The organism is Allobosea sp. 2KB_26 (assembly GCF_052115715.1).
Classification (GTDB): Bacteria; Pseudomonadota; Alphaproteobacteria; order Rhizobiales; family Beijerinckiaceae; genus Allobosea.
Genome location: NZ_JBFRHE010000009.1, coordinates 1 through 57,671, shown reverse-complemented (window position 1 = coordinate 57,671; position 57,671 = coordinate 1). Strand labels below are relative to the sequence as shown.

Annotated in this window: 45 protein-coding genes, 1 tRNA gene and 1 pseudogene; 22 read left to right on the top strand and 25 right to left on the bottom strand. The window is 64.7% G+C overall.

The genetic code is table 11. The features are described 5' to 3' along the window. The first annotated feature begins 106 nt into the window (after window positions 1–106). The 6 genes from AB4099_RS22210 to AB4099_RS22185 are packed head-to-tail and all read left to right on the top strand — an operon-like array spanning window position 107 to window position 7,490. Window positions 107–1,975, top strand: coding sequence for an extracellular solute-binding protein (locus AB4099_RS22210; RefSeq protein ID WP_441479650.1), 1,869 nt, complete (start codon window positions 107–109; stop codon window positions 1,973–1,975). Between the two features lie 2 nt (window positions 1,976–1,977). Continuing rightward, window positions 1,978–2,379 carry a DUF4260 domain-containing protein gene (locus tag AB4099_RS22205; RefSeq protein WP_113515097.1) on the top strand — a complete coding sequence of 134 codons (402 nt, stop codon included), beginning with the start codon at window positions 1,978–1,980 and terminating at the stop codon, window positions 2,377–2,379. Between the two features lie 4 nt (window positions 2,380–2,383). Further along, on the top strand, window positions 2,384–3,475 hold the full coding sequence (locus AB4099_RS22200) for a microcin C ABC transporter permease YejB (protein WP_113515095.1): 1,092 nt from the start codon (window positions 2,384–2,386) through the stop codon (window positions 3,473–3,475). A gap of 49 nt (window positions 3,476–3,524) precedes the next feature. Further along, the gene (locus AB4099_RS22195) at window positions 3,525–4,646 is read left to right on the top strand and encodes an ABC transporter permease (RefSeq protein ID WP_441479767.1); all 1,122 of its coding nucleotides are present in this window, start codon (window positions 3,525–3,527) and stop codon (window positions 4,644–4,646) included. After that, the gene (locus AB4099_RS22190; RefSeq protein ID WP_441479649.1) at window positions 4,643–6,271 is read left to right on the top strand and encodes an ABC transporter ATP-binding protein; all 1,629 of its coding nucleotides are present in this window, start codon (window positions 4,643–4,645) and stop codon (window positions 6,269–6,271) included. Before AB4099_RS22195 ends, AB4099_RS22190 begins: the two co-directional genes overlap by 4 nt. A gap of 1 nt (window position 6,272) precedes the next feature. Beyond that, the gene (locus AB4099_RS22185; protein ID WP_441479648.1) at window positions 6,273–7,490 is read left to right on the top strand and encodes a phosphopentomutase; all 1,218 of its coding nucleotides are present in this window, start codon (window positions 6,273–6,275) and stop codon (window positions 7,488–7,490) included. A 14-nt stretch (window positions 7,491–7,504) separates the two neighbouring features. Here the strand turns inward: AB4099_RS22185 and AB4099_RS22180 are convergent, their stop codons facing one another. The 7 genes from AB4099_RS22180 to murA all read right to left on the bottom strand — a co-directional run bounded on the left by AB4099_RS22180 (window position 7,505) and on the right by murA (window position 13,508). Then, a complete protein-coding gene (locus tag AB4099_RS22180) occupies window positions 7,505–8,962 on the bottom strand; it encodes a methyl-accepting chemotaxis protein (RefSeq protein WP_441479647.1) in 1,458 nt (485 codons plus the stop codon). Next, a complete protein-coding gene (locus AB4099_RS22175) occupies window positions 8,959–9,339 on the bottom strand; it encodes a hypothetical protein (protein WP_113515085.1) in 381 nt (126 codons plus the stop codon). The genes AB4099_RS22180 and AB4099_RS22175 overlap by 4 nt, the downstream gene beginning before the upstream one ends. Window positions 9,340–9,465: 126 nt before the next feature. Further along, window positions 9,466–9,870: an arsenate reductase/protein-tyrosine-phosphatase family protein gene (locus tag AB4099_RS22170; protein WP_084652153.1), complete on the bottom strand. Its 405-nt coding sequence runs from the start codon at window positions 9,868–9,870 to the stop codon at window positions 9,466–9,468. Between the two features lie 47 nt (window positions 9,871–9,917). Continuing rightward, window positions 9,918–10,391 (bottom strand): UPF0262 family protein, encoded by a 474-nt coding sequence (locus AB4099_RS22165; RefSeq protein ID WP_113515083.1) that lies wholly within the window; start codon window positions 10,389–10,391, stop codon window positions 9,918–9,920. A 29-nt stretch (window positions 10,392–10,420) separates the two neighbouring features. After that, window positions 10,421–11,713, bottom strand: coding sequence for a histidinol dehydrogenase (hisD, locus tag AB4099_RS22160; protein WP_441479646.1), 1,293 nt, complete (start codon window positions 11,711–11,713; stop codon window positions 10,421–10,423). A gap of 27 nt (window positions 11,714–11,740) precedes the next feature. Then, a complete protein-coding gene (locus AB4099_RS22155) occupies window positions 11,741–12,187 on the bottom strand; it encodes a DUF2948 family protein (RefSeq protein WP_069877660.1) in 447 nt (148 codons plus the stop codon). A gap of 31 nt (window positions 12,188–12,218) precedes the next feature. Continuing rightward, window positions 12,219–13,508: a UDP-N-acetylglucosamine 1-carboxyvinyltransferase gene (gene murA / locus AB4099_RS22150; protein ID WP_441479645.1), complete on the bottom strand. Its 1,290-nt coding sequence runs from the start codon at window positions 13,506–13,508 to the stop codon at window positions 12,219–12,221. Window positions 13,509–14,246: 738 nt separating this feature from the next. Here murA and AB4099_RS22145 point away from each other — a divergent pair. The 4 genes from AB4099_RS22145 to AB4099_RS22130 all read left to right on the top strand — a co-directional run bounded on the left by AB4099_RS22145 (window position 14,247) and on the right by AB4099_RS22130 (window position 20,766). Further along, window positions 14,247–15,209, top strand: coding sequence for an enoyl-CoA hydratase-related protein (locus AB4099_RS22145; protein ID WP_069877662.1), 963 nt, complete (start codon window positions 14,247–14,249; stop codon window positions 15,207–15,209). Window positions 15,210–15,358: 149 nt separating this feature from the next. After that, window positions 15,359–17,686 (top strand): putative bifunctional diguanylate cyclase/phosphodiesterase, encoded by a 2,328-nt coding sequence (locus AB4099_RS22140; protein ID WP_113515077.1) that lies wholly within the window; start codon window positions 15,359–15,361, stop codon window positions 17,684–17,686. Between the two features lie 158 nt (window positions 17,687–17,844). Further along, window positions 17,845–19,305: a dihydrolipoyl dehydrogenase family protein gene (locus tag AB4099_RS22135; RefSeq protein WP_441479644.1), complete on the top strand. Its 1,461-nt coding sequence runs from the start codon at window positions 17,845–17,847 to the stop codon at window positions 19,303–19,305. 9 nt (window positions 19,306–19,314) lie between these two features. Continuing rightward, window positions 19,315–20,766: a sensor histidine kinase gene (locus tag AB4099_RS22130; RefSeq protein WP_113515073.1), complete on the top strand. Its 1,452-nt coding sequence runs from the start codon at window positions 19,315–19,317 to the stop codon at window positions 20,764–20,766. 5 nt (window positions 20,767–20,771) lie between these two features. On the opposite strand, the gene AB4099_RS22125 is transcribed toward AB4099_RS22130, so the two are convergent. After that, window positions 20,772–21,401: a S24 family peptidase gene (locus AB4099_RS22125; RefSeq protein ID WP_441479643.1), complete on the bottom strand. Its 630-nt coding sequence runs from the start codon at window positions 21,399–21,401 to the stop codon at window positions 20,772–20,774. Window positions 21,402–21,556: 155 nt separating this feature from the next. On the opposite strand from AB4099_RS22125, the gene AB4099_RS22120 reads away from it, so the two are divergent. After that, the gene (locus AB4099_RS22120; protein WP_441479642.1) at window positions 21,557–21,913 is read left to right on the top strand and encodes a DUF952 domain-containing protein; all 357 of its coding nucleotides are present in this window, start codon (window positions 21,557–21,559) and stop codon (window positions 21,911–21,913) included. Then, window positions 21,910–23,001, top strand: a complete 1,092-nt coding sequence (locus tag AB4099_RS22115; protein WP_441479641.1) for a quinone-dependent dihydroorotate dehydrogenase — start codon at window positions 21,910–21,912, stop codon at window positions 22,999–23,001. Before AB4099_RS22120 ends, AB4099_RS22115 begins: the two co-directional genes overlap by 4 nt. A gap of 125 nt (window positions 23,002–23,126) precedes the next feature. On the opposite strand, the gene AB4099_RS22110 is transcribed toward AB4099_RS22115, so the two are convergent. From AB4099_RS22110 to AB4099_RS22100, 3 genes are all read right to left on the bottom strand, one after another. Beyond that, entirely contained in the window at window positions 23,127–23,396 is a 270-nt protein-coding gene (locus AB4099_RS22110; protein ID WP_113515065.1) for a DUF6460 domain-containing protein, read from the bottom strand. Window positions 23,397–23,481: 85 nt separating this feature from the next. Continuing rightward, on the bottom strand, window positions 23,482–24,162 hold the full coding sequence (locus tag AB4099_RS22105) for a response regulator (RefSeq protein ID WP_069877668.1): 681 nt from the start codon (window positions 24,160–24,162) through the stop codon (window positions 23,482–23,484). A gap of 174 nt (window positions 24,163–24,336) precedes the next feature. After that, a complete protein-coding gene (locus AB4099_RS22100; protein ID WP_441479640.1) occupies window positions 24,337–25,971 on the bottom strand; it encodes a cisplatin damage response ATP-dependent DNA ligase in 1,635 nt (544 codons plus the stop codon). A gap of 154 nt (window positions 25,972–26,125) precedes the next feature. Between AB4099_RS22100 and AB4099_RS22095 the strand changes: the two genes are divergently transcribed. After that, window positions 26,126–26,908 carry an SGNH/GDSL hydrolase family protein gene (locus AB4099_RS22095; protein ID WP_113515060.1) on the top strand — a complete coding sequence of 261 codons (783 nt, stop codon included), beginning with the start codon at window positions 26,126–26,128 and terminating at the stop codon, window positions 26,906–26,908. A 16-nt stretch (window positions 26,909–26,924) separates the two neighbouring features. Here the strand turns inward: AB4099_RS22095 and AB4099_RS22090 are convergent, their stop codons facing one another. Beyond that, window positions 26,925–27,968, bottom strand: coding sequence for a ligase-associated DNA damage response exonuclease (locus AB4099_RS22090; protein ID WP_113515058.1), 1,044 nt, complete (start codon window positions 27,966–27,968; stop codon window positions 26,925–26,927). A 42-nt stretch (window positions 27,969–28,010) separates the two neighbouring features. Here AB4099_RS22090 and AB4099_RS22085 point away from each other — a divergent pair, with 42 nt between their 5' ends. From AB4099_RS22085 to AB4099_RS22065, 5 genes are all read left to right on the top strand, one after another. Next, on the top strand, window positions 28,011–28,967 hold the full coding sequence (locus tag AB4099_RS22085; RefSeq protein ID WP_113515056.1) for a class I SAM-dependent DNA methyltransferase: 957 nt from the start codon (window positions 28,011–28,013) through the stop codon (window positions 28,965–28,967). A 78-nt stretch (window positions 28,968–29,045) separates the two neighbouring features. Next, window positions 29,046–31,535, top strand: coding sequence for a ligase-associated DNA damage response DEXH box helicase (locus AB4099_RS22080; protein WP_441479639.1), 2,490 nt, complete (start codon window positions 29,046–29,048; stop codon window positions 31,533–31,535). A 47-nt stretch (window positions 31,536–31,582) separates the two neighbouring features. Beyond that, complete coding sequence (gene pdeM, locus AB4099_RS22075) at window positions 31,583–32,245, top strand: ligase-associated DNA damage response endonuclease PdeM (RefSeq protein WP_441479766.1); 663 nt, start codon at window positions 31,583–31,585, stop codon at window positions 32,243–32,245. Window positions 32,246–32,496: 251 nt separating this feature from the next. Beyond that, window positions 32,497–32,571: transfer RNA gene (locus AB4099_RS22070), tRNA-Thr, on the top strand. 359 nt (window positions 32,572–32,930) lie between these two features. After that, a complete protein-coding gene (locus AB4099_RS22065) occupies window positions 32,931–33,662 on the top strand; it encodes a hypothetical protein (protein ID WP_441479638.1) in 732 nt (243 codons plus the stop codon). A gap of 1,117 nt (window positions 33,663–34,779) precedes the next feature. Here the strand turns inward: AB4099_RS22065 and AB4099_RS22060 are convergent. The 10 genes from AB4099_RS22060 to AB4099_RS22015 form a co-directional block, all read right to left on the bottom strand. Then, window positions 34,780–35,259: a hypothetical protein gene (locus AB4099_RS22060; RefSeq protein WP_441479637.1), complete on the bottom strand. Its 480-nt coding sequence runs from the start codon at window positions 35,257–35,259 to the stop codon at window positions 34,780–34,782. Window positions 35,260–35,423: 164 nt separating this feature from the next. Beyond that, entirely contained in the window at window positions 35,424–36,005 is a 582-nt protein-coding gene (locus AB4099_RS22055) for a hypothetical protein (protein ID WP_441479636.1), read from the bottom strand. A gap of 382 nt (window positions 36,006–36,387) precedes the next feature. After that, the gene (locus tag AB4099_RS22050; protein WP_441479635.1) at window positions 36,388–38,412 is read right to left on the bottom strand and encodes a CHASE2 domain-containing protein; all 2,025 of its coding nucleotides are present in this window, start codon (window positions 38,410–38,412) and stop codon (window positions 36,388–36,390) included. Next, complete coding sequence (locus AB4099_RS22045; protein ID WP_441479634.1) at window positions 38,412–42,020, bottom strand: FecR domain-containing protein; 3,609 nt, start codon at window positions 42,018–42,020, stop codon at window positions 38,412–38,414. Before AB4099_RS22045 ends, AB4099_RS22050 begins: the two co-directional genes overlap by 1 nt. Before the next feature lie 266 nt (window positions 42,021–42,286). Then, on the bottom strand, window positions 42,287–42,772 hold the full coding sequence (locus AB4099_RS22040) for a Pycsar system effector family protein (protein ID WP_113515048.1): 486 nt from the start codon (window positions 42,770–42,772) through the stop codon (window positions 42,287–42,289). Window positions 42,773–42,929: 157 nt separating this feature from the next. After that, window positions 42,930–43,568, bottom strand: coding sequence for a CGNR zinc finger domain-containing protein (locus AB4099_RS22035; RefSeq protein WP_113515046.1), 639 nt, complete (start codon window positions 43,566–43,568; stop codon window positions 42,930–42,932). Between the two features lie 171 nt (window positions 43,569–43,739). Beyond that, on the bottom strand, window positions 43,740–44,993 hold the full coding sequence (locus AB4099_RS22030) for an aminotransferase class III-fold pyridoxal phosphate-dependent enzyme (RefSeq protein ID WP_441479633.1): 1,254 nt from the start codon (window positions 44,991–44,993) through the stop codon (window positions 43,740–43,742). Then, window positions 44,990–47,113: an ABC transporter permease gene (locus AB4099_RS22025; RefSeq protein WP_113515044.1), complete on the bottom strand. Its 2,124-nt coding sequence runs from the start codon at window positions 47,111–47,113 to the stop codon at window positions 44,990–44,992. Before AB4099_RS22025 ends, AB4099_RS22030 begins: the two co-directional genes overlap by 4 nt. Beyond that, complete coding sequence (locus AB4099_RS22020) at window positions 47,110–48,237, bottom strand: ABC transporter ATP-binding protein (protein WP_441479632.1); 1,128 nt, start codon at window positions 48,235–48,237, stop codon at window positions 47,110–47,112. The genes AB4099_RS22025 and AB4099_RS22020 overlap by 4 nt, the downstream gene beginning before the upstream one ends. A gap of 13 nt (window positions 48,238–48,250) precedes the next feature. Further along, a complete protein-coding gene (locus AB4099_RS22015) occupies window positions 48,251–49,222 on the bottom strand; it encodes an extracellular solute-binding protein (protein ID WP_441479631.1) in 972 nt (323 codons plus the stop codon). A 98-nt stretch (window positions 49,223–49,320) separates the two neighbouring features. Between AB4099_RS22015 and AB4099_RS22010 the strand changes: the two genes are divergently transcribed. After that, the gene (locus AB4099_RS22010) at window positions 49,321–50,211 is read left to right on the top strand and encodes a LysR substrate-binding domain-containing protein (protein WP_441479630.1); all 891 of its coding nucleotides are present in this window, start codon (window positions 49,321–49,323) and stop codon (window positions 50,209–50,211) included. Window positions 50,212–50,316: 105 nt separating this feature from the next. On the opposite strand, the gene AB4099_RS22005 is transcribed toward AB4099_RS22010, so the two are convergent. After that, the gene (locus tag AB4099_RS22005; RefSeq protein WP_113515038.1) at window positions 50,317–51,651 is read right to left on the bottom strand and encodes a dicarboxylate/amino acid:cation symporter; all 1,335 of its coding nucleotides are present in this window, start codon (window positions 51,649–51,651) and stop codon (window positions 50,317–50,319) included. 213 nt (window positions 51,652–51,864) lie between these two features. Here AB4099_RS22005 and AB4099_RS22000 point away from each other — a divergent pair, with 213 nt between their 5' ends. Both AB4099_RS22000 and AB4099_RS21995 read left to right on the top strand, forming a co-directional pair. Next, window positions 51,865–53,685: a sensor histidine kinase gene (locus AB4099_RS22000; protein WP_441479629.1), complete on the top strand. Its 1,821-nt coding sequence runs from the start codon at window positions 51,865–51,867 to the stop codon at window positions 53,683–53,685. Further along, on the top strand, window positions 53,682–55,049 hold the full coding sequence (locus tag AB4099_RS21995; RefSeq protein WP_441479628.1) for a sigma-54-dependent transcriptional regulator: 1,368 nt from the start codon (window positions 53,682–53,684) through the stop codon (window positions 55,047–55,049). The genes AB4099_RS22000 and AB4099_RS21995 overlap by 4 nt, the downstream gene beginning before the upstream one ends. Before the next feature lie 96 nt (window positions 55,050–55,145). Here AB4099_RS21995 and AB4099_RS21990 read toward each other — a convergent pair whose 3' ends face one another. Together AB4099_RS21990 and AB4099_RS21985 are read right to left on the bottom strand one after the other, a co-directional pair. Next, window positions 55,146–55,808: a MarC family protein gene (locus AB4099_RS21990; RefSeq protein WP_441479627.1), complete on the bottom strand. Its 663-nt coding sequence runs from the start codon at window positions 55,806–55,808 to the stop codon at window positions 55,146–55,148. Between the two features lie 129 nt (window positions 55,809–55,937). Then, on the bottom strand, window positions 55,938–56,831 hold the full coding sequence (locus AB4099_RS21985; RefSeq protein WP_441479626.1) for a hypothetical protein: 894 nt from the start codon (window positions 56,829–56,831) through the stop codon (window positions 55,938–55,940). A 476-nt stretch (window positions 56,832–57,307) separates the two neighbouring features. On the opposite strand from AB4099_RS21985, the pseudogene AB4099_RS21980 reads away from it, so the two are divergent. Further along, window positions 57,308–57,671 (top strand): annotated as a pseudogene (locus tag AB4099_RS21980) (transporter); the annotation flags it as partial.

Genomic DNA, 57,671 nt, shown 5'->3' with positions numbered 1-57,671 from the left:
CATGCTCTTGCCCTCACGATGGCGAGGAATCTCCTCTCCACGCTGGTATCGACCTCACGGGTCGACATAATCGGCCAGCGAATCAGTTGCAGGAGGAGGAGGCACCATGGCGATGCGCATCACACGCCGCAGGCTGCTCGAAACCGGCGGAGCCGCGCTGGCAAGTGCGAGCCTGCCTGCCCTGCCCGGCCGGGCCCTGGCCGAGACCGGCGAGGTTCATGGCCTCTCGACCTTCGGCGAGCTGGCGCTACCCATCGATTTTCCGCATTTCGCCTATGTGAACCCGAAGGCTCCAAAGGGCGGCACGATCACGCTGCAGATCAAGCGGGCCGGCGGCAACCAGAACTTCGACACTTTCAACACGCTGAACACCTTCGTTCTCCAGGGCGATGGCGCTGCAGGTATGGATGCCTGCTTCGACAGCCTGATGTCCGGCTCCGGCGACGAGCCCGGCGCTCTCTACGGCTTGCTGGCGAAGAGCGTCGCAATCTCCGGGGACAGGCTGACCTACCGTTTTCGGCTCAGGCCCGAGGCGCGTTTCCATGACGGAAGCCGGGTGACAGCTTCCGATGTCGCCTTCTCCATGGATATCCTGAAGAGCAAGGGACATCCGTCCTACCGCCTGATCCTGAACGAGCTCGTCTCGTCGGTCGCCGAAGGCGACGATATCGTGGTCGTCACGCTTTCGCCGAAGCGTGGCCGCGACCTGCACCTCGTCGTCGCGGGCCTGCCGGTCTTCTCCGCGAAATTCTGGTCGACGCGGAATTTCGAAGCCTCGACGCTGGAACCACCGCTTGGGTCCGGCCCCTACAAGGTGGGGCGGTTCGAGCAAGGCCGCTTCATCGAATTCGAGCGGGTTCCCGACTACTGGGGCAAGGATCTGCCGGTGAATGTCGGCGTCAATAATTTCGACCGCACGCGCTGGGAGTATTTCCGCGACCGGCAGGTCGCCTTCGAGGCCTTCAAGAGCGGCATCGTTACCTTCCAGGAGGAATTCACCTCCCGGATCTGGGCGACCGGCTATGACTTCCCGGCGATCAAGGACGGCAAGGTCAAGAAGGAATCCCTGCCCAATACCGAGCCGACCGGCTCACAGGGCTGGTATTTCAACCTGCGCCGCGATGCCTTCAAGGACCCGCGCATCCGCGAGGCGATCGGGCTCTGCTTCGATTTCGAATGGACCAACAAGAACATCATGTTCGGCTCCTTTGCCCGCATGACCTCGTTCTTCGAAAATTCTGATTCTAAGGCCGTCGGCACGCCCTCGCCCGAAGAGCTGGCTCTGCTCGAACCCTTCCGGGGCAAGGTGCCGGACGAGGTCTTCGGCGAGGCCTATCTCCCGCCGGCCAGCGACGGCTCAGGCAGCGATCGCGCCCTGCTGCGCAAGGCGGACGATATGTTCCGCGCTGCCGGCTGCAAGCGGGACGGCAATGTGCTGAAACTGCCCGACGGCAAGCCGTTCGAGATCGAGTTCCTCGATTTCCAGGCCTCGCTGCAGCCGCATACCCAACCGTTCCAGGCCAATCTCAAGCGCCTTGGCATCAACGCGACCTCGCGCATCGTGGATGCAGCGCAATATCAGCGACGGCTCGACGAATTCGATTTCGACGTCGTCAGCCGTGCGTTGACGGGCAGCGCGATTCCCAGCGATTCCATGCGCATCGTCTACGGTTCCGAAGCCGCGAAGACGCGCGGCTCGCGCAACGTTGCCGGCATCAGCGATCCGGCCATCGACGCGATGATCGATCGGATCGGCCAGGCCGATAGCTACAAGGACGTCGTCGTGGCGGCCAAGGCGCTGGACCGGCTGCTGCGCGCCGGCCGCTATTGGGTGCCGATGTGGTGGAATCCCAATGAATGGCTGGCCTATTGGGACATGTTCGATCGGCCGGCGACCAAGCCGAAATACACCTCCGGCGCTCCCGCCATCTGGTGGTTCGATGCCGAGAAAGCCAAGCGGATCGGGAAGGCGTGAGGATGGTAGCGGCAGCCCGAGGACAGGTCAGCGGAACTCCCAGGGTTCTCCTGCGCCTCGAAGGACTTGTGCTCGGCGTGCTGTGCATCTGGCTCTTTGCCGGCACCGGCGCGTCGTGGTGGCTCTTTGCTGCACTGATCCTGGCCCCGGATCTCGGCATGCTCGGCTATCTCGCCAATCCGAGACTGGGCGCCACGATCTACAACGCCGCTCACTCGCTGATCGGTCCGGCCGTGCTGGCCATTGCGAGCCTTTCGCTGGCCCTGCCGACGGCCCTTGCGATTGCGCTGATCTGGGCCGGGCATATCGAGTTCGACCGGGCGCTGGGCTATGGCCTGAAATACCCCTCGCTCTTTGCCGACACCCATCTCGGTGTGCTTGGTCCTTCCCGAAAGGCCGGGTGAACGGATGCTCTCCTATATCGCCCGCCGCCTCGCGCTGATGGTGCCGACATTGTTCGGCATCCTGCTGATCTCCTTCGTGCTCGTGCAGTTCGCGCCGGGCGGCCCGGTGGAGCGCGTGATCGCACAATTGCAGGGCCAGGGCGGCAACGCCTCCGACCGTGTCGGCGGCAGTGCCGGCGGCGATGCCGGAGCACAGCACGGCGATGCAAGCTCATCCTATCGTGGCGCGCAGGGGCTCGATCCGGCCTTCATCAAGGAGCTGGAGAAGCAATTCGGCTTCGACAAGCCGGCACATGAGCGCTTCGGCAAGATGCTCTGGGACTATATCCGCTTCGATTTCGGCCGGTCCTATTTCCGCGACGCGCCGGTGCTGCAGCTGATCAAGGAGAAGCTGCCGGTCTCGATCTCGCTCGGCCTGTGGATGACGCTGCTCTCCTATGCGATCTCGATCCCGCTTGGGATCCGCAAGGCGGTGAAAGACGGCTCGCGCTTCGACACCTGGACCAGCGCCGTGGTCATTGTCGGCTACGCCATTCCGGGCTTCCTGTTCGCGATCCTCCTGATCGTGCTCTTCGCCGGAGGCTCGTTCTGGCAGATCTTTCCGCTGCGCGGCCTCCATTCCGAGAATTGGGAAGAACTCAGCCTGATCGGCAAGGCCACCGACTATCTCTGGCACATTGCCCTGCCGGTCACGGCGATGGCGCTGGGCGCCTTCGCGACCTCGACGCTGCTGACTAAGAATTCCTTCCTCGACGAGATCCGCAAGCAATATGTCCTGACGGCGCGGATGAAGGGGCTCAGCGAACGCGGCGTGCTCTACGGCCACGTCTTCCGCAACGCCATGCTGATCGTGATCGCCGGCTTTCCCGGCGCATTCGTGCATGCGCTCTTCGCCGGATCGCTGCTGATCGAGACGATTTTCTCGCTCGACGGCCTCGGGCTCCTCTCCTTCGAGGCCATCGTCAACCGCGACTATCCGGTTGTCTTCGCCAATCTCTACATCTTCTCGCTGATCGGCCTTGTCGTGCATCTCATCACCGACCTGACCTACACATGGGTCGACCCCCGGATCGATTTCGAAACGCGGGAGGCCTGAGGTGAGCGAGACGCTGATCGACCTGCCGCCGAGCACCCGCAGCGCGGCGCTGGCATCGCCCGAGGCGGGCCAGGGCTGGCTCAAGCTCTCGCCGATCAACCGGCGGCGGCTCAACAACTTCAAGGCGAATCGCCGGGGCTGGTGGTCGCTCTGGATCTTCCTGGCGCTGTTCGTGCTCTCGCTTTTCGCGGAGTTCATCGCCAATGATCGGCCGCTCGTCGTGCGCTATAAGGGCGAGTTCCTGTTCCCGATCGTGGTGAACTATCCCGAGGAGAAATTCGGCGGGTTCCTCGCCACCACCGACTATCGCGATCCGGTCATCGCCAAGGAGATCGATGCCAATGGCTATGCCATTTGGCCGCCGATCCGCTACTCCTACCGCACGCATAATCTCGACCTGCCGGTTCCCGCTCCTGCCCCACCGACCTGGATGCTGAAGGACGAGCAGTGCCGGCCGATCGCAGAGCGAACCGGCGGCATGACCTGCCGCGAGCTCGAATGGAACTGGCTCGGCACGGACGACCAGGGCCGCGACGTCGTTGCGCGCCTGATCTACGGGTTCCGCATCTCGATCCTGTTCGGCCTGATCCTCTCCACGATCTCGTCGGTGATCGGCATCGCCGCGGGCGCTGTGCAGGGCTATTTCGGCGGTTGGACCGACCTGATCTTCCAACGCTTCATCGAGATCTGGACCTCGATCCCGGCGCTCTATCTCCTGATCATCGTCGCTGCCGTGATCACGCCGGGCTTCTTCGTGCTGCTCGGCATCCTGCTGCTATTCTCCTGGGTGGCGCTGGTCGGCGTGGTCCGGGCCGAGTTCCTGCGGGCCCGCAATTTCGAATATGTCCGGGCGGCGCGTGCGCTCGGCCTGTCCAACGCCAAGATCATGGTCAAGCACTTGCTGCCGAACGCCATGGTCGCGACGCTGACCTTCCTGCCCTTCATCATGAACGGCTCGATCACGACGCTCACCTCGCTCGATTTCCTCGGCTTCGGCCTGCCGCCCGGCTCGCCCTCGCTCGGTGAGTTGCTGGCGCAGGGCAAGGCCAATCTGCAGGCGCCCTGGCTTGGGCTGTCCGGCTTCTTCGTGATCGCCCTGATGCTGTCGCTGCTGATCTTCATCGGCGAGGCGGTGCGCGACGCCTTCGATCCAAGGAAGACCTTCGCGTGAGCGCTCCCCTTCTCTCTGTCGAGGATCTTTCCGTCGCCTTCCGCCAGGGCGGCAGGGAGACGCTCGCCGTCGACCACATTTCCTTTCATGTCGCCAAGGGCGAAACCCTGGCGATCGTCGGTGAATCCGGCTCGGGCAAATCGGTCTCCGCGCTCTCGATCCTGAAGCTGCTGAACTATCCGGCCGCGCATCACCCGTCCGGCAAGGTGCTGTTCAACGGACAGGACCTGATCGCGGCCGATGAGAACGCGATGCGCAAGGTGCGCGGCAACGACATCACCATGGTGTTCCAGGAGCCGATGACCTCGCTGAACCCGCTGCACACCATTGCGCGGCAGATCGGCGAGATTCTCGAGCTGCACAAGGGCTTGCGCGGCGCGGCGGCTCGCGCCCGCACGTTGGAGCTCCTGGCCCTGGTCGGCATCCGCGATGCCGAGAGCCGGCTCGACGCGTATCCTCACCAGCTTTCCGGCGGTCAGCGCCAGCGCGTGATGATCGCCATGGCGCTCGCCAACGAGCCGGACCTGCTGATTGCCGATGAGCCGACGACGGCGCTCGACGTCACCGTGCAGGCGCAGATCCTGTCCCTGCTGAAGGATCTGCAGAATCGCCTCGGCATGGCGATCCTGTTCATCACCCATGATCTGGGCATCGTGCGCCGCATCGCCGACCGGGTCTGCGTGATGCTCAAGGGCCGGATCGTCGAGCAGGGGCCTGTCGCCGAGATTTTCGACAAGCCACAGCACAGCTATACCCAGCGCCTGCTCGCAGCCGAGCCCAAGGGGCGCCCTGCCCCGGTCGCCGAGGGCGCAGCGACGTTGCTCGAGGCCGGGCCGATGAAGATCTGGTTTCCGATCAAGTCCGGCTTCCTGCGGCGGACCACCGGCCATGTGAAGGCCGTCGATGGCATCTCGATCAAGGTGCGGGAAGGCGAGACGCTCGGGGTCGTCGGCGAGTCCGGCTCAGGCAAGACGACGCTCGGCCTCGCGATCCTGCGGCTGATCTCCTCGGAGGGGCCTGTCGTCTTCCTCGGCGATCGGATCGACGGGCTGACCAGCGCCGCCGTCCGCCCGAAGCGCAAGGATCTCCAGGTCGTCTTCCAGGATCCCTATGGCTCGCTGTCGCCGCGCCTCTCGGTCGCCGGCATCGTCGAGGAAGGGCTGACCGTCCAGGACAAGGGACTGAGCTACGAAGCCCGTCGCGAGATCGTCGCCAGGGCGCTCAGCGATGTCGGCCTCGACCCGGCGGCCATGGATCGCTATCCGCATGAATTCTCCGGCGGGCAGCGGCAGCGTATCGCAATCGCGCGCGCCATGGCGCTCGACCCGAAATTCGTGGTGCTGGACGAGCCGACCTCGGCGCTCGACATGTCGGTGCAGGCGCAGATCGTCGAGCTCCTGCGGGAACTGCAGAGCCGCCGTAAGCTCGGCTATCTCTTCATCAGCCATGACCTCAAGGTTGTGCGGGCGCTGTCGCACCGGGTTGTGGTGATGCAGAACGGCAAGGTCGTCGAGGAAGGACCGGCCGAGGAGATTTTTGCGCATCCGCGCGAGGCCTATACCCAGGCACTGCTCGCCGCCGCGCTTAACCTCGAGCCCGTCGGCAGCGCTGCGGTGAAGGATTGAGATGACCCGCGCCATCCTTATCGTGCTCGACTCCGTCGGCTGCGGCGGCGCGGAGGACGCACATCTCTATGGCGACGCCGGTGCCGACACGCTGGGCCATATCGCGGAGAGCTGCGCGGCAGGCAAGGGCGACCGCGAAGGCCTGCGGCACGGCGCATTGCAGTTGCCGAACCTCGCCCGGCTGGGCCTGGCCCATGCCTGCGAGGCCTCCACCGGAAGGCCGCTCGCGGGCGTCAGCAAGCCGATCGCGCCACAGGGGCAGTACGGCTACGGCATCGAGACGAGCCAGGGCAAGGACACTCCCTCCGGTCATTGGGAGATCGCGGGCTGTCCCGTTCCGTTCAAATGGGGTTATTTCACCGAGCTGGAGAACTCCTTTCCGCCGGACCTGATCGCGGCGATCATTCGCGACGGCAGGCTGCCGGGCATTCTCGGCAACAAGCACGCCTCCGGGACCGCCATCATCGACGAGCTCGCCGGGGAGCATATCCGGACGGGCAAGCCGATCTGCTACACCTCTGTCGATTCCGTGCTGCAGATTGCGGCGCATGAGGAGCATTTCGGGTTGGAGCGGCTCTACGAGCTCTGCCGCACCGTACGCGTCCTGGTCGATCCGCTCAGGATCGGGCGCGTCATCGCCCGCCCCTTTGTCGGCACAGCAACGACCGGCTTCACCCGGACGGCGAACCGGAAGGACTTCGCCATTCCACCGCCCAACGCCACGATCCTCGACCGGCTCGCGGCCCTCGGCCGGAGCGTCGTTACCGTTGGCAAGATCGGCGACATCTTTGCCCATCGCGCCACCGGAGAAGAGATCAAGCCGTTCGGCAATGCGGCGATGTTCGAGGCAGCCCTCGCCGCGCTCGACCGGCTGCCGGATGGCGGCTTCTGTTTCACCAATCTCGTCGATTTCGATACCGAATACGGCCATCGCCGCGACGTGCCGGGCTATGCGGCCGCATTGGAAGCCTTCGATGCGATGCTGCCGCAGCTAGAGGCGAAGCTACGTCCTGGCGATATTGCCATCATCACGGCTGACCATGGCAACGATCCGACCTGGAAGGGCACGGACCACACGCGCGAGCATGTGCCGATCCTCGCCTTCGGGCCAGGTGTAGCGGCGCAGGCGATCGGGGGGCGTCGGAGTTTTTCGGATATTGCTGCGACGCTCGGCCAATGGCTCGAGATCGGCGCGGTCGGCCCCGGCCGGGCCTGGTAACGGAGCCTCGCCGATCAGGCCGCCGCGACGCGACCGCAGAACGCCGCGACCTCCTGACGGATGCTGTGCGCCTGCTTCGCCAACGCATCGGCAGCATCCTGCAACTGCGCGGCGGCATCATGGGTGCGAACGGTCATCGTCTCGAAATTGCCGACCGCGCCGGCGCTGCGCCTTGCTCCCTCGAAGGAGAGCTGGACCTGCCGGGCGATCTCCATGGTCGCCCGATCCTGCTCGTGGACGGAGACGGCGATCGCCTCTGCCACACGTTCGACCTCGGACATCGCCGTCACGATATCGCGGATCGCCTTCAACGAGCGCTGCGACGCGACCTGCATCGCATTGATCTGACCGGAGACCTCGTCCGTTGCACGCGCCGTCTGCGCCGAGAGCGTCTTCACCTCGCTCGCGACGACGGCGAAGCCACGCCCCATCTCCCCGGCGCGGGCAGCCTCGATGGTGGCATTGAGCGCCAGCATGCTAGTTTGGGCTGCGATACCTCGAATGATCTCGACGACGGCACCGACATTCTCGCTGCTGCGGGCGAGATCCTCGATTTCCGCGCTGGCGCGCCGGGCAAGCTCGGCAGCGCTCTTGGAGCCATCGGCCGAGTGCGACACGTTCTGGCCGATTTCGCCGATCGATGCTGCGAGTTGCCCACTGGCAACCGCCAGCTGGTCGATGCTGCGCGTCGTGGCCTCGGCAGCCTCGGAGACATGCCCCATCTGGTGACGCGCCTGATCGGAGGTGCCGGTCAAGGCCCGTGACTCGCCCTGCATGGCCTCGGCCGAACGGTCGAGAACCGCCATGGCCTGCTCCATCTGCTGGCGGAAATTCAGGACGGTTTCGCGCAGGGTCTCGCTGCGGCGGCCGAGCTCGTCGGCGAGGCGCCTCTCCCGCTCTCCAGCCGCGCGCTCGCGCTCGGCGATCTCATTGGCATGACGCAGGCTGTCGCGGTTCATCGCGAACATCCGCCCAAGGATCATGGCAAGCGCCGCCAGGAACGCAGTCTCGATCAGCACGATCACGGCATGCAGGAGCACGCGCCAGATATTGCCGCCCTGGTAGAACACGGCTGAAGGAAGCAGGTACTGCAACGCCAGATGGTGAAGCGCGGTCAGACCGGCCCCCATCACGATCGGGCGCCAATCGCAAAACCCCGCCAACAGTGCGAGGACCGCGAAATAGTACATGTGCGTGTCAGGCTGCCAAGGATGGCCGGCGAAGCTGTAGACCAGCATCGAAACCTGGCCGATCAGCACAATCGCAATCACCAGCTGCGTGACGATGGCCACGCCGAAACGGGCATAGAGCAGCAGGGCACCGGCGGCGAGAACGAAGGCGAAGGAGGCAGCGAGCACCACCTCGCCACCATGAAACCAGACGCTCAGCGCCAACAGCGGAACATGAAGGAAGGCGAGCCCGAGCAGGAAGCGGGCCACGACGATGCGAACGCCGGTCAGGGTCCAGATCATGACGACGCATCCGCCGGCGAACGGGCGTCAAGACATCCAGCCAGGCCCGAGAGCGCCAGCATCAGCAACGCCCCCTCCGGCTTCACCTGCTCGATGCCCGGATCTGCGGAAGGCGCCGTAATGACGATGAAGCGCGCAATCCCGCTGCGCAGCACGCGATGTCCCGCCGCCAGGGTCATCGCAAGCGCGTCCCGCTCAGAGGTCCATGGCGAAAAGACAATCGCGCGCGACGGCGCCGCATCATCCGCGCCCCGGGGCAGGCTGAGCGCTGCCGCAACGCTGACGGCCACGAGCGCAATGGCAACGATGAGCGCGTCCCGCAGCATCACGCCCCGGCCCTGATCAACCGGAATCTCATTGGGGAATCCGGACGTCATGGGAACTCGGTTTCTCCGCGCTATCCGGCAGGCCATATCGGGCCGGACGAACTCGCTCACCACCGGTAAAGTTTCACTTAAGAGTGCGGGTGGTGCAGATGGGGACGTGCGTATCCAGGCGCAGCGTCAGGCCCGCAGGCGCTGCTTGATCCGCCGCATCAGGCCGTCCCGTACGTCGCGATAGGCGTCGAGCACCTGCTCGCGCGAACCCTGGACGATGGTCGGATCCGGGGTCGGCCAGTACTCGACATCGGCGGCGAGCGTTCTGGTCAGCTCAAGGGCCTTGTGATGGGCCTCCGGCGAGAGGGAGATGATGAGGTCGAAGTTCAGCCCTTCCCACTCCTCGAGTTCCTCAATCGATTTTGGCTTGTGGCGATGAGCGTCGATGCCGATCTCGTCGAGCACGGCAAGCGCGAACTTATCGACGTCGCCCTTCCTCGCTCCGGCCGACTGGACATAGATCGATTTGCCGAAAAAGTGCTTCGCCATGGCTTCCGCCATCGGGGAGCGCACCGCGTTATACGCGCACATGAAGAGCACGCTGTGGATCTTGCGCGGCGGCGCTCCCTCCACCGAGCCTAGCCCTTCCAATGCAGGGCATAGATCAGGGTGAACAGGCGACGCGCCGTGTCGTGGTCGATCTCGACCTTGCTCGCCAGGCGCTCGACCAGCATGTGGGCCGCCTCGTCATGCAGGCCGCGCCGGCCCATGTCGATCGCCTCGATCTGCGCAGGCGTCGCCGCCCGGATGGCGGCATAATAGCTCTCGCAGACCAGCCCATAGTCCTTGATGATACGTCGCAGCGGCGTCAGCGAGAGGTGATGCGTGACGACCGGCGCCCCATCGGCTCCCTTGATCTCGAATACGAGGCGTCGCTCGACCAGCGCGAGATGGGCGAGATAGGGTCCGCCATCATGCCCAGGCAGCGCGAAATGGTTGCGCTCGACGAGGTCATAGACCGCAACCGCTCGCTCATGTTCCTGGTCCGGACTGCCACGCCCCAGCGAGGCTTCGTCAAAAGTCACACCGACCAGGCATTGGCTTTCCGACATGCAGCCTCCGGACACAGGGCGCGCGGGACTCAGAGATTGAGCCTGATCGTCACGGATCGGCCATGGGCCTGCAAGCCCTCGGCTTCGGCCAGTTGCGTCGCGGCCGGCGCCAAGGCGCGAAGCCCGTCGACGCCGCATTTCAGCAACGAGGTTCGCTTCATGAAATCGGCGACACCGAGCCCCGAGGAGAAACGGGCGGAGCGGGCGGTCGGCAGAACATGGTTGGGCCCGCCGACATAATCCCCGATCGCCTCCGGTGTATGGCCGCCCAGGAAGATCGCGCCGGCATTGCGAACCTTGCGCGCCAGGCTATCGGGATCCGTGGTGACGATCTCGAGATGCTCGGGCGCCAGCCGGTCGACCAACGGGAGCGCGCGCTCCAGGTCCTCGACCAGCAGGATGGCGCCGAAATCCTGCCAGCTCTTGCCGGCGATCGCAGCGCGCGGGAGCGATGCCAGTTGGGCGATCACCGCCTTCTCGACCTCGGCTGCAAGCCTCGCGTCATCGGTGAGCAGGATCGACTGGGCGGACTCGTCATGCTCGGCCTGCGCCAGCAGATCGGCTGCGACCCAATCTGGATTTGCACTTGAATCCGCGATCACCAGAACCTCCGAGGGACCGGCGATCATGTCGATACCGACCTGTCCGAAGACGCGGCGCTTGGCGGCTGCCACATAGGCGTTGCCCGGTCCGACGATCTTGGCCACCGGCGCGATCGACTGCGTTCCATAGGCCAATGCGGCTACCGCCTGGGCACCGCCAATCCGGTAGACCTCGTGGACGCCGGCAAGCCGCGCTGCCGCCAGGACCAGCGGGTTCGTCTCCCCGCGCGGGGTCGGCGCCACCATGACAATGCGCTCCACGCCGGCAACCCTGGCCGGCACCGCGTTCATCAGCACGGACGAGGGATAGCTCGCGGTTCCGCCGGGAACGTAGAGCCCGACCGTCTCGATCGCGCTCCAGCGCCACCCGCTCTCGACGCCGAGTGCATCGCGCGTCCAGGAATCCTGTGGCTTCAGCCGGAGGTGATAGGCCTCGATGCGCGCCCGCGCGGTTTCCAGCGCGGCCAGCAGATCGGCGGAGCAGGCCGCGACGGCCGCATCGATCTCGGCTTCACTGACCCGAAGGGTCGAAGGGGTCAGATCGAGCTTGTCGAAACGGGAGGTGCAGGCGATGACGGCCTCGTCCCCCTTGGCGCGAACATCGGCAATGATGTCGGCGGCAACGCGGTCGACGTCCTCGGACACCTCGCGCTTGGTCGTCAGCAGCGCGGCAAAGGCCTGCTCGAAGCCTGCGTCTCGTTGATCGAGCCTGATCGGCATCGCAAATCCTGAAGCTGAAAGAAGAGGTCAGGCGCCGTTCGGATGATCGGGCTTGGCGACTGCCTCCCAGACCGGGCCAAGGTCCTTCATCTGGGCCTCGATGCACTCGACGCCCAGGCGGATAGCGGCGCCATCCGAGAAATGCAGCGTGACCTCTCCCGCCGGCGCCTCGGACTCGGTGAAGGTGATGGCGAGGAGATTGAGAACGGCCCCTGTCGCCGTCGGGTCAACCTTCGTGCTCTTGGCGTGAACGACGCGTTCGAAATGCAGGGCGGCAAGGCGCCTGCGCTTCTGGCCATGCGGCACGCCTTCCCAGTCGAAGCGCCGCGCGGCCAGCGCGAAACGCTTCTGCGCTGGCAGATAGGCGACATCGCCGACGCGCAGGACAGCATCCTGCAAATGTGCGGAGATGATCGCGAGATCCTCCGCGTCGAGCGCGATCAGCTTCAGTGGGTCTGCGGTATCGTCCGACATCGACCTGTTCTGGCGAGCGGACGGTTCGGCGTCAACCGCTGATCCGCTCGACCTGTGCGCCACAGCGCGTCAGCTTCGCTTCCAGCGCCTCGAAACCGCGATCGAGATGGTAGACCCGGTTGATCATGGTGTCGCCCTCGGCCGCGAGGCCACCAATGACGAGCGAGACCGATGCACGCAGATCCGTTGCCATGACCGGCGCACCGGTGAGCTTGCCGACCCCCTCGACATAGGCGACGTCACCGTCCAGCCGGATCTTCGCGCCGAGGCGGACGAGTTCCTGGACGTGCATGAAGCGGTTCTCGAAGATCGTCTCGCGAATGCGCGAGGTGCCCTTGGCCCGCGTCATCAGCGCCATGAACTGCGCCTGCAGATCGGTCGGGAAGCCCGGGAACGGATCGGTGTCCACATCGACGGCCTCCAGTGCCGCGCCGTTGCGGCGCACGCGGATGCCTTCATTGGTCTCGCTGATATCGACGCCGGCCTTGACCAGGATATCGAGCGCCGATTGCAGCAGATCGGCCCGCGCTCCTTCGAGCAGCACGTCGCCTCCGGTCATTGCGACGGCCATCGCATATGTGCCGGTCTCGATCCGGTCCGGCAGGACAGCATGGTGCGCGCCCCCGAGCCGCGAGACCCCCTTGACCACGATCTGCGAGGTGCCGGCGCCCTCGATCTTGGCGCCCATCTTGATAAGGCACGCGGCGAGGTCCGTGACCTCGGGCTCACGCGCCGCGTTCTCGATCACTGTCGTGCCGTCTGCAAGAACCGCAGCCATCAGGGCGGTATGGGTGCCGCCGACCGTCACCTTCGGGAAGACGATCTCGGCACCCTTCAGGCCCTTCGGCGCGCGCGCCAGCGCATAACCATTCTCGATGCTGATGTCCGCGCCGAGCCGTTCCAGCGCCATCAGCAGGAGGTCGACCGGCCGCGTACCGATCGCACAGCCGCCGGGCAGGGAGACCTTCGCTTCGCCCATCCGGGCCAGGATCGGAGCAATGACCCAGAAGCTCGCGCGCATGGTCGAGACCAGTTCATACGGCGCGCAGGTGTCGACGATCTGGCGTGCGGTGAGCGCGATGGTCTGGCCCGTCTCCGCCGACTGACCGATGCGCTTGCCAGCGATGGAACGGTCGACGCCGTGGTTCGAGAGAATACGCGACAGCGCTGTCACGTCCGACAGTCTGGGAACATTGACCAGAGTCAGCGTCTCGTCCGTGAGGAGGCTCGCGATCATCAGCGGCAACGCGGCATTCTTCGCGCCCGAGATCGGGATCGTGCCATTGAGGCGCTGGCCACCGGTAATGCGGATACGGTCCATCTGGATGTCCTGCTGGAGATCGCGGCTATCGGCCGCGCGGCGCGATTGAGGGCGGGATCAGGACCGGGGAGTCTCGGCCTGGGCAGGCAAGGCTTCGTCTTCCCGTTCCGCTTCATCCGCCCGACGAGCGCGCGCCTGCGCCTTGCGGCGCTTCAGGTTCTCGCGCAGGGCTGCGGCAAGGCGCGCCCTCTTTTCGTCATCTGCGGTTGGTTGGCGACTCAAGGGTTCAAACTCGGCTTACGCGGTTCAACGCTGGGATCGCGGCGAAATCGCGGCGCATGGTTAGCTCTGCAACGCCCGTTGGACAAGTTTCCAACGCGGCGGCACGTCAATCAGCGGTCCCTCGCTCACCAAGCTGAGACGAAACTGTGCCGCAGCGAGGCGCCGCCCCTCCGGGGCTCGCGTTTGCAGCTTGCCCTCCGGGCCTCCAGCCGCCGCGGCCGCCGCTCGGCTGCACGCTGAAACCGCCTGCATTTTCCGTCTCTTGCGGTCGGCTGGCATTGGCGTGCGCCCCGTGTTTCGAGCACTCTTCCCTAGCGGCACACGGCTTGCCTTGCCGGCTCGGCGCGCCACCGCAAAAGCCCGCAACATCGCATTGAGACAGGCGCTCCAGCAGCACAACTTAGACGACAAAGTTTAATGAAATTAACCATTTCTGCCGGTTATCGTTTACAGTTCATTAACTTCTTCTACCCTGCGGAGGCGTTCCAAATTGTCTGACCTGACGGGATTTGCGGCATGTTCCAGGCCTTCGCTTCACAGACCCATTCGGTGCCCGCCGTCGCTCTGGAATGTTGCGAGGTCATCGACGCGTTGCGGCACAAGGCGGGCTTCCTGCCCGAGGTGCAGCTGGCCTATGAGGCCGAAATCAAGACGCTGTGGGTGACGATCAAGCCGGAGCTGAAGCCGGTCTTCACGCTCCAGCTGCTTGACAGCCTCGGCAAGATCCAGAAGGCGATCTATGCTCTCTGGGGAGCGCCGGATCAGTATCACGGAGCACCAGTGCGCTTCCTCGCCTTCCGCGGGACCGGCCCCTTCTTCACCCTCGGCGGCGATCTCGATTTCTATCTCGACTGCCTCGCCAAGAATGACCGCGCCGCCCTGGCGGAATATGCGCGCCTCTCGATCGAGGGCGCGGTCTGGAACGCCAGCGGTCTCAACGGCCTGGTGATCACGCTCTCGACCATTCACGCCAAGGCGATCGGCGGCGGGATCGACGCCCCGCGCTCCTGCAATGTCATGATCGCCGAGGAGCAGGCCTCGTTCGTCTACCCCGAAATCAAGTTCAACCACTTCCCGATCACGGCGGTCGCGGTGTTGTCACGCCGCATGGGCTCGCGTGCAGCGGAGCGCCTGCTGCTCTCCGGCGAAGAGATGAGCGCCGCCGAATTCATGGCGGCCGGTGCACTGGAAGCGGTGGTGCCGACCGGCACCGGCGAAGACTGGATCCGCAAATATGCCAGCGACTCCCTGCCCGTGCACGCAGCCAAGACCGCGCTGTTCTCTGCGTTCAATCGCCGGGCCGGCGACCTGCGCGAGGAACTGGAACATCTTGGCGATATCTGGACGGATTGCATGCTTCGCCTCAACCCGAGCGCCATCTCGAAGCTGCAGCGCATCGCGCAGACGCAGGACCGTATGCTGACCCGCGTCTACCAGCGACCGGCGAGCCCGGTCCTGTCCAGCGCGGCGGCACTCTGATCCTGCAAAGCGCCTTCGCGAAGGCGCAAGACGGTTGCAGCCCCCCTCACGAAACATTTACCTGTTCCGCTTAAAGGGTTTATCCGGCGCGAACTCGGGCTCGTGAAAAGCTCGTGTCGCGCGCCTGAGGCCTTGCAAGGCGGGACTGGATGGCGGGTGGATTCAAAGGGCTTCTCAGCGACAGACCGGGCGACGTCCGCGAGGATTTCGACCTGCCGGACTATCGTCTGCTGGTCAGCTCGCTATTTTCCTCGCCCGGCTCGATCATTCCGGGCGGCATCGCTGGTATCCTGACTCCCTATCTGTGCTGGCTCTCGACGGGCGCCAGCATTTTCATGACCCTGACTGCGCTGGTGACTCTGGTCGTCGCGCTCCGGATCATGACCGTCATCAGCTATCGCAGGCGCGATCATTCCGATGACAGTTTTGCCGAGACACGGCGCTGGGATCGCGAGTACTTCCTCGGCGCAACGGTTTTCAGCGCAGTCCTTGGCTACAGCTGCTACATCGCCCTGACTCAGACCGAAGACGCAGCCGCCCATATCACATCGGTCGCCTCGACCATCGCGCTGGCCTCCGGTTACGTCTCGCGCAACGCCGGCCGGCCGAAATTCGTCGCCGTGCAGCTCCTGACCTTCTGCGTGCCGATGGCCATCGGCCTCGTCCAGGCCTCCAACGATTACTATCACTATATCGGCTATTTCGCGTTCCTGTACGTAGCGGCCAACATTGCCATCACCAATTCCCTGCACCGGAACCTCCTCGCGCTCAGCGAGGCGACCAAGCAGTCACGCGGGTTGGCATCAGCCCTGCACTCGCAGAACCTGACGCTCGACGCCGCCCTCAACACGATGATCCATGGGCTCGCCATGTATGATCGCAGCCTGAAGCTCGCGATCTGCAACGCACCGCATCGCACGCTCTTCGGCATACCCGAGACGCTCGCCCTCCCCGGCACGCCTTTGACGGCGATCGCCCGCTTCCTGATCGAGCGCCAGGTCATCAGCGCTGACCAGGTTCGCGACATCAGAAGCGCACTCAGTGAGGTTCAGCAGTCGCAACAGGCAGTCACCCGCGAGTTGCAAACCCGCGGCGGCCGACTGCTGGTCGTCACCATCGCGCCTGCGGCCGAAGGCGGCGTGCTGATGCTGACCGAAGATGCGACCGAGAGGAAGGCCACGGAGGCGAGGATCGAGCGGATGGCCCGCTTCGACGAGCTGACCGGCCTCGCCAACCGCTTCGAATTCAACAACGAACTGTCCGAGTCCTTTCGCAAGCTGGAGCGAACGGGCGAAGCCTTCGCGCTGCTCTATGTCGATCTCGACGGGTTCAAGCAGGTCAATGACAGCCTTGGCCACGACATCGGCGATCGCGTCCTCTCCGAAACGGCTATGCGCCTTCGCGGCGTCATTCGCGGGGGCGACCTGTTGGCCCGCTTCGGCGGCGACGAGTTCGTTCTGATCCTGCCGTCAGCCAGTCTCACCATCGTCACCACGATCGCCCAACGCATGATCGACGCGATGGCCAAGGCGTTCCTGCTCGAAACCAAGACCGTCTACGTGACCGCCAGCGTCGGGATCGCGATGGCGCCGCTTGATGCCGCGACGCCGGCCGACCTGCTGCGCCACGCTGACACCGCCCTCTACAAGGCCAAGGCCGCGGGTCGCAACACGCTGACCTTCTTCAACCCGGCAATGGCCGAGGAGATGCTCGATCGGCACGAGATCGAAGTGGATCTGCGCAGGGCCTGCGAGAACAAGTCGCTCGAACTGTACTATCAGGCCATCATCGACCTGAAGACGCAGGATGTGGTCAACCGCGAGGCGTTGATGCGCTGGCGCCACCCAACCCGCGGAATGATCCCGCCCGGCATCTTCATCCCGATTGCCGAAAGCTCCGGCCTGATCGCCGCCATGGGCGACTGGGCGATCAGGCAGGCTTGCATGGACGCGGCGGCCTGGCCGAAAGAGATCGGCGTTTCCGTCAACATCTCCCCGCTACAGTTCCGCGAACCACGCCGGATCGTCGAGACGGTCAAGGAGGCGCTCATCACCTCCGGGCTCAGCTCCCACCGCCTGACGCTCGAGGTGACGGAATCCCTGCTGATCGAGGATAACAAGGGCACGCTCGCCGCCATTCACGAGTTGCGCGCGCTCGGCGTGAAGTTCGCACTCGATGATTTCGGCACCGGCTACTCCTCGCTTGCCTATCTCTCGACCTACCCCTTCGCCCAGGTGAAGATCGATCAGAGCTTCAGCCGCGACGTGCATGCCAATGAGGCGTCGAAAGCCATCATCGAGGCCGTCTGCCAGCTTGCTCGACGCCTTTCGATGAATGTCGTCGTCGAAGGCATCGAAACCGAGCAGCAGCGTATCGCTGTGCAGTTGCTGGGCGCCCACCGGGCACAGGGCTATCTCTTCGGCAGGCCCGAGCCGATATCCGCCTTCTCCCCTGACAGGGGACGTCACGTCGCCTGAGGCGATATCGCTGAGACTTCGCACGCGCGGTACCAATCCCATCGTGATAATTCCTGTCCAACGACGTGCCGCTCCAGTACTTCCGGAGTGCCGGCCTTGATTCCTGCACTCTGACAACGCATCAGCAGGGATCGGAACGCAGATCAGGGAGAGGCGATGTGACCGGCAGTCCGGCAACGGCATCCAGTATGACGCCGCTGACCCCCGACATCTGCGTTATCGGAGGCGGTGGCGCCGGACTTTCCCTTGCGACAGCAGCGGCGCTGTTTGGTGTTTCGGTCGTGCTGGTGGAGCGCGACCGCCTCGGAGGCGGCAAGAACGCTGTCATCTCAAGCGCACTGATCGCCGCCAGCATACGGGCGAGACTGCTCCACGACGCCGGCCATTTCGGCATCGCCGCCGGTGAGCTGGACGTGGATTTCGCCAAGATCCAGGCGCATATCGCCGGCGTTGTCGCGGCGCTGGCTCCGAACGAAACGGCCGAGCGCCTGGCGGCGTTGGGCGTCAACGTGATCACGGGCGAGGCTCGGTTTCGCGACCGCAACACCGTGCAGGTCGGCGATCGGGAGATCAGGGCACGACGTTTCGTCATCGCAACGGGTTCGCGCCCGGCACCTCCGCCAATTCCTGGCATCGACAAGGCCTCTGTCCTGACGATGGCATCCGTTCTCACCCTGAGCCGCCGCCCGGAGCGTCTGATCGTGCTCGGATGCGGTTCGGAAGGGGTCGAAGTCGCGCAGGCAATGCGCCGCCTCGGCAGCAGCGTCACGATCGTTGGAGCCGAGGACCTGCTTGCCGACGAGGACCCGGAGGCGGTGGCGCTGATCCGTCGCGCGCTGCTGCGGGACGGGATCGCGCTGCACGAACGGGCCGAGATCCTGCGTGTCGAAACCCCGCGCAATCGCGTGCGCCTCGTTCTGGCGGGGACAAAGAGCGAAGCGGAGCTGGCCCTGGATGGCACGCACCTTCTGGTGGCGAGCGAAGGGCAGCCGGCGATCGCGGCGCTCGATCTCGAGCTTGCAGGCATTGCCGGCGATACCGGCGGTATTGTCGTCAACAACGGCCTGCGGACGGCCAACCGGCGAGTCTTCGCCATCGGCGGCTGCGCCAGCGCCATTCCGCATCGCTCTCACCTTGGGCATGCGGCCAGCCACCAGGCGAGCCTGGTTCTCCGCAATATCCTGTTCCGCCTGCCGGTGAAGGCGAGCGCGACGGCGCTGCCAAGAGTGACCTCCTGCGAACCCGAGCTTGCCAGCATCGGCCTGTCGGAGGAACAGGCCCGCAAGGCAGCGCGTGACATCCGGATCCTGCGCTGGCCCTACGCCGACAACGACAGGGCTCAGGCCGAACGGCAGACGGAGGGCTTCGTCAAACTTATCACCGACGGCAGAGGCCGTATTCTTGGCACCACCATCATTGGTGCCAAGGCCGGCGAGCTGATCGCGCTCTGGTGCCTGGCGATCGAGAAGGGGCTGAACGTCAGGGATGTCGCCGGACTGGTCCTCCCCTCCTCGAGCCTCTCGGAGCTCTCGAAGCGGACTGCCCTCTCCGTCTACTCTCCGCTTGCGTCCCGGCCGGGCATTCGCCGGCTTATCGGCTTCCTGCGCCGCTTCGGATAAGCTCGCCGCATGGAGTCGCCACGCCTCGACAAGCAGTCGCTATCCGTCAGCGTACCACGCAGCCTGACGCGGCTCGGCCTTTCCGCAAAGCTGCTGCTGCTGACCGTGCTTTTCGTGATGCTGGCGGAAGTGCTGATCTACTTGCCGTCTGTCGCGAACTTTCGGCGCAACTGGCTGAATGACCGCCTCGCAGCCGCGCAGATCGCCGTGCTGGTTCTCGAGGGCGCTCCGCCGGAGGGCCTGCCCGAAGGCAGCGAGAGCCGCCTGTTGATGGGCGTCGGCGCACGCGCCATCGCCGCCCGCGTCGGCGGTGCGCGGCGCCTTCTCAGCCTCGATTCCATGCCGCCCGAGGTGGCGCGAACCGTGGATCTGCGCCAGATGGGCTGGTTCACCTCCATCATCGAGTCTCTCGACACTCTGATTATGCCCGCCCATGACACGCCGATCCGGGTCATCGGTGAGGCGGTGGGCGGCGCCGATTTCGTCGAACTGATCATCGACGAGGCGCCGCTGCGCCGCGCCATGCTGGTGTTCTCAGGCAATATTCTGCTGCTGTCGCTGCTGATCTCGGGGCTGACGGCGGGGCTGGTCTATCTTGCCCTGAACTGGCTCATCGTCGGCCCGATCCGTCAGGTCGCGGCCAATGTGATGGAATTCGAGGCCGACCCGGAGAACCCGCACCGGATCATCACGCCGAGCCAGCGCGCGGACGAGATCGGCGAGGCCGAACGGGCGCTCGCACGCATGCAAATGACGCTGGCAGACGAGCTGCGCACAAAGAAGCACCTCGCCGAGCTCGGTCTGGCGGTCAGCAAGGTCAACCACGACCTGCGCAACATGCTGGCTGCAGCCCAGTTGATGTCGGACCGGCTGACCGAAACGCGTGACCCGAAGATCCGGCGCTTCGCGCCGCGCCTGATTGCCACGCTCGACCGCGCCATCGCCTTCTGCCAGGCGACACTCGCCTATGGCCGCGCCGCCGAGGCGACGCCTACTCTGCGCGAAGTCGCGCTTCGGCAGCTTGTAGCCGATGCGGGCGAACTGCTCGGCCTTGCGGAAAGCCCGACCGTGAGCTTCGCCAACGAAGTTCCGGCGGAACTCATCCTGCCCTGCGACCCCGACCAGATGGCGCGCGTGCTGCTCAATCTGATGCGCAACGCCGTCGAGGCCCTGACCCGTGCAGGCGCCGAACCCGGCCGCCAGCCGACCCTGACGATCAGTGCGGCGCGCGAGCTTCATGAGGTCGTTCTGCGCGTCTGCGACAACGGCCCCGGCGTTCCGGAACGGGCGAAGGCCAATCTGTTCCAGGCCTTTCGAGGTTCGGTCAATCCCGGCGGCACAGGGCTGGGCCTCGCCATCGCGGCGGAACTCGTCCGCCTGCACGGCGGCTCGATCGCGCTCGAACCCTCGAGGATCGGGGCCGTCTTCAAGGTGGCGCTGCCGATCAGAGGGGTGAACTGAGGGCTCTACTGGCTCGCCCAGATCACCCGCGCCATGAAGGCGATCTCGGATAATGCGAGAACCCGATCGGGCTGCTCGGGATTGAGCGAGGCGAGTTCGACGGTCCTGGCGGTCTCGCGCTTGAGCTGCCTCGCCAGGACCTCGCCTTCCGTGGTCATGACCACGACCCGGTCGCCCCGCCTCACGGCAGCCGCAGGAGAAACGATGATGATGTCGCCATCGCGATAGATCGGCAGCATAGAATCGCCGGCGATCTCAAGCGCATAGGCCTTCTCGTCGGACAGACCGGGAGAAGCCACCTCTTCCCAGCCGGAGCCAGCAGGCAGGCCGCTGCCGTCGAAGAAACCGCCCAACCCCGCCTGTGCGAAGCCGAGCAGGGGAATGGTGGGCGCCGGCGCGGCGCCGCGGTGCGTCACCACGCTCATGAACTCGTCGAGCGAAGCGCCGGTAGCCCCCAGGATCTTGGCGATCGACTCGGTCGAAGGCCAGCGCTCGCGGCCATCCGGGCCGATGCGCTTGGACCGGTTGAAGGTCGTGGCGTCGAGCCCTGCCCTGCGCGCCAGACCCGACGGCGTAAAACCGTAGCGCTGGGCCAGCGCATCGATCGCGCTCCAGATCTGGTGGTGGGACAGCATCGGACGGGCCTCGGATCCTGATGTGCCGGGAGAACAGGACGAGGATAGGAAATATCCCCTACTCGATGAGACCTCAATCTGATTTCCGTGGGTGGGCCCGAGATGATTTGCCCGGAACCGACTGCACCCGCTATGGCGTGTACAACGCCGAACCAATGAGACGTCCCGTGCCCCTCATCTACAAGATCTGCCCCGAACAGCTGTGGCGTGACGCCGAGCTCGCCGGGTCATTCAACGGCGCTGCCATCGATCTCGCCGACGGCTACATCCATTTCTCCACAGGCGGACAGCTTCGCGAGACGGCAGCGAAGCATTTCGCCGGTCAGAGCGGCCTCGTGCTGATCGCGGTGGATGATACGGCACTCGGCTCGGCGCTGCGCTACGAGCCTTCGCGCGGCGGCGCGCTCTTCCCGCATCTCTATTCGGCCCTCGACCCCAAGACCGCGCGCTGGATTGCGCCGCTCGCCACGGGGACGAATGGCAGCCCCGTCATTCCGGAGGACATTTCGTGATCGGTAGCCTCTTCTCCCTCGCCCGGCCCCTGATCCACAGGCTGGATGCCGAGATGGCGCATCGCCTGACGGTTGCCGCACTGGCGGCCGCACCAGCGTTGAAGCCGGCTGCCGACGATCCGATCCTGGCGACCGAGGCCTTTGGGCTCTCCTTCCCGAACCCGGTCGGCCTGGCCGCCGGTTTCGATAAACATGCGGAAGCGATCGACGGCGCGTTGGGCCTCGGCTTCGGCTTTGTCGAGGTCGGCGGCGTGACGCCGCTGCCGCAACCCGGCAATCCGCGCCCTCGCGTCTTCCGGTTGCCCGAAGACGAAGCCGTCATCAATCGATATGGGTTGAACAGCGAGGGCATGGAAGCCGTCGCGGCCAGGCTCGCGGCTCGCCGCAAGCGCGGCGGCATCGTTGGGGTCAATCTCGGCGCCAACAAGGACTCCGCCGACCGCGCCGCCGACTACGCCATCCTGGCCAGGCGGCTGGCGCCGCTTGCCGATTTCCTGACGGTCAACGTCTCCTCGCCCAACACGCCGGGCCTGCGGGATCTGCAGGCGGAATCGGCGCTGGACGACCTGATCGCGCGAGCGCTCGCCGCCCGCGACGAGGCCGGACAGGCCACCGGCCACCGCACGCCGGTTCTGCTCAAGATCGCTCCTGACCTGACGCTGCCCGAGCTCGACGGTATCGTGGCCGTGGCCCGCAGGCGCGCGATCGACGGCATGATCGTCTCCAACACCACTGTGGCACGGCCGGACAGCTTGCGGGGAGCTTCTCGCGGCGAAACCGGCGGCCTCTCAGGCCGACCGCTCTTTACGTCTTCGACCCGCATCCTGGCCGAGACCTATCGGCGCGTCGAGGCGCAATTCCCGCTGGTCGGTGTCGGCGGTGTCGACTCCGCCTCCACCGCCTTCGCCAAGATCAGGGCCGGCGCCAGCCTGGTGCAGTTCTATTCGGCGATGGTCTTCAAGGGCCCCGCCCTCGTGAGCGAGGTCAAGACGGGGCTGGTGCGTGAGGCCCGCCGTGCCGGGGCGAGCCGGATTGCGGACCTCGTCGGCCGCGATACCGAGGCGATCGCGCGGGGAGAGGGCCTGTAAGGCGCAGCCGGCGCCTCAGACTTGGCGCTCATGCCATGGCCAGCTTGCGCCGCATCGGACGTCTAGACCATCTGTGATTGCATCGGCTTTCCCGAAAACCGCAATCCACTTTTCGGGCAGATGCTTTAGCGCCGCGAGGCGAACAGGCGGGACAGCAGCCAGATCGGGACCACGACCAGCGCGCCCGCGAGCACCCATTGGCCGACCTCGCGCACGGCGCCAAAGCCCAGATCCCCAAGCGACCGCAGGAAGCGCGCCACGGCGTCGAAAAGGCCGCGTGGCGTCAGCCCGAGAAAGGCCATGGCAGCGCCGACCAGCAGTGAAATGAAGACCAGCCGGACCAGAACGCTGAGAAACGAGCCGCCCAGGAAGTGATCGAGATTGCCATTGGCCATTGCCGTAATTCCTATCGATAGACGAGACGGGCCATAGATCGGTTGAATCGCGCCTGAATGGCGAAGAGCCGCGTCATCGGAACGCTCAGATCGTCGCCGAAGCACCCGCCGTCGCCCATGCCGTTCCCGCGATCTTCGAGGCGGCTATCACGGCCTGCGTGCGGCTGTCGACATTGAGCTTGGTCAAGATGGCCGAAACATGGGCCTTCACCGTCGCCTCGGAGACACCCAGCTCATAGGCGATCTGCTTGTTCAAGAGCCCTTCCGACAGCATCATCAGGACCCGGACCTGCTGTGGCGTCAGCGTCGACAGCCGACGCACCATGTCGGCGATCTCGGCATCGACCGGCGCTGAAAGATCGACTCCCGGCGGAGTCCAGACGCTGCCCTCGAGCACCGCACGAATGGCCTCGCCCATCTGCTCGACCTCGGCCGTCTTCGGCAGGAAGCCAAGCGCTCCGAACTCGATGCAACGGCGGATCACAGCCGGGTCGTCATTAGCCGAGACGACGATGACCGGGATCTCCGGATGGTCGGCCCGTAGGAACAGCAGGCCGGAAAATCCCTGGACGCCGGGCATCGTCAGATCAAGCATGACGAGATCTGCGTCCCCGTCCTCTGCCAGCGCCTTCGTCAAAGCCTCGAGCGAACCAACCTCGCTCACTTCCGCCCCTTCCAGCGCATGCGATACGGCCTGACGCAAGGCGCCGCGAAAGAGCGGGTGGTCATCTGCGATGACGATATGCGTCGGTGTTTGCCGGTTCATGCTGTCATCCCCTCCACAGGCCTGGTTATTCTGCCCCATAGGCGGGCGCAGGCTCAAGCATTTCAAGCCGATAAGACGGTATGAGCGCTGCAAACCGGCACGGAAGCCTGTGAACCAGAATGGCGCTTGCGGCAACGCAACAGAATATTCGCCTTTAGACTCCGGACCGACGCTTCAGCCCGGCCCCGGCAGGAGCGTCTCCAGCGCCTCGATACGGTCCGCCTCACGCGGCGGCTTGTCCCAGCGAATGCGGCTGATCCGGGGAAAGCGCATGGCGAGCCCGGACTTATGCCGGGTCGAACGCTGCAGCCCCTCGAAGGCGACTTCCAGCACCAGCCCCTTGTCGGCCTCATGCGTGACCTCTCGCACCGGGCCGAAGCGGTTCAGCGTGTTGCGGCGCACGAAGCGGTCGAGCTCCAGCAACTCCTCGTCGGTGAAACCGAAATAGGCCTTGCCGACCGGCACGAGTTCCTCGCCTTCCTCCGTCGTTCGCCAGACACCGAAGGTGAAATCCGAATAGAAGGACGAGCGCTTGCCGTGACCACGCTGGGCATACATCAGCACGCAATCGACGAGCCGCGCATCCCGCTTCCACTTGTACCAGTATCCTTTCGGCCGGCCGGGCAGATAGGGAGAATCGAGGCGCTTGATCATGCAGCCCTCGACCGCTTCGGCATCGACACCAGCTCCAGAGGCTTCCGGGTCTGCGCGCGCGGCCGCCAGTTCCTCCCAATCGCTGAAGGCGATCGGCGGTGACAGATCCACCACTGCGGAGGACAGCCGCGCGACGAAGGCCACGAGCCGCTTGCGGCGTTCGACGAGCGGCAAGTCGCGAATGTCCTCCTCGCCATCGACGAGCAGGTCATAAGCCCGGATATGAGCCGGATACTCCGCCAGCATCTTTCCGGTGACGCTCTTGCGGTTCAGCCGCTGTTGAAGCGTGTTGAAGCTCTGGACGGCATTCTCGCGGCGCACCAGCAATTCGCCGTCGAGTGCCCCGTCGAGAACGAGCGCCTCCGTGACATCCGGGAAGGAGGCGCCGATATCCTCGCCGGTCCGTGAATAGAGCCGGGTGATGCGCGCCCCATCGGCGCGCGTGCCGCTGACGGCCTGAACGCGGATTCCATCCCATTTCCACTCGGCCTGGAATTCCGCCGGAACGAGCTTGTCGAAATCGCCCTCCTCGATGGGGTGTGAGAGCATGGCGGGGCGGAAGGGCGCCGGGTCCGTCGCGGCCGGCCGCGGTCCCCGGCCTTCGAGCCAGGCGAAGAGCGGCTCATAGGGCGGCTCCAGCCCGTGCCAGACCTGCTCGATCTCGTCGGGCTCGACATCGCCGAGGCTCGCCGCGGCCGTCTTGGCGAGCCGGGAGGAGACGCCGATGCGCAATGCGCCGGTGATGAGCTTGAGCAATGCCCAGCGTCCGGTCTCGTCGAGCGCATCGAGCCAGGACGCGATCAGGCGGGGCAAGTCCGTCTTGCCGGAGTTTCGCAGGCCCGAGACGACATCGGGCAGGTGTGGCGCTGCATTCGCACCATGCCGGGCCGGCCACATCAAGGCTACGGTCTCCGAGAGATCACCCACATAATCGTAGGACAATGCAAACAGCACCGGGTCCGTACGCTCGGCAATCAGCGCCCGGATCAGGCCCGGCTTGGCATTCTGGAACACCAAGCCGCCCGTCATCGCAGCCAGCGCCAGCCCCCGGTCCGGATCCGGCGTCGTGCGCAGATAATCCGCGATCAGCGCGAGCTTCGCGTTGCGGCGCGGTTCATAGGCAAGCCTGTCGAGCAACCAGGCGAAACGGTTCATCCTGCCCTCCCCCGCTGCAGTTTCAGGCAAGCGTCAAGGCTGGCGCCGGGCCCTGCCTGTCCCGAAATTCCCTCATCAGGTCATTCACCGGCGTTCAGTCTCCATTCATGAACGAAACCTTACCAGCCAAGGGAGCAGTCATGAGGATGTCGGGATGCGCGCCGCGATGCGGTTCTTTGCCGTGAATCTCATTGTGGCCTCGGCATTCGCAACGTTGCAGATCGGCAGCGCTGAAGCCGCGTCCTTCGAATGCCGGGAAACGCCGATGATGCAGGCGGCGATACCGCTCCCTGCCATCGCAGCCAAGATCAGCCGCGAGCATAAGCTCGACATCCTGGCCATCGGCTCGTCCTCCACAGAAGGGATCGGCGCGTCCTCCAAGGACAAGAGCTACCCTGCCCGCCTGCAGAAGCTGCTTGGCCAGAGTTGGCCCAATGCCGCCATCAGCGTCACCAATGCCGGGATCGGGGGCGAAACCGCTCCACAGACGCTCGCTCGCCTGAAAAAGGCCCTGAGCGAGCGGCGCTATGATCTCGTCATCTGGCAGGTCGGCACCAATGATGCGGTGCAGGGTGGTGATCTCGCCGCCTTCGAGGCCATGGTCTCCGACGGGATTGCGGCAGTCCGCCAGGCCGGCTCCGGCCTCGTGATCCTCGACCCGCAGTACTTTCCGACGGTGAAAGATCCCGAACGCTATCGCAGCTTCGTCGAGGCCATCGCCGACACGGCACGCAGCCGCTCGATCCCCGTTCTCTCGCGCTACAACACGATGCTCGACTGGCATCGGCGCGACGCCAATGCGTTCGCCGCCGTGCTCGCCAGTGACGGCTTCCATATGAGCGACGCCGGTTACGATTGCCTGGCGCGGGATATGGCCGTCTCGCTGCTCGGCATGACACTGCCCGCCCGCTCCCATACCGCGCTGGCCGCGCAGTAGAGTCTGCGCCCCGTCGCTAGAGTTGCGTGGCATCGGCGGCTTCGCCTGTCGATTCTGCCTCGCCCTCGTCGCCATAGCCGACAAGATGCAGCGGCTTCGCGCTCAGGCCGACCGTCCCGCACCAATGCACCAATGCATCGGCCTCGCCATGGGTGACCCAGATCTCGCCGGCGCCGGTTTCCCTGATCGTTGCCTGGAGATCGCCCCAGTCGGCATGATCTGAAACGATCAGCGGCAATTCCACGCCCCTCTGCCGCGCTCTCGCCCGGATCCGCATCCAGCCAGACGCGAAGGCGGTCACGGGGTCCGGAAATTTCCGCGCCCAGAGATCCTGAATCGAGCTTGGCGGGCAGATGACGATCTCTCCCGCCAGCGCCTTCCGATCGCTTGCCGAAACCAGGCGCGTCTCCCCGACCGGAGCACCTTCCGAAGCGTAGAACTCCGTCAGGGTCTCGAGCGCACCATGGATATAGATCGGCCGCTCGTAGCCGGCCTCGCGGATCAGAGCCATGACGCGCTGCGCCTTGCCGAGCGAATAGGCGCCGACGATATGCGTCCGCTCCGGAAAGAGCCTGACCGATTCCAGCAGCTTGGCGATTTCGGCGTCGGCCGGCGGATGGCGAAACACCGGCAGGCCGAATGTCGCCTCGGTGATGAAGACATCACAGGATACCGGTTCGAAACCGGCGCAGGTCGGGTCGCGTTCGCGCTTGTAATCACCGGAGACGACGATGCGCAGTCCCTTGCTCTCGACCACGATCTGAGCCGAGCCGAGGACATGCCCCGCCGGGACGAAGCGGATATCGACCGGGCCGATCGACGTCATCGCGCCCGGCACCGCCTCCTGCCGGCTCTGCGTAAAACCCTCGCCATAGCGCAAGGCCATGATCGCCAGGGTTTCGCGCGTCGCCAGGACGGCGCCGTGTCCCGCCCGCGCATGGTCGGAATGGCCGTGGGTGATCAGCGCCCGCCCGACCGGGCGAACCGGATCGATATGAATATCAGCCAGCGGGCAATAGAGGCCGGCCGGCGTCGGGATCAACAGCTCCGAAGGGCGCATTATCTAGTCTGGTGCATGGGCGTGAGATAAAGTCGATCGCTCATGGAAAAAATCCAGCCTCGTTTCTCGACGTCGTCCGGCGATCCCCGACTCGACCGCCGCTATGAATGGGCGGCCGCCGCGCTCTCCGAAGGAGACGCCGCAACAGCCGTCGATCTCCTCGATCAAACGCTCGGGGAGGCGCCGGGTTTCGTCGCGGCCTGGCATCTCTACGGCAAGGCCAAGGCGAAACTTGGCAGCAAGGAGGAGGCCGCGGAAGCATGGCGGCAATGCCTGGTTCTCGATGATGCGGATCATCTCGGCGCCAGGCTCGATCTCGCGCGCATCGGCGCGATTCCGGCGGAACTGGCCGCCTCCGATGCATTCTCCGGCCGTCTCTTCGACGACTACGCCGAACGTTTCGACAGTCACCTCGTAGAATCCCTGTCCTATCATGGTCCAGCCCTGCTGAAGGACGCGCTTGCGCGGGCCTGTGCAGCGCAAAGCCGCGCCCTGTCCTTCGCCATGACACTCGATCTCGGTTGCGGCACCGGCCTGATGGGCGAAGCGATCAGAGCAGAAACCGAGTTTCTCGCCGGCTGCGATCTCTCCGCGCGGATGATCGAGAAGGCGCGCTCCAAGACACGCGATGCCGGAGGCCCGCTCTATGACAAGCTCGCCGTAGCCGGCCTCGTCGAATTCCTCGCAAGCCGCCGCGATGCGTCGGCCGATCTGGTCATCGCGGCCGATGTCTTCGTCTATCTCGGCGAGCTTGCGCCGGCCTTCGCTCAAACTGCGCGGGTTCTGACAGCCACGGGCCTCGTTGCCTTCACCGTGCAGGATCATGACGGCGAGGACGTGATCGTCGGTGAGGATCGTCGTTTCGCCCATGGCGAACGCTGGCTCCGGCGGCAGTTGTCCGAAGCTCGGCTGACGCCGCTCCTGCTGGAGGCGGCAAGCACGCGAAAGGACCGCGGGAAGCCGGTGCCGGGACTGGTTGTCGTGGCGGGGCGCGCTTAGGCGAACGCAACGTCTCAGGGCCCATGGCCCAGGGGGCGGGATTTCACTCTCGCCCCGCACCGCCTATCTCTATCCCGCATGGATGCCCCCGCCGCCTCCCTCCCGCCAGGTTTCGCCGACTGGTTCGCTTATCGCGGCTGGACTGCGCGCCCGCATCAGCTTGCATTGCTGGAAGAGGCGCGCGCCGGGCGCTCGACCCTGCTCGTGGCGCCGACCGGTGCCGGCAAGACGCTTGCGGGCTTCCTGCCGTCGCTGGTCGAGCTCAGCGAGGCCAATGGCCACTATGACGGGCTACACACCCTCTATATCTCGCCGCTCAAAGCTCTTGCGGTCGATATCGCCCGCAATTTGGAGACGCCAATCCGCGAGATGGCACTCCCGGTCACGGTCGAGACCCGTACGGGCGACACCTCCGCCGCCAAGCGCACCCGGCAGATCGCGCGACCGCCGGACATCCTGCTGACCACGCCGGAACAGCTGGCCCTCCTGGTCTCGCACCGGGACGCGAAACCATTCTTCGCCAACCTCAGGCGCGTCGTGCTCGACGAATTGCACGCGCTCGTGACCTCGAAACGAGGAGACCTGCTTTCGCTCGATCTGGCACGGTTGCGCAGCCTCGCGCCAAAACTCTCGGCTGTCGGCCTCTCCGCGACCGTGCGCGAGCCGGCCGACCTGCAGCGCTATCTCGGCGGTGTCGGGACATCGGCCGGGCTGGTCACCGTCAAGGGCGGGGCAAGCGCGCGGATCGGCATCCTGCAATCCGCCAACCGCCTGCCGATGGCCGGACACACCACTGGCCATGCCATTCGCGACGTCTACAAGGCGATCAGCGATCACCGCCTGACCCTGGTCTTCGTCAATACGCGCATGCAGGCCGAGTTCATGTTCCAGGGCCTGTGGAACATCAACGACGACAATCTGCCGATCGCGCTGCATCACGGCTCGCTCGACGCCCAGCAGCGCCGCAAGGTCGAGGCGGCGATGGCCGCGGGCAAGCTGAAGGCCGTGGTCTGCACCTCGACGCTCGATCTCGGAATCGACTGGGGCGATGTCGACCTCGTCATCAACATCGGCGCGCCCAAGGGCGCGAGCCGGCTGATGCAGCGCATCGGCCGCTCGAACCACCGCATGGACGAGCCGTCGCAGGCCCTGCTCGTTCCATCCAACCGCTTCGAACTGCTGGAATGCCGCGCCGCCCTCGACGCTGTCGCGGAAGCCGCCCAGGACACGCCTGAGCCCCGTATCGGCGCGCTCGATGTGCTGGCCCAGCACGTGCTTGGCATCGCCTGTTCCGACGGTTTTGCTCCGGATGCCCTCTACGAGGAGGTGCGCACCGCCTCGCCCTATGCCGGCCTTGCGCGGGCCGATTTCGATGCCGTGGTCAATTTCGTCGCAACCGGCGGCTATGCCCTGCGCAGCTATGAGCGCTTCGCCAAGCTCCGGAGGGGCAAGGACGGGCTCTTCCGCGCGAGCAACCCCCGCGTGATCCAGCAATATCGCATGAATGTCGGCACCATCGTCGAATCGACCATGCTCAAGGTCCGGCTTGGCCGGTTGCGCAGCGCAAGGCCCGGCCAGCCCGGCATGCTGAGCCGCGGCGGCCGTATCCTGGGTGAGATCGAGGAGTATTTCGCCGAGACCATGACGAGCGGCGACACGTTTGTCTTCGCCGGCGAGGTGTTGCGCTTCGAGGGCATCACCGAGAACGAGGTCGTCTGCTCGCGCACCAATCCGGGCACCGATCCGAAAATCCCGTCCTATGCCGGTGGCAAATTCCCCCTCTCGACCTTCCTCGCGGCCCGCGTGCGCGCCATGCTCGCCTCGCCGAAGGAATGGGCCAGGCTGCCGGACGAGGTGTCCTCCTGGCTGCATGCGCAAAGGCTGAAGTCGCGCCTGCCCAAACCCGGCGAGTTGCTGGTCGAGACCTTTCCGCGTGGTGGGCGGTTCTATCTTGTCGCTTACCCGTTCGAGGGCCGCCTCGCCCATCAGACGCTCGGCATGCTGCTGACGCGGCGGCTGGAGCGGGCGCGCATGAGACCGCTCGGCTTCGTCTGCAACGATTACGGTATTGCGGTCTGGACGTTGGGCGACATGTCGGCGGCGGTCGCCCGGGGAGCGCTCTCGCTCGACGAGCTGTTCGCCCAGGACATGCTCGGCGACGACCTCGAGGCATGGCTCGCCGAATCGGCTCTGATGAAGCGCACCTTTCGCGCCTGTGCCATCATTGGCGGGCTGATCGAACGCCGCTTCCCCGGCCAGGAGAAGAGCGGCCGGCAGGTCACGATGTCGAGCGACCTCGTCTATGATGTGCTGCGCCAGCACGAGCCTGACCACGTGCTGCTGAAAGCCGCATGGGCCGACGCCGCAACAGGCTTGCTCGATATCCAGCGGCTCGCTCAAATGCTGACACGAATCAGCGGCCGGATCGTGCATCAGCCGCTGGACCATGTTTCGCCGCTCAGTGTTTCGGTGATGCTCGAAATCGGGCGCGAGGCGGTTCATGGCGAGGCAGCCGACGAGATCCTGGCAGAGGCGGAAGCGATGATGCTCGAAGAGGCGATGGCGTGACGCTGCCCGCAACGAACGAATTTTCAGCGCGCGAGGCCGGAGCACTCATGCTCGGGCGGCTCGCAATCGTCCCCGATCTCTCGGGCGCGCTCTGGCTGCCCGAAGAGCGCACGCTCGTCGTTGCCGATCTGCATCTGGAAAAGGGCTCGGCCTATGCGGCGCGCGGCATCTTCCTGCCGCCCTATGATTCCGCGACCACGCTGGCAACGCTGACGGCGGCGATCCTGCGCCATGCTCCAGCCCGCGTCATCGCGCTTGGCGACAGCTTTCACGACCGCGGCGCAGAGGAGCGGATCAGCGGCGACGATCTGCGCTCCCTGCACCTGCTGCAGAAGGGCCGCGACTGGCTCTGGGTGACCGGCAACCACGACCCCGCGATCAGCCGGGCGATGGGCGGCGAAACCGCGGACTGTCTCGCGATTGCAGACGTCGTGCTGCGCCACGAACCCGACGCGGCTGAGGCCGGCTTCGAGATCGCCGGGCATCTCCACCCGGCGGCCAAGATCAGGATGCGCGGGCGGGCCCTGCGTCGCCGCAGCTTCGCGCTCTCCGGGCGGCGCTGCATCCTGCCGGCCATGGGCGCCTATGCCGGCGGGCTGAACCTTCGCGACCCCGCCTTCCGTCCACTTTTTCACGACGGACTGACGGCACATATGCTCGGCGACGGCAGGCTCTTCCGGATCGATCGACAGTTGCTGCTGGCGGATTGAGGCGGGACCATCGTTCCCGGAGAGCGCCAGCGCACCCGGCTCTGAGCTGAAGCAATTTCTCCATTACCAATGGAGTACTCTACAGCAGCAGGATCGCAGAGAAGGACTGGTCCCGACTTTTTCACATGCTGTTCGCCCGCTACGGGTTGCGTCCGGCGGGGGCTTGTGGCATCAGGACGCCGCTTCGGAACGACGCCGCGCCTGCCATCGCCGAATCGCGATTGAACAGGCGCTTCAAGGCTTACGATCCTGCTGCGGTAGCTCAGTGGTAGAGCACTCCATTGGTAATGGAGAGGTCGAGAGTTCAATCCTCTCTCGCAGCACCAGCCCATCTCCTTGAAAACAAACAAATCCTCGGCCCCATAGGGCTTTCGTCCATTCCGATGTTACAAACGCCGTAACAAATCAGGTGGACCTCCATGGCTTGGAAGGTCCGGAATTGAGGCGAGCTTTGCGGCCCTACATCGAAGGGCACTACTGGCGGGATTATACGGGAGGCTGTATCTGGCTGTCCGCTATCACCTGAAGGCTGGCGTGATCAGGGAGTGACGGCCTCGCCTGCAGCTTAGGGCTATTTACGACAAAGGGCCCGCCGGTGCAGATTGGCGGGCTTTTGCTTGGACGCTTGACGCTAGGTCCGGCCTCTGCTGACGCTCTAGGGAAAGAGAATCGCAGGGGCGTGGCTATGAACCTTGATCGTATACCGGCAGCGCTGAAGAATAGCCGGACGTGGCTCTACAGCGCGGCCAGTGCCTTGCTCATTCTGATGGCGATAGCAGCATTTGCTAGCCCGTCAGGGGCATGGCCGCTATCAGTTGCCGCCATTGTTTGCATATTTCTCGCGAATATCGACAAATTTAGCGAAGTATCCGCGACGACTAGCGGAGTTTCTGCGACGCTCCGGGAAGCTAAAGGAAAAATAAATGATCTAAATAAACTCATTGAAGTGATGGCTGAAGCCCAACTTTTCACCATCCAAGCCAACGGCAGAATCCTGAATTCAAATATGATCAAGAAAGATTATTTTCTTGAAAGAATACTGGGAATAATGAGGGACGCCGAAATCTCCGATGATCGGATAAAGAAAATCAGAAGAGATAATTGGGATTATTTTGTTAAGTACGACTATATACTATCAATTTTAGGAGGGAATATAATTCCGCACCCCATGGGGAATGAATATAATTCCGTTAGGAAAGAATGGAATGAATTACGAGATTTTAAGAATCATCCGTCTCCTCAAAAATTAAGAGATTTTCTATTGAGAGTTGGCGAAGACGACCCCAAGAAGCTTGCACTACTAAATGCTTTTGAGAAATATTGCGAAATACTTGATCACCCCGATAAGGAACTTTGGAAATCACGCGATAGCGTGCAGCACATTACGATAAAGAACACGGCGCTGGCTTCGCCATAGGCGTCACTCAATACCATCCTCCCCATGGCAACGATCAAACTACCTGCCATCGTTCTCTGCGTTGAGCAGCTGGATTGATAGCCCCGTTGTGCAGATGATCGCGAGGATTCGATGAGACTTCGCCTACTTTGTCACAAATGCTTGTCAGGCCGCAACGGCGTGCTGACGCGCACAGCCCGAACCCCGATCAGAGCGCACTCGTCGCGCCTGATGATGGCAGCCGCATTCGTCGGGAGCGGGCTGAATGACCAAGGCCCAACCACCTGGCGCCGTCGAACCTGCTGAGAAGCTCGTCGATATCGGCTTCAAAGTCGCGCAGATCTGCACTGCCGCTTCAAGCTTGAGGCCGCGCAGCGTCACATGACTATGCGCGAATTGTTCGTGCGCTCGTTTGAATCTTACGTCGCGCACTACCCGGCGCAGGATCGCAAAGCCGAGCGCTGAAACAGCAAAGGGGCCGCCTCAACAGAGACAGCCCCTCTTGCATACTGCGGCCTTTCGGCAGCTAAGGAACGAACCGACAGGGTGCTAACGTCCGGCATCTCTTCGCGGTCGCCCGCTACTTTACCCCGTGGGTAACAGGGTGCGTGGGGAAGCCGTTCCCACCTCAATTCGCCCGCTCGAACTCGATTTCACGCTGCGATGTAAGCCCCGAACCGCGCGCCGGCCCTGAGGGCGCCCGCTCCGTTCGGGCAAATCCATCTGACGAGCGACCGCGACACGAGATTACGGCTCTGAATGGAAGAACGTAGGGGACAAACCACGATAAGTCGCTCGGACAAAGCAAGAACGACCTTGCTATGAGATCCAGAAACACCCCATCGTGCAGGTGCTAACGAGACGGAACGGCCGGGCTGTCATTGCAGGACACCCCGGCCATCACTTCCGTCCAGTTGGATGGCTCCCGGAGGAAGCGAGGGACGTTTACGTCCCTCGCTTCTACCATCCTCCAATTGGCCGCAGACGCAAAGCGCAATTGTTCCTCGCGAAGAGTTTCGTGTTGAAAGTTCCGCGTCAGATTGCCTGGCGTCGATTGCCACCCCGGCAAAGCACGACCCGGCAGAACATTGCCGCACTGGCTATCCGCCTGCGTCGATCCAAGTGTCTTTGAGCAGCGTTATGGATGTTTGATCGGACCAGATCGGATCATCTGATCAATCCGATCAGTGTGTGTCTTGAGCTTGGACTTCCTACTCCAGCGCCATGCCTCGCCGGACAAGTTCCACGAGACAATGAACGTCAGCGCCTCGCTCGCCTTCGGCGTCGTTCCATCTGAGATACGGATGATTAGGAGCAGGTGTGTTCCCTTCGGCGGAATAACATGGTCAGTCAATTTGCGCCGAAGGACAGCCGTTGCGATTGCCTTCGTCTCGTCGTCTTCCGCGATCGTCCACCGATCAGGACTGCACTCGATCGAGTGAATAATGAGATCAGAGTCGTGATTATTCACGATCCGCAGATAGACCTCCGGCGCGTAGTGCTCGACGACACGGTGCAAAGAGAGCGTGGGCCTGTGCGCGAAGAACCGATCGAAGATCAGGAAGCCGGCCGACACGAGCCCGGCCAGACTTCCAAGCTTGAACACATATTCCAGCATCAATCGGATCAACCAAGGCCAATTCTCGTCCCGAAGCGTAGCCGAACCTGGGGAATGCGTCACCATTGGTCACGCGTCGAATACGCCGCTGGCACAGCATGGCCGGTCCACCATCGCCGCGCGCTTGGGCGGCCCCTACGCGTTCGAGGATCTACGACCAATCGTCATCGAAAGTTCGGCTCATCCAGCACTGAACCGAGCACAGGTCCGATGATGCGCTGCGTCCAGAGCGAGAAAAAGTGCATGTGAAATGGATCGTCGTCGTATGAATCGCGCTTTTTAAGTCCAGCGTTCTCCAACTCGATTCGCACGTCATTCTTGTAGCAGTTCAGGGAACGAGCCCATTTGAGCGCCTCGCGCTGGGGGTTTCCTCCGATGTCGCTGATAATATCGCCATAGGCCACCTTACAGGCGTCGGCGTTGGCGAACGTGTCGTGAAGGGCGTATTCGCGGCGGTTCATCGCAGCCGCGACTCGCTCGATCGATTCCGATTCAAGCTCTCCTTTCAGCCATCGATCTTCAGACGGCAAAAGGCGCGGTATGCGATCGGCGAACGATTTCCAATAGTCTCGAAGCGCAGTCGCAAGTCGCTTGCGTTCGTCCACGGAATAGGTCTGCCGTAACTTGCCATCATCCCAGATCCACGCGCTTACCGCTCGCTGGAGCTCCAGTGTGCTGGCTGATGCGAATTGCGCAGCGGGCAGATGCAGCATGGCAATTACGATGAAGAACTTCGCGAGGCGCATTCAAGAGTATCCCGAGGCTGCTCCTAAGAGAGCATACCCCGGCTCGAATCACACTTTGAAAATCGGCGCGGTCGCGTTCACTGCTGCATCGGCGTTTATCTAGGCCGATCAGGACGGCGGCATCCACCACAAAAACCGCCCCACCCCAACGCCCCAAACATCTCTGTAAGCGATTGAATATACATATCTATTTTGATTTCAATCCTCTCTCGCAGCACCAGCCCCACGTGGCTGAAGGCACGCAAATCTACGAGAGTATGGGGTTTCGCCCGCTTGGTGATCCACGTGCCTGGCGCACATACCTATGGTCACACAGCTCTGAAACCGAAACCCGCGGACTGATCGCTCCGTCCTCGGATCGCGCTCGAGACCGCTCCTATCGTCAGATAGGCTCTACTCGCGCCGTCACGGCCCCGCGCATCTTCGCAGTGTACTCCGTCAAGCTTGGCCAGGCCGAGGCGACGACGTCGAGTTCGGCCAGGGACGACATCGTATCGCCCTGGGCCAATGCAGGACGCAGTCGTGCCTGGGCTGACAGGAGCGCCTGCCCCTCTGGCGTGTTGCGCAGGCTTGCCTCGCCCAGCACCGTGAAGATCGGCGTCGCTTCGGTGCGCCCGCGAACGGCGATGCGGTCGAGCTCAAAGACAAAGAAGGCGTCCTCGATCGCGCGCGCGGTCCCGTCTCCGATGACGACCGGCACCGCGTAATCCTTGGTCACCCCCTCCAATCGCGACGCCAGATTCACGGCGTCGCCCAGAACGGAGTAGTCGTAACGCCAGCGCGACCCGATATTCCCGACGACGCACATGCCGGTGTTGACCCCCACTCCGACAGCAAGCGGCGGCAGACCGGGCTCCTCCATCTGGAGTTCGGCATTCAAGCGCTCGACTGCCTGGGACATTCTGAGCGCAGCGGTGATGGCGGCACTCGCATGGTTCGGATCGGGCAGCGGCGCGTTCCAGAATGCCATGACGCAATCGCCCATATATTTGTCGATCGTGCCACGGGCCTCCAGCACCTGTTCCGACAGCGCATCGAGAAGGCGGTTGATGATGCTGGTCAGCCGGATCGGGTCGTCCTTCAGGCGCTCCGACAGGCTGGTGAAGCCGCGCACGTCGCAGAACAGGACGCTGATCTCGCGCCGCTCGCCGCCCAGTTTCAACGAATCGGGGTTGCGCGCGAGTTCCTCGACCAGATCGGGCGTGACATAGCGGGAGAAAGCCTGCGAAACGGCGGCGCGGAGCCGGCGCTCGCGGGCATAGTCGATTCCAAAGCGGGCGCCGAAGCCCATGAAGGCTGCAAGCGTCGGCGTCACCGGCGGCAGCCAGATCCGACCATAGCGCAGCAGGAGCCAGCTGCCCGCGGCGATGGCAATGATGCTTGCCGCCGCGATCACGCCCGTGCGCCACGTGATGGCCGCCGAGCCCGTGCCGCAGCCGATCAGGGAGCACAGCAGGACCACGGTTGCGATCGCGCTGAGCGGTGCGGGTCTGATCCAGAGCCCATGTCTGAGATTATCGAGCAGAGTGGCGTGGATCTCGACGCCCGAGGTCAGTGTCCCGGTTTTCATGGTGTAGGGCGTGGAGAACGCATCGTTCGCACCGGACGCGGCAGTCGGTGCCGCCTTCAGGTTGAATCCGACCAACACGACCTTGTCCTTGAGGAGGCCGGGCGGAAGAAAGGCGCCCGGATCGAGCGCCTGATAATAGGAGACCGTCGGATAGGTACGTGGTCCGCCGAGATACTGGATCAGCGCACGCTCGGGGGCCGCAGGCACGGGGTCGCCAATCTGGCCAAGGAGCGCGGCGGCAAAGCTGCCTTCGATGCGTGGCATTCGCCGCAGGACGCCGTCGCTGTCGAGATCGACGGAGGTCACACCGGTTTCCGCGCCATTTTTCGTGAACGCCGGCAGGGGCTCGACCAGCGAGACCTGCGTGCCATGGTCCATGGCGATGACTTCGCGATCTGCCGCCAGCACCATGCCGGGTGCGAGCGCAGCGGCAAGAGCGGCATCGGCAGCTTCACCCGACGGTTCCGAGAAGATGATATCGAGGCCAATGACCTTCGCGCCTGCCTGCTTCAGGCTCTGGACCAGGCGGGCGTGAGTTGCGCGCGACCAGGGCCAGCGCTCGGACAGTTCGGCGAAGGACGGCTCATCGATTGCGACAATCACGGCCCCGGGCTGATCCGGCTGGGGCGGGGCGATCATGGTCAGGATATCGAAGACCCTGGCCTCGACGATCCTGATGCCGGCGCGGCCATGCAGCGGCACGATGAGAAGTGAAACCAGCGCTGCCAGTAAAATGTTGCGCAGGCGGGGGCGCCCGCGCAATTCGATTTGAAGGGCCCTGTAGCGGTGAAGCAGCGCCGCGGCGACCCGGCCTTGGGCAGGCGCTGCGCGCGCCATCAGAACCGGACCTTGAGTGAGCCGGCAATCGTGCGGCCCGCGCCGAGGATCGCTTCGCTGGTGCCGACGCGCGCGGCGACCTGCTCGTAGCGCCTGTCGAAGACGTTGAGCAGGGAGAGCCCCAGCAGAAAGCGCCGATCCGGCGTTTCGTAGCTCGCCGCGAGGTCGGTGGTCCAGAAAGGATCGAGCTTCACGCCTCCGGGACTGTCGTAGCGCGGGCCGATATAGTTCTCGATCACCGAGAACTTGATGCGGCTGGGATGGACGAAGGTCAGACCGGCACGCGCGAAGCGAGGCGGCACGAACGGCACGTCGACCTCCAGGCCGTTTGCGTCGATCGTACTGGAATTGGCCATGCCGATCGTGCCGAAGACGCCGATGCCATGCGTCAGCCAGACATTCGCAGTCGCCGTGACATAGTCGATCCTGGCCTTGTTCAGATCGAAACTGTCGAGCGTGTCGGGGAAATCGAGCCGCAGGTTTCGGGCTCGCTGGTTCTGGTACTCGACTGCGGTGAAAATGTTCTGGGTCCATTCGGCGTCCCAGCGCAGCGCCACCGTTTCCTTGTTGCCGCCGAGCTGGACCGGCAGGGCGTTCGGAACCAGCCCCACCGTGGTCACTGGTGACAACGTAAACCCGTTCGGCAATTCGGTGTCGCGCCGCCAGGCCGCGCGCAGCCAGTGGTTATCGATCGGGGAGAAACCTATGCCGACGCGCGGATCGGCATAGGTCTTGGACCGCGCCGGCCCCATATCGGTGCCGAGCAGCTGGATGCCCCCCTCGATCTGGATCTTGTCCGAGGGCTGCCATTGCAGATTGGTATAGGCGCGACCCGCCGTGAAATTGCTGCGGGTGCCGTCAAATGTGTCGTTGCTTTCCGAGAAAGCGATGAGGGGAATCGACAGTGTCGCGCCTTGCGCGATGAAGCTGCGGATGCGTCCGTTCTGGCCCTCGAGGCCGCTGCGCAAGGTGAAGTTACCGAAGCCGAAGGTATGGCTGAGCGCCGCCGTGGCCGAATCGACCTTCGTGTCCTTCCGCTCACGCGTATCGAGCGACAGGAAGAACGGCCCGAACATCGGATCGACGACGACTCCCGCATTCGTCGCAGTCCGACGCTGCGACTGATCGGCCCTGGTCGCGACCACCGCACCGGTCAGCACGTTACGGTAGCCGAACGTGTGGCTCCAGCCGGCGCCGGCCTGATAGGTCTTCACCGAATTCGTATCAGCGTCGAAGAGGTTGATCGCCGGAGCGATCAGATCCGGCTTGGCTGAGTTTACCGTGCCCCAGAGCAGGAAGCGATCGGCCGCACTGGGCGCGATACCGACGAATGCCGCCGCCGACTGGCCGTCTTCGCCGCCGGCGCGGCCGCGGCGATTGCCCGTGTCGATCCGGTTATAGGACAAGGAAACCGATGTCGGCACCGGCTCGTTGCTGAAGGCCTGGACCGTGGCCTCGCTTTGCCAGCCGTTGCGGCCATTGCGGCGTATGAGAGAGCCGCCGAACTCGATGTCGATGAAGGGCCGGCGCAGCAGATCGATGCGACCGATACGGCCGGAGACCGCCAGCGGATCGAAGAACAAGCCCTGCAGGATGAGGTTACCGGCGACATCGGCGGTACCGCCTTCGATCTGGTCGAGCGTCGGGCGGGCGAAGAGCGGCCGGGCGCGGCGCGCTGCCGATTGGTCGAAATAGCTCGTGGCGCTGAACGGATCGGCGACGCGGTCGGTGTAATAGCGCCCCCAGTCCTCGAGGCTCAGCAGGCGATAGGCCTGCCCGAGATAGGAACCACCGGTCTTCGTCGTCGCCAGCGCCGCGAAATAGCCCCCGCGATTGCGATAGCGTCTCACAGCCTCGCGCGCATTGATGATGGCGGCATCGGCCTCGAGCTGGTCGACGGCGATGGCGGTGCGGGCGATGGAGATGACAGGGTCGTTCTTGTCGAGCCGGTCGGCATTGTCGAGCGCCTGGCCGGCCACTTCCAGATCGCCACTCTGGTACTGGGCAATGGCGACCGCGAGCAGGCTCTGCGCGTCAGCAGGATTGGCGGCGCTTCCGGCGAGCGTGAACTCCAGCGCCTTCGCCATGTCGCCCTTCTGCAGGTAGTAGCGCCCCTTGGCGGTGTAGGCGGCATCGAGCGAGGGATCGAGCGCCAAGGCCTTCTCGATCAGTCTTCCGGCTTCGTCGACGCGGCTCTGGTCGAGCAAGAGAGTGGCGAGATTCGCGTAGGCGACGGGATCATCGGGATCGACCGCGATAGCCCGCCGGAAGGCACGCTCGGCCTCAAGCGGCGCATCGCGGGCGCTCTCGGCGAGGCCAAGCCCGTTCCAAAGCGTGGCATCGCCGGGAGCGACCTCCGTGCCCCGCGCGAAATCGGCGACGGCCCCATCGAGATCGCTGTCGATGCTGCTCTTGAGGTATCCGGAAGCCAGCAGCGTCTCGGGGCTGTCGGGATCGATGGCGCGCATGCGCTCGACGGTGGCACGCATCTCGTCGCGCCTGTTCAGGAGCAACGAGACCTGCGCCGACACCATCGAGGAGAGCAGGTGGCGGGGCGCCGCCTTCTCCGTCTGGCGCAGCACCTTCGCCGCGTCTTCCAGGCCCTTGCCGAAGCCCAGGACATAAGCGGCACAGACATTCTGGTCCGCTCCACCAACAGGAGGCATCGGCAGGACGCGCTTGGGTTCGGCCATCGTGGCGGCGGCGTAATAGCCGCATTTCGCCGTCAGGTGCTGGCGGCCGGTCGTGCCCCGCGCCGCCCGCGCGAACAGAGCCGCCGCCTCCTTGTAGCGTTTGGCCGAACCAGCGAGCATCGCCTCGACGAGATCGAGGCGGGCGCTCTGGCTGGAACGGTTCGCCTGCGTCCGGGCCGGACCGCGCCGCGCCGCAGTCCAGTCCTCGTCCGGGCCCGGGATGAAGGCCGGGCGCTGGCCAAGGCGCCGGCGCGCCTCCGCCACCGCGTGCAGCACGATCTCGCGTGGATCCTGGCCCATGCCATTTTCCGCGATGGCGACCCAATCCTCGGTCGTGCGCGCCGAGATCGGGATGGCGGCGAGCCGCGCGCGCTCGCTGCGCCGGGCAGCGCCGTCGAGACGCGTCGCCGGCAACCCACGAAACAGGCCGCGCAGCTCCATGTAAAACAGCATCTGCTCGCGATCGTCGGACTTCACGAGAACGGTCTTGGTCGGGCGTTCTCCGATCCGTGCCGTTGCGCCCTCTCCTTGGCGGACCGTGACCGAGCCCTGCGGGTTGCTGAACTCGATGACACCTTCCAGCACAACCAGCGACGTGCGGTCGCCCTGGACCGACAGCGACCAGTCGGTGCCGCGGATCGCGGCCGAGGCGGCCGGTGTCTTCACGGTCACGCCGGTACCGCCGCGCGAGGCGCGGGCCCAGACATTGCCATTCGGCACTGTCAGTTCGGTGGTGCCCGTCGCCGCTGCGACCTGGTTGACGACGAGCGTCGACTGGCGCCCGACGCGAATGGTCGTCTGGTCCTGAAAGGTGATGCCGAGCGTCCCGATCTCACCGGTGCGCAACGTATCGCCACCAACCACGTCCTGGCGCACGACGGCCGGGTGCCAGCGCGGCTCTCGCTGCAGCTGCAATTCCTCGCCCCCCTTTGCGGAGACGATGGCGCCAGCGCGAGGAGTCGATCGCGGCAAAGGCTCCTGAGCTGATCCCGCCGTTGACGTCGCGGCCACAACCATGAGGCCGGCGAATCCCCGGCAAACGACGCGGCGGAACATGGTGAAGCCCCCGGAGCAATCCAAAACCGTCTAACTAGCTTTCGCTGGTTACAGGTATTAGGGGACGACCTACCGTCCGGCTGTGTCTTTTAGGCAACATACCGGAGAAGATTTCCAAGCTCCGATTAAAGTGACTTGGCCAGGGATATGGCCCATGTCCACGGGACGGCAGTCAACAAGAGTGCAATCAGCCCGCGCTTGAGGCAGCGAAACTTCGAACGCAGTATCCGGGCGTTGACGTAGCACTGGTTCAACACGTCATCGAGGTATTCCTCTTCCGTCATCTTGACGAACCGAGAACGAAATTCGTCCTGCGGGAGCCCTGCGACAGTACCGAAAAAGGAGAGTGATGGTTTACCTGCCCGCAGGCGAGGGATCTGGCCGCGCATCAACTGATACAGAACCGTCGCGAACCCGCCTGCGGCAATGGCCAGGGCAAACATAAAAATGCCGTTCCATTGTTTGACGGCAGGCGTTGCAGCCGAGAGTGCGCCCATCATAGCAACTGTGATGCCCATCAGCCCGGCGCTGCGGCTATCATGCCGCCCAATCCAGTCGATCATCTGCGAAAGCGACTTCTCGGCCCGCTCCCTGACCCAGTCTTCAGCCATATTCGCTCTAGCCTCCCCCAAAGTCCCTTTGCGTCAATCCACAATCGCGCGCAAGCACCTTCACTATCGACCCGGCATCATCGTGCTGGAGATCTGTCATCCCAGATCATGACATCACGCGATGAGGTCTCCGGAAGAACGAGGTTCGACTACTGCTTCAGCTGGCTTCGAACTTCCGGGCTCGAAACGCGCGCATTTTCGCGCGGTTGCCGCAAACCTCCATCTCGCACCAGCGTCGCCGCCGATTCTTGGTCGTGTCGAACATGAGCCAGCCGCAGTGATCTCCCTCGCAGCGCTTGACCCGCGCGAGATCTTGCTGGGTCATCACGGTGAGAGCCGAGAGCGCGATCGGCCCGAGCACCGCCTCGACGAGGGCCGTGTACGGGTCCCATGTCCAGGCAAAGCCGCCGCCTGAGGTCGAGAGCCGCGCGCGGCTCAGGCAATGGGCATGAACCGCCGTCAACGCCGCGCGATCCTCCTCCCGCGGCGTATCACGCCGGGCCAATGCCGCGCCGATCTCGTAGATGGTTTCCCGGAGCGCATGGGCCTCGCTCAGCAGCCGGGAAGCGAGAACCTCGTCGGCCCCGACCATTGCCAGGGCCGCATCCCTGTCCGTGTCACTGAGCAGCTTTGCGAGATGCGCCCAGAGGACGATATCGGACCCGTTGTGCAGATACTCCGCATGCTGCGTCCCCCCCCGATCCGCGACAGAATTGACAAAATCGAAGGCGAGCTCGCTGGCGATAAGCGGCAAGCTCACAGCGCGGCTGGGGGGTGGCGGGTCGCTGGCGTCCATGTAACCGCCTATACCCCTTTAAGAGGTTCTATCAAGCACTTTTCCTCGCGCTCTCCCGTAGCGGAGAGCCAGCGGGGCACTTGCCCTCAGGGATGCCCCCCGACCATGGTGCGGACCCTCCCGCAGACCGGACGCGGCATCTTGCAGGTACGCCGCGACAGCGGCGCGTTTTCAGCAAGCCGGCGCCGCGGCTATCCTTTCGAGCCGTTCGAAACACAGTTCGAGTTCGGCATCGGTCACGGTCATGGGCAGAGAAAAGCCGATGCTGGCCGGCCCTTTGGACGTCGTCGAAAGGCCGACCTCGAAACAGCGCGACACGAGCCTGGCCGCGAATGCCGGGCCGGGGGTCATGCCGAAAGCGGCGGGGTCGAACTCGATGGCGAGCAGCAGTCCGCACCCTCGGACGCCGAGGATGGCGGGGGCCTCGCTTGCAAGAGCGGCGATGCGCGACCTGATGCGTCGCTCAAGCTCGGCGGCGCGCCGCACCAGCCCGTCACGCTCGACGATATCGATCATAGTCAGGGCGGCTCGCGTGGTGAGCGGGTTCTTCTCGTGCGTGTAGTGGCCGAGATCGAGCTCGGGGGCGATGTCCAGCCGCGCGTCGGCAATGACGGCGGCGATCGGCAGGAGCCCACCACCGAGCGCCTTACCGAGCACCACCGCGTCGGGTATGGCGCCGACATGTTCGAAGGCGAAGAAGCGGCCGGTCTTGCCGAGGCCCGAGGGAATCTCGTCGAAGATCAGCAGTGCGCCGTGCCGGTTGCAGAGATCGCGCACTTCGGCCCAGAGCCCGTCCGGTGGGACATGGCAGTTGGAGCGGATCGGTTCAGCGACAACGGCCGCAATGCCGGTCTCAGACCTCCCAAAGGCTTCGCGCATCTCCGCGAGCATGCGCCGCGCTCCGTCCGGCGCCCAATAGGGCGTCACGTGCCGACGCCCCGGCAGAAAGGGGCCGAGACGCGGGTCCGCTGCGGCTTTCGACAGGCCAAAAGCGCCGAAGCCGTGCCCGTGATAGGAGCCTTCCAGCGAGATCGTCTCGTGGCAGCCCGTCGTCACGCGCGCCAGCTTCAGGGCGATCTCGATCGCGTCCGAACCACCGGTCGCGAAGAGAACTTTGGCGCGCGCACCGGGCCAGTACGCCAGCAGCTTCTCGGCCAGCCCAACTGCGGGTTCGTTGGTGAAGCGGCGCGGCGCGAAGGGCAACGTGTCGAGCTGACGCTTCAACGCCGCGATCACCTCGGGGTGACCATGCCCGATATGGTGCACGGTGTTGCCGTGCAGGTCGATGAAGCGGCGCCCCTCGCTGTCCTCGAGCCAGATGCCCTCCGCTGCGCGCAGCGTCGACAGGCAGGGGCTCGATCCCTTCTGGTGGAAGAAGGCAGTTGCGTCGCGCGATACGAGATCGTCTTCCATGGCCATCGTCATTTCGAGAATCCTGAGAAGCGCGGCAACGTCGGCCGACGCAGTGGCGAGAGCCGGCGCCGACCAGGCTCCCTGCGCCTTTCGATCAGTCTTGCGAGGCCAATCGCGGCGAGAGCGAAGGCCAGCAGGACGAGGCTCTTGGCGGCGGCGTAGCCAAATTCTCCGGAGCTGGCGTGATTGAAGATCGCCACCGACGCGAGCTTATGGTTGCCGGAGACCAGGAAGATGATCGAAGACAGCGTCGTCAGCGCGTCGATGAAGACATAGAGCATGCCGAGCAGCAGGGCAGGCAGCAAGATCGGCAGCGTAACGTTCAGGAAGCGCAGGATGAGGCCCGCGCCGAGACTTTCCGCCGCTTCGTCGATGGAACGGTCCACACGCTGGAGGGCTGCGCGGGCGGCCAGCACGCCGACAAAGATGTTCGAGAATAGGATGTTGACGACCAGGATCGCCGAGGTGCCGGTCAGCGACAGAGCCGGAATGCCGAAGGGAATGTTGAAGGCAACGATATAACCGATGCCGAAGATGATGCCCGGCAGGATCGCCGGCACCAACACGAGAAAGACGATGAGGTTGGCGCCCGGCGGCCGCAGGCGTTCGACGACATAGGCGATCACCACGGCGAACAACCCGCCCACCGGGCCCGCGATCACACCGATGCGCAGGCTTTCCCAGACGAGATCCAGGCCGCGCTCGGAGCTGCCATAGCCCGTGCCGGCAAGGCCGACCTGTGCGGCTTCTCCCGTGAAATGGCCGAGCGTCAGGCTCCAGTCGGTGCCCCAGACCTTTGTCACCGCACCCAGCGCCATGGTGCCATAGACCGCGAAGATGAGCGCACCGACCGTCCCGGCCAGCGCGGCCAGGCCGATGCGCCAGGAGCGCGGCATCGGCAGCTCGGAGCGCCCCGCGATGCTCGCGCTCGAATAGCCCTTGCGGCGCCCGAACAACTCGAGGCCGAGATAGAGCAGAAGGGAGGGGATGATCAGCCAGACACAGAGCGCGGCTGCAAGCGGCGTATTCCTGTAGGCGGTGATCTCGTCATAGACGATCCCGGCGAGAACGGGGGTATCGCGGCCGAGAATCAGCGGATTGCCGAAATCCGTGAGGCTCATGATGAAGACGAGCACGATCGCGCGTTTGATCGCGGGCAAGGCCAGCGGCAGCGTGACATGGCGGAAGGTGGTGAAGTGACCGGCGCCAAGCCCGGCGGCAGCCTCGTCGATGCGCCCGTCCTGCCGGCGCAGGACGTTGTCGAGAATGATCAGCGTCGCCGGCATGAACGACAATGTCTGTGCCAGCACGACGCCGAGAAGACCGTAGAGATTGGTCTCGTCAGCGTCGATGAGCCCGAGGCCCTGGTCGAGCAGCGAATGCGTCACCAACCCGCGCCGGCCGAACAGCATCACGGTCGCGGTCGCGATCAGCACCGGCGGTGCGACCAGCGGCATCAGGAAGACGCCCCGCATCACGGAAGGCCAGGGCACGCCGCCGCAATTGATGCCGTAAGCCAGCGCGAAGGCCAGGGACACCGTGAAGACCACCGACAGGCCGGCGAGCATCAGGCTGTTGAATGCAGCGTTTCGCAGATAGGAATCCTGAAAAACCTTGAGGTAGTGGTCGATCCCCCAGCGCTCCTCGGAGCCGTTGCGCAGCGTGTCGAACGCCTGCTGGCCGATCAAGCCCTTCACCCTGAAGGCGAGCGCAGTCCGCTTGTGCAACATCACATGCGCGATCGCCTGATTGTCGGCCACCTCGGCCCTGTCCAGCGGCCCCAGCGCGGCGAGCGCGGCCTGCATTGCCCCGGCCTGTTCGGAATAGGGGGCAGTGCGGTCCCATGGCGGTGTCAGCCCCGCGAGCCGGAATGCGGTCGCGCTCGCTTCGACGCGTTCCTGCTCGGTCGCCGACTCGCTCCAGCGGCGCATCAGGGCCGCCCTGTCTTCCGTCGGGAGCCGATCAAGCGCATCGACCGTGACAGCCCTGAGCCGTGCCGGTGGCATCGGGCCGGAGATGACGAAGCTGTTGACCAATACCGCGCCGATCGGCACGCCGATGAAGACAAGCAGCAGCAGCGTGACGATGCCGCTCGCGAGTGCGCGCGGCAATTGGCGCAGCAGGCGCGTCATGACCGCCCCCGCGCCGGAATCAGCGCCGCGCGGCGTGCATCCGGCATGACGATGACCGGCGCGCCGCGTATGCCGATCCGCTCCGCCTCGTGCGACGGGCAATCGGCGATGACAGTCCGCCCGGAGTCGAGCGTCACGGTGAGGCGCACGACGGCACCAAGGAAGGCCGAGCCCGCGATCCGCCCAGGGAGCCCGATTACCCCGGAGTGGGCAGCTGAGTCGACCGCAATATGCTCGGGCCGATAGACCGCGGTGACGCGTTCGCCGGATCTGATCTCGGGTGGGAGCGCCATGGGCCAGAGCTCGCCATAGGCGTCCACGCCGCCGGCCACAGCATGCCCTTCGATCAGGTTCGAGACGCCGATGAACTGCGCGACGAAGATGGAACCGGGGCGGTGATAGATTTCCGCGGGCGTGCCGATCTGCTCGAAGCGTCCGTTGCACATCACCGCGACCCTGTCGGACAGGGCCAGGGCTTCTTCCTGGTCATGCGTCACATAGAGGGTCGTGATGCCGAGCCTGTCGATGATCGACCGCAGCTCATTGCGGAGCTTGACGCGGATGCGCGCATCGAGTGCCGACATCGGCTCGTCGAGCAGCAACACCTCGGGATCGGACGCGAGCGCACGTGCCAGCGCGACGCGTTGCTGCTGGCCGCCGGACAATTCGTGCGGATAGCGTTCGAGCAGCCGCTCCATCTCGACAAGTCGCGCCAGCTCCGCGACGCGACGCTCCCGTTCCTCGCGGCCGCGCGAGGCGATCGTGAGCGCGAAACCGATATTTTCCGCGACGGTCTTCGTCGGGAACAGCGCGTAGGACTGGAAGACGAAGCCCATGCGCCGGCGCGCGGGAGCCATGTCGGTGACATCCTCCTCCGCGCGCAGGACGCGCCCGCCATCTGGCCGCACGAAGCCGGCTATGATCCGGAGCAGGCTCGTCTTGCCACAGCCGGAATCGCCGAGCAGGGTCACGAACTCGCCCCTGGCGAGATCGAGTGTGACGGCATCGACCGCCCGGGCGGAGCCGCCATAGGATTTGACGATATCGCGCACAGCCAGATGCGGCCGGCCCCTCGCGAGGGCCGGCCGCTCTGCGGCAACAGGCGGGGTCGCCAGTTCGATCACAGTTCCGGATCCGTCACTGCTTGAGGATGCGGCTGGCGAATTCGCGCCGGAACGCGGTCATGTCGACCGGGCGGCGCATCTGCCAGAGCGTGATCTGCTTCAGATCGACCAGGCCGTGCCCGGGCACCGCGGTCGCGCCAACCACCTTGCCGAGCACAGCGGCGGCATCGTCGCTCGCCATGAAATCGAGGAAGACCTTGGCTTCTGTCGGGTTGGGCCCGCCGGCGACGAGGCCACCGCCCTCCGTCACGTTGGGCGTGATCCGGCCATAGACGATCTCGACCGGCTTGCCCGAGGCCTTGGTCTCGAAGCAGGTCGTATCGAAGGTCAGGCCGATCGCGACCTCGCCTGCGCCGGCCAGTTGGGCGCCGCCGGAGCCGCCATCGGAGTACTGGTAGACGTTCTCGTGCAGGTTCTCGACGAACGGCCAGCCGAAAGCGTCGACGAAAGTGGTGAGGATGGCGCCGCCAGTGCCGGATTTGAGCGGCGACGGCAGCGAAATCTCCTTGCGATAAGCCGGCCTGATCAGATCTTCCCAGGTCACAGGCATCGGCAGGCCCTTTTGCGCCAGCCGCTCCTTGTTCACGACCATGCACATCGTCGTCGCGAAGTACTTGCTGTAGAAGCCGTCATCGTCGCGGAAGGCGGGCAGGATCTTCGAGCCCCTCGGCTCGTAGGGCTCGAACACGCCGGCCTGCTTGAGCTGCTCCAGAGCAGCGTTGTTGACGAGATAGACGACGTCGGCCTGCGGCTTGCCCTTTTCGGCGATGGCGCGCTCGGCGATCGGACCGGTCGAACCCGATACGAACTTCACGTCGATATCGGGATGTTTCTTCTTGAAGGCGCCGACGAGGGCGGTGTTGACGCTGTCGGAGGCGTTGTAGATCACGACCTCCCTGGCGAGCGCGGCGCCGCCTGCCAGGGTGAACGCCGCCGCCGCGATGGCGGCGATCCGTGTGAGGCCTTTGATGCTGGGGCTTGGCATGAATGTCTCCGTGCCTTTAGGAGCTGTCGTGATATAAGTGTTGCTAAATTGTATGACACTGGAATGAAGCTCTACTTATTCTAACGCCGGCCCGCCCCATGAACCTGTCCCAACTCCGTGCCTTCCACGCGGTCGCGAGCCATCGCACGTTCTCAGCCGCCGCCCAGGCGCTGGGCGTCAGCCAGCCCGCGATCACGCAGCATGTGAAATCCCTCGAGGATGCTGTCGGGACGCGCTTGTTCCTGCGCATGGCGGGCGGCGTCGAACTGACGCCGGACGCGCTGGACCTGCTGCCGAAAGTCAGGCAGGCGATCCTGATGCTCGACGACATCTCAGCCCGGATGAGCGACGGCCGTAGCCTTGCCACCGGACACCTCGCCATCGGTCTGTGCGCGCCCTATGTGGCCATGCCGATCCTGAAACGCTTTACCGCCGAGCATCCGGGCGTACAGCTCGACCTGCGGCTCGAAAACTCCAGCAACCTGCTGGACCTCGTCGCGCAGCACCGTGTCGATATCGGCATCGCGACGCTGCGCGAGCCGCATCCCGATTTTGCCTGCGACTTCCTGCTCGATCAGCGTCTGGAGATTTTGGTGCATGCCGGTCATCCCTGGTGGGAGCGCGTGCAGATCGAGGCGGGCGAACTTTTGGGTCAGCGCCTCGTCACGCGCGAGGCCGGCTCGATGACCCGCCATCTCTTCGAGACGGCGCTGGCCGACCACGGCGTCGAGATCGCGCCGCATCTGGTCCTCGGCAGCCGGGAGGCAGTCAAGGAGGCCGTAGCGACCGGGATCGGCATCGGAATCGTGCTCGACCGCGAGCGCGGCTTCGACCCCCGGCTGCGCGCGCTGACTGTCAGCGACTTCAATGTGGTGGCCGGAGAGTATCTGGTCACACGCCGGGAGACCCGCACCCTGGGAAGCGTCGGCGCGTTCGTCGCCATTGCGCTTGCTGCCTTCAAGGGAGGCGCGGCCGATCGCGGCTTCTAGAGTGCAGCGCCCCCCCAGGCAGGTGGCGAGGGCCATGCCCGACCGGCGCGAGGCCGATCAGGCATGGCCCTGCGCTGCGGACTGATCAGCCCGCGCCGGCAGGGCTCACTCCGCCGGGGCCATCAAGGGCTCGTCGAGCGGGTCCGGCAGGCTGCCGCTCAGCGCGGCCCTGAGTTGGTCCTGATCGAGTTCGCCCTCCCAGCGTGCCACGACGATCGTGGCGACGGCATTGCCGATGAAGTTGGTCACGGCACGGCATTCCGACATGAACCGGTCGATGCCGAGGATCAGCGCCATGCCGGCGACCGGGACCGCCGGCACCACGGACAAGGTAGCGGCAAGTGTGATGAAGCCAGCGCCAGTGATGCCGGCTGCGCCCTTCGAGCTGAGCATCGCCACCAGCAGCAGCAGGATCTGGTCGCCAAGCGGCAGGTGGATGTCCATGGCCTGGGCGATGAAGAGCGCCGCCAGCGTCATATAGATATTGGTGCCGTCGAGGTTGAACGAGTAGCCGGTCGGCACGACAAGGCCGACGACGGAGCGCTTGCAGCCGGCCAGTTCCATCTTTTCCATCAGGCTCGGCAGCGCGGCTTCAGAGGAGGAGGTGCCGATCACCAGCAGGATCTCGTCCTTGATGTAGCGGATCAGCGCCAGGATCGAGAACCCGTTATAGCGCGCGACCGCACCGAGCACGACGAGCACGAAGATCGCCGAGGTCAGGTAGAAGGTGCCGATCAGCATCGCCAGATTGGCGACGGAGCCAATGCCGTAGCGGCCGATGGTGAAGGCCATGGCGCCGAAGGCGCCGAGCGGGGCCGCCTTCATCAGGATGGCGACAAGCTTGAAGATCGGCGCCGACAGCGCCTGCAGGAAGTCGAGCACCGGCTTACCGCGCTCGCCCACCATCGAGAGCGACAGGCCAAACAGGACCGAGAAGAACAGCACCTGCAGAATGTCGCCGGAGGCGAAGGCGCCGACGATCGTGTTCGGGATGATGTTCTGGAGGAAGCCGACCACGCTGGAATCATGCGCCTGGGTCGCGTAGCCCTGCACCGATTTCGCGTCGAGGCTGGCGGGATTGATGTGCAGGCCGGCTCCTGGCTGCAGCAGATTGCCGACCACCAGGCCGACGACCAGTGCCAGGGTCGAGAAGGTCAGGAAGTAGATCATCGCCTTGCCGGCGACGCGCCCGACTTTCTGCATGTCGCTCATCCCGGCTATGCCGGTCGAGACCGTCAGGAAGATGACGGGCGCAATGATCATCTTCACCAGCTTGATGAAGGCGTCTCCGAGCGGCTTGAGGGCAGCGCCCTGCTCCGGCCAAAAATGACCGAGCAGGATGCCGGCCGCGATGGCCGCGAGCACCTGCACATAGAGATGCTGATAGAATTTCCTGGCAGGGGCCGGCTGTGCCGGCGCCTGGTCGAGCGTGATCGCCATGGCTTCCTCCTTGGGTCGGTCTCGCGGTGTTCTTGCTGTTCTGGACGCCGCTTGACCGCCCTGTTGGCAATCGCCATGCCAAGCCCTTGCGATGAATTTAATCGCTCTATTTCAAAGACTTGATCGGCCTTGACCTCCCCGTTCCGGAGATACCCTGGCGGCGCCCCGCACAGCGAAGGGTTGATTTGTGCGGATTTCCGCACATGATGGGACATGACCATGCCCCTGCCGGAAGAGCGTGATCGCCGGGCCGCCAGGCGCCTCTGGATTACCTTCGCGCTCCTGGTCGCGGCCATCGCCGTCGTCGCCTTCGTGATCGCCGGCGACATCGGCCGTAACCGCGCCATCGCGACGACGCGCGCCCGCGCCGAGGATGCCGGCACGCTGGCGCTCGCGATCCTGCGCGGCGAACTGGAGAAGCAGCGCGCATTGCCGGTCATCCTGGCGCGCGATCCCGACGTGCGTGCAGCCTTGGTCGATGGCGACAGACAGGCCCTCGACAGCAAGCTGGAGGCGATCGCGCGCGAAACCCGCGCCGCCGTGATCTATGTGCTCGGCAAGGACGGGATCACGATCGCCGCGAGCAACTGGCGCGAGCCGACGAGTTTCGTCGGCAACGACTACGCCTTCCGCGACTATTTCAGCGCTGCCGTCTCCGGCGGCGCAGCTGAGCAGTTTGCGCTCGGGACGGTCAGCAAGCGTCCCGGGCTCTACATCACCAGCCGCGTGGACGACGGCGAGACCGCTCTCGGCGTGATCGTGGTCAAGGTCGAGTTCGACCAGGTCGAGGCCGATTGGCGGGCGCTGGGCGGGCAGACCTTCGTCGTCGACAAGCGCGGCGTCGTGCTGCTCTCCACATTTGCGGACTGGCGCTTCCGGATCGAAGAGGCCCTCGCCTCGCAGACAGCAGCGGACATCAGGCAGTCGCTGCAATTCGGCGCCGCGCCGCTGACGCTGTTGCCCTTGCAGCGCGAGGGCGAAATCGTCCGCGGCACCGGCGCTGTTGCCGGCGCGCATATCGCCTCCCGTATCCCGATCCCGACCACCGACTGGAGGCTCGAAGTGCTCCTCCCGGTCGACCAGGCGATCCGCGACCAGCGGGCGGAGTTGCAGACGCTCATCGCGCTCCTGCTCATGCCGGGCGCCGCGCTCGGCGCGCTGGCGCTGCGCCGCCGCCAGGTCAATCTCGCCCGGCGCAGCGCCGAGGCGCGGATCAAGGACGAGCTCGAACGGCGCGTCGCCGAGCGCACCGCCGCGCTCGCCGGAGCGAATGAGCGGCTCGTCGAAGAGATGGCGGAGCGCACGCGGGCGCAGGAGCGCCTCTCCGATGCGCGCGAGGAATTGGCGAAGGCCAACCGGCTCGCGACGCTCGGCCAGGTCACGGCCGGCGTCGCCCACGAGATCAACCAGCCTCTCGCGGCAATGCGGACCTATGCCGAGAATGCCCGCGCCTTCCTCGAGCGTACGGATGCGGCCAGCGTCGACGGCGCGCTCGGCAAGATCGTCAGGCTGACCGAGCGGATCGGCACCATCACGGACACGCTGCGCGGCTTCGCGCGGCGCGGCGGGGGGCCGCTTGGGCCGGTCGATCTTCGAGAGGCGATCGACGGCGCGCTGATGATCCTCGATGCCGCGCTACGCCAGGCCGGCGTCACGCCGGTGGTCCCGGCGCTGACCCCGCCGGTCTCGGTGCTTGCCCGCCCGGTCGAACTCGAACAGGTCCTCGTCAACCTGATGCGCAACGCCATCGAGGCCATGGCCCAGCGGCGGAACGGGCAGGCACCGCGGCTCGCCATCAGCATCGCGACTGAAGCCGAGTACGTGGAGATCGCCATCGTCGATAACGGACCGGGGCTCGACGCGGAGGCCCTGGCGGCGCTCTTCACCCCGTTCCGCACCACGAAGTCGCGCGGACTCGGCCTCGGGCTGGTGATCTCGCATGATATCGTCGCGGCCTTCGGCGGCACGCTGAATGCCGCCAGCCGCCCCGGCGAGGGCAGCACCTTCACGATCAGCCTGAAGAGAGCCTCATGACCGGTCCCGACAGCACCCAGGATGTCATCGAGGTCGCCTTCGTCGATGACGATCCCGATCTGCGTGACGCCAATGCCCAGGCTCTGCGCCTCGCGGGCTTCCGTGCGGTGCCGCTGGGTTCGGCCCGGGCTGCGCTTGACCGTATCGGCCCGGACTATGCCGGCGTCGTCGTCACCGATGTGCGTATGCCAGGCATGGACGGCATCGCCTTGTCCAGGCAACTGCGCGCACTCGATCCGGACATTCCGGTGATCGTGATTTCCGGTCATGCGGATATTGCCATGGCGGTCGAGGCGATGAGCGAAGGCGCCTATGATTTCATCGCCAAGCCCTATTCGACCGAGCGCCTGGTCGAAACCTTGCGCCGTGCGGTGGAGAAGCGCGCGCTCATCATCGAGAACCGGCGCCTGCGCGCACTTGCCGCCAGTTCCGACGAGGAGACCGCGCTGCTCGGCGAGGCGCCTGCGATCCTGCGCCTGCGCCAGACCATTCGCGATCTCGCAGATGTCGATGTCGACGTCCTGGTTCTGGGCGAAACCGGCACGGGCAAGGAGGTTGTCGCCAACCTGCTGCACCGGCTGGGTCGCCGCCGCGACAAGCCCTTCGTCGCCCTGAATTGCGGCGCGCTGCCCGAGAGCGTCATCGAGAGCGAGCTCTTCGGCTACGAAGCCGGCGCCTTCACGGGTGCGCAGAAGAGGCGGATCGGCCGTATCGAGCATTCCAGCGGCGGCACGCTCTTCCTCGACGAGTTGGAGAGCATGCCGCCCGCGGCGCAGGTCAAGCTGCTGCGCGTGCTGGAGATGCGCGAGATCTCGCCGCTCGGCTCCAACGACCTGCGCCGGGTCGACCTGCGTGTCGTCGCGGCGACGAAGCTCGATCTCGGCGACCCTGCCCAACGCGGCGATTTCCGCGAGGATCTCTACTTCCGGCTCAACGTCGTCACGCTGCGCATCCCACCCCTTCGCGAACGGCGCCGCGACGTGCCGCTGCTCTTTGCCCAGTTCCTCGCCCGGGCGGCGCGAAAATACGGGCGCGAGGTGCCTGTGCTGGACCGCAGCGTCGAGCGCCACCTGGTCGAGAATGCGTGGACAGGCAATGTCCGCGAACTGGTCCATTTCGCCGAACGCGTAGCGCTCGGGCTCTCCGGCGACGTGCCGGCGGCGCAGGCGCGCGAGGATATAGCACCATCTAGCCTGCCCGAGCGCCTCACCGCGATCGAAGCCAACCTGATCCGCGAGGCATTGGAAGCCAATCGCGGCGATGTCCGCGCAACCCTCGAGATGCTGGGCATCCCGCGCAAGACCTTCTACGACAAACTCGCCCGTCACGGCATCGACCGCGCGGCTTACGCCGTGCCGGAATAGGCCGCGGCCGCCTGCACGTCGGTGTGCGGCCATGAAACACCGAGCGGCATCGCAAGGCAGGGTGAGCAAGGCACGCTTCGCAGACGGAGACCATGCTCAATGCAAAGCGGTCACCCCATGCGTTTGCAGGGCTTCGATCACGCCGTCGAAAATCAGGCCACCCCCGATCGCTGAGACGAAGAACCCGACAATGCGCGTGATCGCGTCGATTCCCATGGGGCCGATTCTTTGCGTGAGCTTCTCGGCATAGATCAGGCAGATATAGGTCGTGAACATCGTCGCGACGATTGCCGTCGAAATGGCGATGAACGAGAGGATTTCCTTGGATGAATCCTTGATCGTCGCAGTCATCCCGATGATCGTGGCGATGCCGCCGGGACCGAACATGATCGGCATCGCCAGCGGCACGAAAGCGATGTTCGACCCGCCGGTGTCGGCGCCCGAGAGGCCCAGATCGTCGCCCGATTTCTTCGGCATGAACAGCTCGAAGCCGATCTTCATCAGGATGATGCCGCCGACGACCCGCACCATGCTGAGCGGGACACCGAAAATCCGAAGCAGGAGGGTTCCGAAAATGAAGAAGAAGAAGCAAAGCAACAGCGCATAGACAGAGGCTTTCAGGGCCACCGTGCGGTGCGTTGCGTTATCCTTGCCCGACAAGAGCTTGAGGTAGACCGGCAGAACCTCGAACGGATTGATGATGGCAAGCAAGGTCGTGAAGGTTCCGACGAAGAGAGAAAGCTCGGTTCTCATCCGCATCTGCCCTTTCGGTTGCATGAGCGCGCAGGTCTGTCTTGTCAGGAGGTTGCCCCCGATCGGCGTCCCTGCCGCGCGTTGTCACCTCGACAACGTCCGTCCGCCGTCAGGATCCGGCATTCTGGCCGTGCTTCAGAACCGCAGGCTGAGCCCGACGACCGGGCCATGCATCAACATGTCGAACGCGTAACGCCGACGTCCCTCGCCCTGCGCATAGTCGGCGTAGAGCGCCCGGTAACCGAGGACGCCTGAATAGGTGACACCGTTCTTCTCGGCGAAATCGAAGCTGTAAGCAGCGATGCCCTGCCACGAGAATTTGCTGCCGCCGCCGCCAAGGTCGCCGCGCAGGACGATTTCCTGGCCGGGCGCGACGCCGATCCGCATGCGCGCGCCCGCAAAACCGTCGACCCAATCCACCGAGCCAGAGCGGGCGATCGCCACATTGCGCCCGAATCTGAGATCTCCGACGTCGACGGTCGCGCCCAGATCGAAGGAGAGATCGGCGCGTTGATACCAGTAGCGCGCGCCCGCCAGCACGTCGAAACTGACCGATCCGTAGCGCGCCAGTTCGTAAGCAGCCCCTGCTTCGAGGATAGCCATCGAGGTCTTGGCATCGCCGGACGCGCCGACCGCACCCGAGATATCCGGCGTCGCACTGCGTGTCCTGACACCACTGCGATCAACGCTGACCTTGAGCCCGACGAAATTGCCGAGAAGAGAAAACCGGCCGTTGCGGGCCTCGATATCCGCCATCAGGGCAAACAATGTTCCCCCATCTCCGAGTGTCGCATCGACGACATCGATGAAACTGGCATCGACCTTCGCGGTTCGCCCCTTCACCGTCTGGTTTCCGTTGAGCGATGTGAGCCAGCCATAGGGCGTGAACCGGAAGGCCCATGCCGAGGTCATGATGGGCGCTACGGGTGCAGCCGGGGGTGGCAGATCGGCGGCCTGCGCCACGACGCTGCCGAGTCCGAGCATCATCGACAAGGTGACGCCGCAGATCTTCGCGTGGTTGAGTGTCATCGCAATCCCCTTCTTTGCGACTCATGCTCTAGAATTCCATGCTCAGCATCCGTCGAAGACTGCTCCCGTTCAATCTGCAACTTGCCACCAATTGCTCAGCAGCGATGAGTGTGACATATTTACTTAATCTGACCGGCCAAATTCCAATCCAAGATCGCCAGCATGCCGGCATGGACCTGGCGGCGCTGCTTTACACGACCCGCTTCATGAGTGGCTCGACGAATTCGTGCGGAATTTCGTGAATAAGATCACGTCAGGTTCGCCGTTGTTCGGATTTACTCCGAACAGGCTCGCAACCTTAACGCATCGAAGACTGACGCAGGCACAGATAATCCTCGCCACAAGCTTCGTGACATGTATCACGCAAGCAACACAGGCACAGGTTTGCGCACGGCGAGCAGTACGTAATCTGGCGCGCCGAAGGGAACTCTGTTCCACTGGAGGGTGAACGGTCTGGATTACAGACGGAGCACCTCATGGCTGGGCGACGTACTGGCTACGGGCGGTTGGGAATGAGGCTCGCGGCCGCCATCCTTGCGGGTTGTGGAAGCTCGTTCGCGATCGCGCAAGAAGAGCCCGGGAAAAGCACGGCCGATCTGGCCAAGGCGGCGCAGAACCCCGTTGCCGACATGATCAGCCTGCCCTTCCAGAACAATTTCAACTTCAATGTCGGGCCGCATAAACAGCTGCAGAACGTCCTCAACATCCAGCCCGTGATCCCGATCACGCTGAACAAGGACTGGAACCTGATCACGCGCTGGATCACGCCGGTGATCGCGCAACCGGCCCTGACGGTGAATGGCGAGCGCGAGTTCGGCCTCGGCGACATCAAGACATCAA

Excerpts from the sequence above, each read along its gene's own strand:
- AB4099_RS22065 (WP_441479638.1), top strand. The coding sequence starts at position 32,931 with ATGAACCTTGATCGTATACCGGCAGCGCTGAAGAATAGCCGGACGTGG.
- AB4099_RS22205 (WP_113515097.1), top strand. The coding sequence starts at position 1,978 with ATGGTAGCGGCAGCCCGAGGACAGGTCAGCGGAACTCCCAGGGTTCTC.
- AB4099_RS22035 (WP_113515046.1), bottom strand. The coding sequence starts at position 43,568 with ATGGACGCCAGCGACCCGCCACCCCCCAGCCGCGCTGTGAGCTTGCCG.
- AB4099_RS22155 (WP_069877660.1), bottom strand. The coding sequence starts at position 12,187 with ATGTCGGACGATACCGCAGACCCACTGAAGCTGATCGCGCTCGACGCG.
- AB4099_RS22055 (WP_441479636.1), bottom strand. The coding sequence starts at position 36,005 with ATGCGCCTCGCGAAGTTCTTCATCGTAATTGCCATGCTGCATCTGCCC.
- AB4099_RS22095 (WP_113515060.1), top strand. The coding sequence starts at position 26,126 with ATGCGCGCCGCGATGCGGTTCTTTGCCGTGAATCTCATTGTGGCCTCG.
- AB4099_RS22210 (WP_441479650.1), top strand. The coding sequence starts at position 107 with ATGGCGATGCGCATCACACGCCGCAGGCTGCTCGAAACCGGCGGAGCC.
- AB4099_RS22030 (WP_441479633.1), bottom strand. The coding sequence starts at position 44,993 with ATGACGATGGCCATGGAAGACGATCTCGTATCGCGCGACGCAACTGCC.
- AB4099_RS22080 (WP_441479639.1), top strand. The coding sequence starts at position 29,046 with ATGGATGCCCCCGCCGCCTCCCTCCCGCCAGGTTTCGCCGACTGGTTC.
- AB4099_RS22085 (WP_113515056.1), top strand. The coding sequence starts at position 28,011 with ATGGAAAAAATCCAGCCTCGTTTCTCGACGTCGTCCGGCGATCCCCGA.
- AB4099_RS22180 (WP_441479647.1), bottom strand. The coding sequence starts at position 8,962 with ATGATCTGGACCCTGACCGGCGTTCGCATCGTCGTGGCCCGCTTCCTG.
- AB4099_RS22130 (WP_113515073.1), top strand. The coding sequence starts at position 19,315 with ATGGAGTCGCCACGCCTCGACAAGCAGTCGCTATCCGTCAGCGTACCA.
- AB4099_RS22010 (WP_441479630.1), top strand. The coding sequence starts at position 49,321 with ATGAACCTGTCCCAACTCCGTGCCTTCCACGCGGTCGCGAGCCATCGC.
- AB4099_RS22170 (WP_084652153.1), bottom strand. The coding sequence starts at position 9,870 with ATGTGCGCGTATAACGCGGTGCGCTCCCCGATGGCGGAAGCCATGGCG.
- AB4099_RS22175 (WP_113515085.1), bottom strand. The coding sequence starts at position 9,339 with ATGACGTCCGGATTCCCCAATGAGATTCCGGTTGATCAGGGCCGGGGC.
- pdeM (WP_441479766.1), top strand. The coding sequence starts at position 31,583 with ATGCTCGGGCGGCTCGCAATCGTCCCCGATCTCTCGGGCGCGCTCTGG.
- AB4099_RS22200 (WP_113515095.1), top strand. The coding sequence starts at position 2,384 with ATGCTCTCCTATATCGCCCGCCGCCTCGCGCTGATGGTGCCGACATTG.
- AB4099_RS22110 (WP_113515065.1), bottom strand. The coding sequence starts at position 23,396 with ATGGCCAATGGCAATCTCGATCACTTCCTGGGCGGCTCGTTTCTCAGC.
- AB4099_RS21995 (WP_441479628.1), top strand. The coding sequence starts at position 53,682 with ATGACCGGTCCCGACAGCACCCAGGATGTCATCGAGGTCGCCTTCGTC.
- murA (WP_441479645.1), bottom strand. The coding sequence starts at position 13,508 with ATGGACCGTATCCGCATTACCGGTGGCCAGCGCCTCAATGGCACGATC.
- AB4099_RS22140 (WP_113515077.1), top strand. The coding sequence starts at position 15,359 with ATGGCGGGTGGATTCAAAGGGCTTCTCAGCGACAGACCGGGCGACGTC.
- hisD (WP_441479646.1), bottom strand. The coding sequence starts at position 11,713 with ATGCCGATCAGGCTCGATCAACGAGACGCAGGCTTCGAGCAGGCCTTT.
- AB4099_RS22165 (WP_113515083.1), bottom strand. The coding sequence starts at position 10,391 with ATGTCGGAAAGCCAATGCCTGGTCGGTGTGACTTTTGACGAAGCCTCG.
- AB4099_RS21990 (WP_441479627.1), bottom strand. The coding sequence starts at position 55,808 with ATGCGGATGAGAACCGAGCTTTCTCTCTTCGTCGGAACCTTCACGACC.
- AB4099_RS22060 (WP_441479637.1), bottom strand. The coding sequence starts at position 35,259 with ATGCTGGAATATGTGTTCAAGCTTGGAAGTCTGGCCGGGCTCGTGTCG.
- AB4099_RS22145 (WP_069877662.1), top strand. The coding sequence starts at position 14,247 with ATGTTCCAGGCCTTCGCTTCACAGACCCATTCGGTGCCCGCCGTCGCT.
- AB4099_RS22120 (WP_441479642.1), top strand. The coding sequence starts at position 21,557 with ATGAGACGTCCCGTGCCCCTCATCTACAAGATCTGCCCCGAACAGCTG.
- AB4099_RS22015 (WP_441479631.1), bottom strand. The coding sequence starts at position 49,222 with ATGCCAAGCCCCAGCATCAAAGGCCTCACACGGATCGCCGCCATCGCG.
- AB4099_RS22105 (WP_069877668.1), bottom strand. The coding sequence starts at position 24,162 with ATGAACCGGCAAACACCGACGCATATCGTCATCGCAGATGACCACCCG.
- AB4099_RS21985 (WP_441479626.1), bottom strand. The coding sequence starts at position 56,831 with ATGACACTCAACCACGCGAAGATCTGCGGCGTCACCTTGTCGATGATG.
- AB4099_RS22000 (WP_441479629.1), top strand. The coding sequence starts at position 51,865 with ATGACCATGCCCCTGCCGGAAGAGCGTGATCGCCGGGCCGCCAGGCGC.
- AB4099_RS22125 (WP_441479643.1), bottom strand. The coding sequence starts at position 21,401 with ATGCTGTCCCACCACCAGATCTGGAGCGCGATCGATGCGCTGGCCCAG.
- AB4099_RS22005 (WP_113515038.1), bottom strand. The coding sequence starts at position 51,651 with ATGGCGATCACGCTCGACCAGGCGCCGGCACAGCCGGCCCCTGCCAGG.
- AB4099_RS22185 (WP_441479648.1), top strand. The coding sequence starts at position 6,273 with ATGACCCGCGCCATCCTTATCGTGCTCGACTCCGTCGGCTGCGGCGGC.
- AB4099_RS22100 (WP_441479640.1), bottom strand. The coding sequence starts at position 25,971 with ATGAACCGTTTCGCCTGGTTGCTCGACAGGCTTGCCTATGAACCGCGC.
- AB4099_RS22025 (WP_113515044.1), bottom strand. The coding sequence starts at position 47,113 with ATGACGCGCCTGCTGCGCCAATTGCCGCGCGCACTCGCGAGCGGCATC.
- AB4099_RS22050 (WP_441479635.1), bottom strand. The coding sequence starts at position 38,412 with ATGGCGCGCGCAGCGCCTGCCCAAGGCCGGGTCGCCGCGGCGCTGCTT.
- AB4099_RS22040 (WP_113515048.1), bottom strand. The coding sequence starts at position 42,772 with ATGGCTGAAGACTGGGTCAGGGAGCGGGCCGAGAAGTCGCTTTCGCAG.
- AB4099_RS22090 (WP_113515058.1), bottom strand. The coding sequence starts at position 27,968 with ATGCGCCCTTCGGAGCTGTTGATCCCGACGCCGGCCGGCCTCTATTGC.